Origin of the sequence: Arsenicicoccus dermatophilus (genome assembly GCF_022568795.1) — a bacterium.
In the GTDB taxonomy this organism is placed as follows: domain Bacteria; phylum Actinomycetota; class Actinomycetes; order Actinomycetales; family Dermatophilaceae; genus Arsenicicoccus; species Arsenicicoccus dermatophilus.
The window spans coordinates 2564542-2621278 of record NZ_JAKZHU010000001.1 but is presented as its reverse complement, the minus strand read 5'-3'; the positions used below and the strand labels follow the sequence as shown (position 1 = coordinate 2621278).

Sequence of the window (56737 nt, the reverse complement as noted above, 5' to 3'; positions counted from 1 at the left end):
GGTCGACCGGGTGCTGGACGCCATCGCCCGGCTGCAGTGGGACGACCAGCCCGACATCCGCCACCTGGGCGGCGCGGCGGCCGGCTCCGAGGGTCTCGGGGGCGGGCGATGAGCGACAAGGTCTTCCTGCTGCCCGACCTCGGCGAGGGACTGACCGAGGCCGAGGTCGTCAGCTGGCTGGTCGGGGTCGGTGACCAGGTCACCGTCGACCAGCCCATCGCCACCGTCGAGACCGCCAAGGCACAGGTCGAGCTGCCCTGCCCGTATGCCGGCACGGTGGTCACCCTGCACGGCGACGCCGGCCAGGTCATGGACGTGGGCAAGCCCTTCATCACCGTGGCCGTGGGGGCCCCGGGCGACGCGACGACGGGCTCCGGCACCGCCGACGGCGCCACCGCCCCCAGCGGCCAGCCCGTCGAGGACTACCGCGAGGAGGAACGCGCCGGGTCGGGCAACGTACTCATCGGCTACGGCACCTCCGAGGGCTCGCGCACCCGCCGTCGTCGGGCGGGCGTGCCCACCCGGGCGGCCGCCGGGTCCTCGCTGCCCTCGTCCGGTCCGGCCGTGCCCGACGCGGACCTCCCCACCGTCGACGCGCCCGGCGAGGTCGCGGCGGGCGGCGCGCGCGTCGTCGGCCAGCAGCCAGGGGTGAGCGCCGGGGCCGGTGACGCCGAGGTGTCCAGCCGGCCGGGGTCCGCCATACGCGTCATCTCCCCGCTCGTCCGCACCCTCGCCGCCGAGCACGGTGTCGACCTGCGCACGGTCACGCCCACCGCTCCCGGCGGGGTGATCCGGCGCGTGGACGTGATGGCCGCGGTCGAGCGCCGCGCCCAGGGCGGGCAGGAGGCCCGGGCCCAGGCCGCGCCGGACCCCGCCGCGCGCCCCACCTCCGGTCAGGACCGCCGGATCCCGCTGACCGGGATCCGGGGGACCATCGCGGCCCGGCTCGCGACCTCGCGGCGCGAGATCCCGGACGCGACCACCTGGGTCGACGTCGACGCGACCGAGTTCCTCGCGGTCCGCAAGCAGCTCGCCGAGGCGCGGCCCGAGGCCCGCATCGGGGTGCTCGCCCTGCTGGCGCGGGTCATGGTCGCGGGGCTGCGGACGTTCCCCGAGCTCAACTCCACGATGGACACGGCCGCCGGCGAGGTCGTCGTCCGCGGCGACATCAACCTGAGCTTCGCGGCGCAGTCGCCGCGCGGGCTCGTCGTGCCGGTCGTCCACGGCGCCGGCGGGATGTCGCTGGAGCAGCTGTCGCTGGCGCTGCGGGACCTGACGGACAAGGCGATGGCCGGGACGCTGTCGCCCGCGGAGATGACCGGCGGCACCTTCACGCTCAACAACTACGGCGGCTACGGCGTCGACGGATCGACCCCGATCATCAACCACCCCGAGGCCGCGATGATCGGTGTGGGGCGGATGATCGACAAGCCCTGGGTCGTCGACGGGCAGCTCGCGGTCCGCAAGGTCGGCACCATCGGGCTGACCTTCGACCACCGGGTGTGTGACGGCGGCACGGCAGGCGGGTTCATCCGCTACGTCGCCGACTGCCTGGAGCGCCCGGCGACCCTGCTGCTCGACCTCTGAGCGCCGAGGAGGGGCCCGCACCGATCTCGGTGCGGGCTCCTCGCGGTCGTGCCCCGCGGCGCGGCGCACCGTCGACGCCCCGGACCGTGGGTGTCGGTCAGGGCGATGGCACGACCGGGTCGCCGAGGTGCAACGTGCCGGTGGACTCGGGCACCAGGTTGACGCCGAAGACGATCCGCCCGCCGATGGTGTTGTGGGCAGCGATCGACCGCAGCGGCTCCTTGGTCTTGGCGAGGGTCACCGGGTCGTAGGTCGTCATGACGCAGCGGCCGCAGTGCTTGGCCATCCGGAAGGTCACCTCGCCGATGCGGACCCGGTCCCAGCCCTGCTCCACGAGCGGCTCGAGGGCCCCGTCGACCACGACGTTGGGTCGGAACCGCGCCATCGTCAGCGGCACCGGACCGGTGCCCTGCTCCCGAGCCGCGTCGTCGACCCACCGCTGCACCAGCCCGAGCGAGGCGGTCGTGGTGAGCAGGAGCGGGAAGCCGTCCTGGTAGACGACCGTCTCGCCGGGCTCCGCGTGGTCGAGGTCGATCTGGCGGTCCTGCGGGTCGTCGCACCACAGCAGGCGCACCGGCCGTCCCACGACCTCGGCCAGCCAGGCGTCGGCGGCGGGCACGTGGCGCCCGCGGACGTCGGCCCCCCAGATCGTGCTGGGCAGGTATGACGTCCCGTCCGCCGTCACCTCCAGCGCGGGTCGGCCTGGGGCGGCCAGTCGGAGCCGGGGCTCGTCCAGGCCGCCCGCCGGGGTCGCGGTGACGTGGAGCAGGAGCGGGTCCTTGCGGGCTGTCACCATCTGGCCGTCGGTCTCGACGAGCATCCACCGCCGGTCGCCTCGCAGCCCCCAGGGGTCGACGTGCGCCTCGTCGAGGGGGAGCGGGGCCGCCGACTTGAGCGGGTGCACCCGCAGCGCCGACACGTGGGGCGCCGACACGTGGGGCGCCGCCGCGTCGGCCGCGGGGGCGACGCCGACCCGGGAGGCATCGGCCCTCCGGTCGGCGTCGTCCGGTGTGGCGTCGACCGCCTGGGAGGTGCCCGCCGTCATACGGGCCGGACACCGGGGCGCAGGTCCCCGATGTCGCCGACGTGGTCGATGTAGTGGACGTCGCCCTCGGCGAGCCGGTAGTTGATGCCGACGATCGCCAGGCGACCGGAGCGGATCTGGTCCTGGACGAGGGTGGAGCGCTCGGCCAGCATCCGCACGGTGCGGCGGACGTGCCAGGCGCCGATCTCCTCGGCGCTCGCCTGGGGGCCGTGCTGGCTGCGGGCCTGGACGACGGAGGGCATGACCTTCTCGACCAGGTCGCGCATGTAGCCGCCGGGGATCTCGCCGCTGTCGGTGGCGGAGATCCCGGCCTTGACCGCACCGCAGGCGTCGTGGCCCATGACCACGACGAGCGGGGTGCCGAGGACACCGGCGCCGAACTCCAGGGAGCCGACCACGCAGGGGTCCAGGACGTGCCCGGCCGTGCGCACGACGAAGAGGTCGCCGAGTCCCTGGTCGAAGATCATCTCGGCGGCGACCCGGGAGTCCGCGCAGCCGAAGAGCACCGCGAACGGCCGCTGGCCCGAGGCGAGCTCGGAGCGGTGGTCGACGTCCTGGTTGGGGTGCAGGCGCTCGCCGGCGACGAAGCGGCGGTTGCCCTCGAGCAGCCAGCGCCAGGCCTCGGCCGGGGAGCCCGGACGTGGTCCGGCGGCGGTCATCCGTCCAGTCCCGGGCGCTTCTGGATGGTCATGGCGACGGGCTTGGCGAACTCCGCGAAGAAGTCGTTGCCCTTGTCGTCGACCACGATGAAGGCCGGGAAGTCCTCGACCTCGATCTTCCAGACGGCCTCCATCCCGAGCTCGGGGTACTCCAGCACCTCGACGTTCTTGATGCAGTCCTGGGCGAGGCGGGCGGCGGGGCCGCCGATGGACCCGAGGTAGAAGCCGCCGTGCTTCTGGCAGGCCTCGGTGACCTGCGTGGAGCGGTTGCCCTTGGCCAGCATGACCATCGATCCGCCGGCGGCCTGGAACTGGTCGACGTAGGAGTCCATGCGCCCGGCCGTGGTGGGGCCGAAGGAGCCGGACGGCATGCCCTCGGGGGTCTTGGCGGGGCCGGCGTAGTAGACCGGGTGGTCCTTGAGGTACTGCGGCATCTCCTCGCCGGCGTCCAGGCGCTCGCGGATCTTGGCGTGGGCGATGTCGCGGGCGACGACCAGGGTGCCGGTCAGCGACAGGCGGGTCTTGATCGGGTGCTTGCTGAGCTCGGCGCGGATCTCGTCCATCGGCCGGGACAGGTCGATCTCGACCACGTCCGGCGTGCCCGCGCCCTCCTCTCCTTCCTCGACGAGGTGCTCGTCGGTGTTGTCGGGGAGGAACTGGCCGGGCTCCATCTCGAGCTGCTCGATGAAGACGCCCTCGGGGGTGATCTTGGCGCGGCACTGACGGTCGGCCGAGCAGGAGACGGCGATGGCGACGGGCAGCGAGGCGCCGTGGCGCGGGAGACGGATCACGCGCACGTCGTGGCAGAAGTACTTGCCGCCGAACTGCGCGCCGATGCCCTGCCTGCGGGTGAGCTCGAGGACCTGCTCCTCCATCTCCAGGTCGCGGAAGCCGCGGCCGGTGGCGGGGTTGCCGGTGGTGGGCATGGTGTCGAGGTAGCGCGCGGAGGCGTACTTCGCGGTCTTGAGGGCGAACTCGGCGGAGGTGCCGCCCACGACGATCGCCAGGTGGTAGGGCGGGCAGGCGGCGGTGCCGAGGCCGCGGATCTTCTCGTCCAGGAACGTCATCATGGCGTCCGGGTTGAGGATCGCCTTGGTCTCCTGGAAGAGGTACGACTTGTTGGCGGAGCCGCCGCCCTTGGCCATGAACAGGAAGGAGTACTCTGTCTCGTGGCCGCGCTCGGTGTCGGCGTAGATCTCGATCTGCGCCGGCAGGTTGTTGCCGGTGTTCTTCTCGTCCCACATGGTGACCGGGGCGTTCTGCGAGTAGCGCAGGTTGAGTGCGGTGTAGGCGTCGAAGATGCCGCGCGACAGGGGCTCCTCGTCGACGCCCTCGGTCAGCACGTGCTGGCCGCGCTCGCCCTTGACGATGGCGGTGCCGGTGTCCTGGCACATGGGCAGCACGCCGGACGCGGCGATGTTGGCGTTCTTGAGCAGGTCCAGGGCGACGAACTTGTCGTTGTTGCTCGCCTCGGGGTCGTCGAGGATCTTGCGCAGCTGGGCCAGGTGGCCGGGGCGCAGGTAGTGCGCGATGTCGTGCATGGCGGTCTCGGCCAGCAGCCGCAGCGCCTCGGGGGCGACCTTGAGGAACTGGCGGCCGTCGGGACCGTCGACCAGCTCCACGCCCTCGGAGGTGAGCTTGCGGTAGGGCGTCTCGTCGTGACCGTGTCCCAGGATGGCTTCGTAGGCGAACTCGGGCATGTGACTGGACTCCTGCTCCTCGGGCGGGGCAGCGCGGGGCTGCCATCTCTCGGCCCCAGCCTAGGCCCGGGTGCCGCGCCGTGACGCGGTGGGGAGCGCGTGATGAGGGCCGCCGGTCGGCATACCGCCGGAGGGTCGGGAGAACGCCCCCCGGTCACAGGATCGTTGCAGGAGTTCACTCCCCGTTGACGGAACGTTCAAAGAACTTGATAGTGATGGGGACAAAACCGTCAAAGTCCGCCCGCAGCGTCGCGTGCCTCCCCGATCTCCCTGCCGTGCGCGCGACGCCCGTCGTGCGGCTGAGCAGGGATGAGGAATGCCATGCGGATGCGCACGCTCTCCACCGCCGCCCTCCTGTGCGGCGTCGTGGCGATGTCCACCAGCGCCTGCCTGCAGAACCCGGCCTCGACCGGCGGTGACAGCGCCGGCGGACTGAACGGCGCGGTCAAGGGCGGCAGCGCGGTCGGCGACAAGGAGGTCACGATCCTCGGTGCCTTCGGTGGTGACGAGGAGAAGCTCTTCACCGAGTCGCTCAAGAAGTTCCAGGAGCGCAGCGGCATCACGGTGAAGTACGTCGGTGACCAGGACTTCGCCACCACGATCAAGTCCAAGGCCAGCTCCGGCGACTCGCCCGACATCGGCCTCTTCCCCCAGCCCGGCGGTCTCCTCGAGATGGCCGCCCAGGGCAAGATCCAGCCGATCGACTCCTACCTGGACTACGACAAGCTCAACAGCTCGCTGGTCCCCGGCTTCATGGACGCCTCGCGCTACAAGGGCCGCGTCTACGGCGCGCCGATGCGCATGGCCGTGAAGTCGATCATCTGGTACCCGAAGGCCGCCTACACCGCGGGCGGCTACGACAAGGCGCCCGCCACCGTGCAGGACGTCTACACGGTCGCCGACCAGATCAAGGCCAAGGGCATCGCCCCCTGGTGCATCGCCTGGAACTCCGACCAGGCCACCGGCTGGGTCGGCACCGACTGGCTGGAGGAGTACGTCCTGCGGATGTACGGCCCCGAGGTCTACGACCGGTGGACCTCGCACAAGATCCCGTTCAACGACCCGCGCATCGTCAAGGCCCTCGACGAGCTCGGCAAGATCTACAAGGCCCCGGGCATGGTGTATGGCGGGAACAAGGCCGTCCTCAGCACCAAGTTCGGCCTGGCCATGACGCCCGCGTTCAGCAACCCCCCGAGGTGCATGCTGCACCGCCAGGGGAACTTCGCGACGACGTTCTACCCCAAGAACGTCCAGGCCGACCTGGACAACCAGGTGGGCACCTATCCCTTCCCGGCCTTCGCGGGCGGCTACAAGGGCAAGCCGATCCTCGGCGGTGGTGACCTGGCCGCGCTGTTCAACGGGACCGACCCCGACGCCAAGAAGGTCATGGAGTTCCTGTCCTCCGACGCTTTCGGCGCCGAGTGGGCCAGAGCCGGCGGCTGGCTGTCGCCGCACAAGACCTTCGACATGAAGAACTACCCGGACGAGACGACCCGCAACGTCGCCACGATGGCGACCACCGCCGACGTCTTCCGCTTCGACGGCTCGGACCTGATGCCCAAGGAGGTCGGCTCCGGCACCTTCTGGACCGGCATGGTCGACTGGGTCAACGGCACCAAGAGCTCCCAGCAGGTCGCCGACGCCATCGAGCAGAGCTGGCCCCAGCGATGAGCACGGCCGTGGATCGCGCCCCCGCCTCGCCGTCCGCACCCGGTGGCACCGACCCTCTCGCCGGGCCGGTGGACGACGGTCGGCTCTCGCCCGCCCGGCTGGTCCTCGGCCTGGTCGGCATGGGCGTCGTCGTCTGGGCCGTCGCCAACCTCTTCCTGGCGCTCGCGTACTACCCCCAGTGGTTCGGCAGCTCCAAGGTCCTCATCGGCCTGATCGCCCTCGCCGCGGGCGTCGGTGGGGCCTTCCTGCTGTTCTTCTTCCTCAACGTCTTCGTCGAGGCGCTGCCCCGCAAGATGTCCGAAGGCCTGATCCCCTACGCCTTCCTGCTGCCGGGCTTCGGCCTGATGGCGCTGATGCTGCTCTACCCGACGGTCCAGACGATCGTCTACTCCTTCGCCAACAACGACAGCACGGCGTGGGTCGGGGCCAAGAACTACCAGGACGTCTTCGGCGACCAGGGCTTCCGGGAGTCCCTGCTCAACAACTTCCTGTGGCTGCTGATCGTCCCGGCGTCCACCGTGGCGCTCGGCGTCGTGGTCGCCGTCCTCGCCGACAAGCTCTCGCCGCAGGGGGAGAAGCTCGCCAAGTCGGCGATCTTCCTGCCCATGGCGATCAGCTTCGTCGGTGCGTCGGCGATCTGGAACCTCGTGTATGCCTGGAACCCCGAGGGCACCTCGCAGACCGGTCTGCTCAACGCGATGTACACCGCCCTCGGCGGGAGCCCGCAGACCTGGCTGACGATCTCCTCGGGCCGCCTCAACTCGCTGCTGCTGATGATCATCCTGGTCTGGCTGCAGGTGGGCTTCGCGATGGTGCTGCTGTCGTCGGCGATCAAGGGTGTGCCGGACGACACGCTCGAGGCCGCCCGCATCGACGGCGCCAACGAGTGGCAGATCTTCTGGAAGGTCGTCATCCCGCAGATCTGGGGCACGATCCTCAGCGTCTTCATCACCACGGTGATCCTCGTGCTCAAGGTCTTCGACATCGTCTACGTCCTCACCAACGGGCGCGACAAGACCAATGTCATCGCGAACCTCTTCTTCAACGAGATGTTCGCCAACAGCAACGCGGGCAAGGCCTCGGCGATCGTCGTGATCCTGCTGATCCTGATCCTGCCGGTGCTGATCTACCAGGTGAAGATGTTCCGCGAGCAGGAGGCCAACCGATGAGCGCCCTGGCGACGACACCCTCGGCCCCCGCGGGCACCCCGGTCACCGAGCCCACGGCCCGCCGGCACCGCTCGGTCATGAAGGACGGGCGCCCCCGCAGCTGGGTGGCCATCGTCTCGATGGTGCTGATGTCCCTGCTGTGGTGCCTGCCCACCCTCGGCCTGCTGGTCACGTCCTTCCGCACCAAGGACGACGCGGCCACATCGGGCTGGTGGACGACGCTGCTCGACCCCTTCGGGGCGGGGTGGACGACCGGCAACTACGCCAAGGTCTTCGACCAGGCCGACATGGGCACCGCGCTGCTCAACTCCATCGTGGTGGCGATCCCCGCGACCATCCTGCCGATCATGTTCGCGGCCTTCGCGGCCTACGCCTTCACGTTCATGGACTTCACGGGCAAGGACGCGTTGTTCGTCATCATCGTCGCGGTGATGGTGGTCCCGATCCAGGTGGCCTTCCAGCCGCTGCTCGACCTGCTCGGGCCGCGACACCTGGGCATCTCCGGGCAGTACATCGCGGTCTGGCTGCTGCACACCGGCTTCGGCATGCCGCTGGCCGTCTACACCCTGCGCAACTACATGGCGACGCTGCCGCGCTCCATCGTCGAGTCGGCCAAGATCGACGGCTGCGGTCACTACCAGACCTTCTGGCGGCTGGTGTTCCCCATGTCGATGCCGGCGATCGCGGCGTTCGCCACGCTGCAGTTCCTGTGGGTGTGGAACGACCTGCTCATCGCCAAGCTGTTCCTGAAGTCCGACAACAGCACCGTGATCGTCAAGCTCCAGGGCCTGCTGGGCACCCAGGGCCAGGGTGCCGAGCTGCTGACGGCCGGAGCCTTCCTGTCGATGATCCTGCCGATGCTGGTCTTCGTCGTGCTGCAGCGCTTCCTGGTGCGCGGCATGACGGCAGGCGCGGTCAAGGGCTGATCCGCAGCACCCTCGCGGGGTCCGCGCCTCCCAGCCGGGGCGCGGACCCCGCGCCGGCACCACTCCCACCCAGCCGGCACCATTCCCACCCCGCCGGCACCGATCCGCCGCCCCGCCTCGCCACCCAGGAGGTCCTCGTGCGCGCTCCCGTCCGGGCCCTGCCAGCCGTCGCCGCCGTGGCGCTGGCCCTCGGCGCGTGCAGCGCGCCGGGCGAGGCGACCCGCGCGGCGAGCGACGAGACCCGCCGCATCGAGGTCAGGCATGCCTTCGGCGGCGACCAGGCGGCCGGCTTCCAGGAGGCGGTGGTCCGGCTGGACGCGACCCGGGCTCGCCGTGGGTGACGGCCTGTCGGGTTTGGGCAACGAGGGGTCCAGTCGCGACGATGGGCCCATGAGCACCAGCGCCACCGCCGACAGCAGCCCGCACCCGGAGCGGGCGGAGGGGCCCTTGCAGAGGGATCCCCGCCCGGAGGCGGACGCGCCGCGCGGGGGAGCCACGCAGGAGGCGCCCGCGCGCCCGGAGCCGCCCGCGCGCCGCAACCCGCACCTGCACGGCACCACGAAGTCGATGATCTGGTCCACGCTCGCGGTCACCGCCCTGGTCCTCGTGTTCTACGCCCTGGTGGTCCGCCCCGACCAGGTCGCCCGCCCGACCGTGGACGTGCGCGGCGTGGTCGGCGAGGCCCGCCGCGCGACCGGGTGGCAGCTCGGGACCGTCGAGGGCCTCGGAGGGGGCTGGGCTCCCACCGCGGCACGGCTCGAGCCGGGCGCCGACGGGCTGCGGACCTGGCAGGTGCGGTACGTCGAGGGTGAGCAGCACTACGTCGCGCTCACCCAGACCGCCAAGGCCACCCCGGGCTGGATCGACGCGCAGGTCAAGGGCCGGCCGTCCGCCGGCGCCGTGCGCGTCGGGTCGGTGCCGATGGACAGCTTCGCCTCCGCGGCGGGCTGCACCCTGGTGCGGCGGGGCGACGAGGGTCTGACCAGCGTGATCGAGACGGGAGAGAGCTGCGACCGGGCGATGGCGTATGCCGCGAAGGTGACCCCCGCGCTGCGCTGACCGGGCGCTGGGGTGCTGGGGCGGGTGGCCGCGCGCCGGGCCGGCGGGTGCCGTCCCGACCCGGCGCACTGACCCCGCCCCGCCGTAACCCGGCGCCGTACCGGCCGCCGCGTCGACCCGGCACGACCGCCCGCTGCACCTAGGGTGGACGCATGGCCGAGCAGACCCCCACGACCGAGCGCCCCGTCGACGAGCTGACCTACGAGGCGGCGCGGGACGAGCTCGTCTCGATCGTGTCGCGCCTGGAGGCTGGTCAGCTGCCCCTCGAGGAGAGCCTGCGGGTGTGGGAGCGCGGCGAGGCGCTGGCGGCGCACTGCGCGAGCTTCCTGGACCGGGCCGAGGCGCACCTCGCGGCGCAGGACGCCGAGGCCGCGGCGGACCAGGGCTGAGCGGGCTCGCCGCCCGCACGCCGAGGCGAGATTCACGCGCTGGGCGCAGACCGACGCGCTGCCCTGAGACGGGCCGCCCGCGCAGGCGCCCGGCTCAGCCCAGGACGGTGACCCCGAAGTCGCCGTCGGACACCCGCACCCGCAGCAGCTCCGCCGGCGCCACGTCCTCGCGGCCGGTGACCACCGAGCCGTCCTCGTGCTGCACCACGGCGTAGCCGCGCTCCAGCGTCCCGAGCGGCGACAGGGTCCGCAGGCGCCCGGCGACTCCCTCCAATCGGGCGCGGTCCCGCTGCACCGTCGACTCCACCCGGCGGGTGGCGCGGTCGACGAGGCGGGTGATCTCGTGGCGGCGCTGCGTCACCAGGGTGGTGGGGTCGGCCATCACCGGTCGCGAGAGGAGCGCGCTCAGGCCGCGGCGCTCGCGGTCGACATACGACCGGATCGCCCGCTCGAGCCGCTCGGAGGCGACGGACACGGTGCGCCGCTGCTCGGCGAGGTCGGGCACGACCCGCTTGCCCGCGTCGGTGGGGGTGGAGGCGCGCCAGTCGGCGACGTGGTCGAGCAGCGGGGTGTCCTCGTGGTGGCCGATGGCGCTGACGACGGGTGTGAGGCAGTCGGCGACCACGCGGACGAGCGCCTCGTTGCTGAAGGGCAGGAGGTCCTCGACGGCGCCGCCGCCGCGGGCGACCACGATGACGTCGACGTCGCCCATGGCGTCGAGCTCGCGGACCGCGGCGGACACCTCGGCGACCGCGCTCGCGCCCTGCACGGCGACCCGCCGGATCTCGAAGTCGACCGCGGGCCAACGGCGTCGGGCGTTCTCGACCACGTCGTGCTCGGCCTGGCTGGCCCGCCCGCAGACGAGGCCGACCCGGCGGGGGAGGAAGGGCAGCGGTCGCTTGCGGGCGGCGTCGAAGAGGCCCTCGGCGCGCAGCACCGACTTGAGGTGCTCGAGCCGGGCGAGGAGCTCGCCCACCCCGACGGCGCGGACCTGGCGACCCTCGAGCTGAAGGGTGCCGCGCCTGGTCCAGAAGGTCGGCTTGGCCTGCACCACCACGCGGGCGCCGTCGGCGAGCGGGGTGGGGAGCCGGTCGAGGACCTGCGTGGGGAGGGTCACCGACAGGGACATGTCGACGTCGGGATCGCGCAGCACGAGGAAGGCGAGCCCGGCGCCCGGGCGGCGGTTGAGCTGGACGACCTGCCCCTCGACCCACAGCCCGGACATCTTGTCGACGTAGTCCGCGATCTTCATCGAGAGCACGCGGACGGGCCACGGCTGCTCGGCCGTCGTCTGGTTGGCGCGCTCGGGGAGGGTGCTCACCCCCCGATCCTGCTGGCCATCAGGGGCAAGTGGGGGTGTTCGCGCGGCGTGTCGCGACCACGCGGGGCACGGCGTGCCGCGACCACTAGGGGCAAGTGGCGGGGTTTGCGCGGCGTGTCGCCGCCACTAGGGGCAAGTGGCGGGATTCCGGCGGGGCGGTTCCAGGGATCGTCGCGACGGGTGGGTCTGGCGGGGTCGAGCAGGGGCCTGGTGGCCTGGTCGAGCGGGGCGGGCCCGTTCTCCCGTCAGGGTGTATGCCGGGGCGGGGGGCTCAGCGGGGTGCTCGGACGAGACCGGTGCCCGGGCGAGCCAGGGTGCTCGGGGTGTCTCCGGCTCCGTGCAGCCCGCCCGCGGCAGCCCTGGTCGTCCTCGACGATCGATCGCCGAGCGGGGGGAGGTGTCAGCGAGCGAGCAGTCGCAGCGCGAGAAAGCCGGTCTCGGCGTCGAGCCGCTGGGCGAGAGCCGGGTCGAGGGCCGTCATCGACGGGGCAGGTCGCATCTCGACGATCCGCTCGACGAGGAAGCCGGCGCCCGTCACGTCGTCGACCTGCACGCCGAGGGGAGCGCGGCGGAAGACGACCGGCCAGTCGTCGCTCCAGACGTCGTGGCGCACCTCGTCGGTGAAGTAGGACCCGCCGATCCGGAGCCAGTCCGCGGTCGGATGAACCGTCCCGGCGACGTGTGCGCGTCGGGCGTCGAGCTCGCCGAGGTAGTGGCCGGCTCCGCACCCCGCGTCGAGGACGTCAAGGCCGCGGACGTCACCGACCAGGCCCAGGACGGCGGGTCGGTCGTAGTGCGCGTTGTAGGGGGAGACGGCGGAGTGGGTGGCGAAGGCGTCGGCGAAGCTCTCGTAGCCGTGCGGCATGGCGTCGGATGGCACCCGACCCTCATGCACACCTGGCTGCCTCGCCCTGGCGCGGGCGACGTGCCGCTGCCCCTGGCGGGATCCGGTCCTTCTCGGCATCGTCGTGATCGTCGGCGGTGCTCAGTCGGCGAGCGCCCGCGCCACCAGGGCCACCGTGGCCGCGGGGGTGCGCCGCACGTCGTCATACGTCAGCACGATCACGGTCCACCCTGCCGCCCGCATCCGGCGGAGCCGCCGGTGGTCGTGCTGCCACTGCGCCCGGTCGGTGCGGTGCTGGTCGCCGTCGTACTCCACGACCACCCGCGCCTGCTGCCACACCAGGTCGCCATACCCCAGGAAGACCCCGTCGTCGTCGGTGACGGGCACGTTGAGCTCGGGCTCGGGCAGTCCGCCGCGCACGAGCAGCAGGCGGGTCAGCGTCTCCATGGGGGAGGCGCTGTCGGGGCGAATCAGGGCGAGGGCCTCGACAGCACGGCGCCGCCCGCGGCTGAGCCGTGCGGCGGCGGCCCACAGGTTGTCGAGGGTCGCGCGGTGCTCCCGCGGCGGGAAGAGCGCGTCCCCCGCCACGATCAGCCGGTCGAGCGAGATCCGGCAGGCGAGGTCGGCCCAGGTGTCTGCGGCGGAGGTGACCTGGCCGCCGGCGGGGAGTGGGACGGTCTCGCGGCGGTCCAGGCCGGCGTGAGCGACGACGCCGCGGCGTCGGGGTTGGCGCACCGTGTCGGGGGTCATCACGTGGACGGGTTCGTCGGGGGTCCAGGGGGTGGGCAGCGGCAGGTCCCACAGCCGGGCTGCCGTGTCGTGGCTGAAGGCGCAACGCTCGGGCAGCACGAGGAGCAGGTCCTGGAGCCGGTCGTCGAGGGTGGCCGCGGGCAGGAGGGTGCGGACGGCGCGCGTGGGGGCGTGCAGGGCGGCGAGGCGCAGGGCGTGACGGTTCATGCCGGCGTCGTAGGCCTGGGCGACCGTGAACCGGGAGCCGAGCTGCGGGGGGATGACGATGTCTCTCGGCATACGCAGATCAAAGCAAACTGGGTCAAACGACCCTAAGCGCTATCCACAGGTGCGCGCGAGCTGCCACAAAGGGGCGCGACACGCCGTGGGATCACCGCCACTTGCCCCTAGGGCGTGTCTCTTAATGCTGGTAGCCAGAGGGTGATGGCGTGTAGGAGGATGCCGGCGCGGTAGGTGATGGCGAGCTTGTCGTAGCGGGTCGCGATGGCGCGCCATTGCTTGAAGCGTTCGAAACCGTTCTCGACGACGTGGCGTTTGGCGTACAGGCCAGGGTCGGTCTTCGGGGGCGCCCACCGGCAGAGCCGCGGCGTTTGCGGTTGGCGCGTTGGTCGCGGGGCTCGGCGATCGCGGTGGTGATCCCGCGCCGCCGGAGCAGCGCGCGGTGGGCTCGACTGGAGCAGGCCTTGTCGGCCATGACCGCGTCCGGGGTCGTGCGTGGGCGGCCCGGGCCTGGGCGCGGGACCCGTACGGCGTCGAGCAGGTTGGTGAACATCCGGCTGTCGCTGCCCTGACCAGGACCGAGCAGCACCGCGATCGGTCGCCCCTGGCCGTCGCACAGCTGGTGGACCTTCGTGGACAACCCGCCGCGTGACCTGCCGATGGCGTGGTCAGCCGGCTCGGACAGCAGATTCTTGTGATTCGACAGATCCCCCCGCGAGGCGGGTGGTGTTCGTCGCGTGCTGGTGGGCGCGGTTGATCGTGGAGTCGACAGCGACGTCCCAGTCGATGACCCCCGCCGCGTCCGCACGGGCCAGCAGAGCCGTCAGCACCCGGTCCCAGGTCCCGTCACCGGCGAACCGGCGGTGTCGCTTCCACACGGTCTGCCAGGGCCCGAACTCGCCCGGCAGGTCCCGCCACGCGATCCCGGTCCGGTACCGGTAGATGATCGGCTCGACCACGGTCCGGTGGTCACGAAATCGCCTGCCCCGCTTGCCATCCGCGCACGGCATGAACGGCTCGATCAGCACCCACTCGCTATCCGAGAGCACCTGCATCCGCGACATGACACCGACAATCGCGTGTCACCACGCTCACCTTTGGGAGACACGCCCTAGTGGCGGAAGCGGGGGCGGGAGGGGAGATCCCTGGGGGTGTATGCCGGAAGGGCGGCCGGGGTCGGGCGCTCGCCTAGGATTGGGGGGGTGACCGACCCGCAGCCCTCCGCCAAGCGCGTCCTGCTCGCCGCCCCTCGTGGCTACTGCGCCGGCGTCGACCGTGCCGTCGTGACCGTGGAGAAGGCGCTGGAGCTCTACGGCCCGCCGGTCTACGTGCGCAAGCAGATCGTCCACAACAAGCACGTGGTCTCCACGCTGGAGCGGCGTGGTGCGATCTTCGTGGACGAGACCGACGAGGTGCCCGAGGGCGCGACGGTCGTCTTCAGCGCCCACGGTGTCGCCCCCGTGGTCCACGACGAGGCCCGGGCGCTGAGCCTCAAGACCATCGACGCCACGTGCCCGCTGGTCACCAAGGTGCACCGCGAGGCCGTGCGCTTCGCCGACGAGGACTACGACATCCTGCTCATCGGCCACGAGGGTCACGAGGAGGTCGTGGGCACGAGCGGCGAGGCGCCCGAGCACATCACGATCGTGGACAACCCGGACGCCGTGGAGCACGTCGAGGTGCGTGACCCGGACAAGGTCGTGTGGCTGAGCCAGACCACGCTCAGCGTCGACGAGACCATGGAGACGGTGCGCCGGCTGCGCGCGAAGTTCCCGCGCCTGCAGGACCCGCCGAGCGACGACATCTGCTACGCCACGCAGAACCGTCAGCTCGCGGTCAAGCAGATGGCCCCGGACACCGACCTGATGATCGTGGTCGGCTCGCGCAACTCCTCCAACTCCGTGCGCCTGGTCGAGGTCGCCCTGGAGCACGGGGCGCGCGCCGGGCACCTGGTCGACTACGCCGACGAGATCGACGAGGCCTGGCTGGACGGGGTCACCACCGTGGGCGTCACGAGCGGCGCGAGCGTCCCCGAGGTGCTGGTGCGCGAGGTGCTGGACCGGCTGGCGGCGCGCGGCTATGCCGACGTCCACGCGGTCACGGCGGCCGAGGAGTCGCTGAGCTTCTCGCTGCCGATGGAGATCCGCAAGGACCTCAAGGCACGCGGCCAGTCCGACCGGGCGGCCGCGGCGGGCGGCGCGCTGCACTGACCCGTCGGGCTGCACCGGCCCGTCGCGCTGCGCTGACCCGGACCCCCGGCCCGGACCCCCGGCCCGGACCCCCGTCCAGGCCCCTGATCCGGGCTCTCGATCCGGTCCCCGATCGGCATACCCAACCACCCGCCCGCATGCCGAGAAGGTGTTGGCCTGCGTGGCGTCGGGACCGCCTGCATAACGTCACCCACCAGGGCAAACGTCGCCCGGATCCCGCTCACGGCAGGGTCATCCGCGCTGTGTATCCTCCGGGAAGAGGCGTCAGCGGTGACGGACCCCGAGGCATCCGGGGCGGCCGCGGGGCGCGGACCAAGGAGCATTGCGATGGAGCGAATCAGGGTCGTCCAGTGGGGCCTCGGCGCGATGGGCAGCGGCATGGCCAAGCTCATGGCGGGCAAGGAGGGCTTCCAGCTGGTCGGCGGCATCGACAGCCGCCCGGACTACGTCGGCAAGGACCTCGGTGAGGTCCTCGGCGTCGACCACCTCGGCGTCCAGGTCACCGACGACCCGGCGAGCGTGCTCGACAAGGACAAGGTCGACTGCGTCGTCATCGCCACGACCTCCTGGGTCGAGGAGCAGATGGACGACCTGCGCACCATCCTCAAGGCCGGCATCAACTGCGTCTCCATCGCCGAGGAGATGGCGTCCCCCGAGGCGCAGAGCCCCGAGCTGGCCAAGGAGCTCGACGAGCTCGCCAAGGCCAACGGCGTCTCGATCATCGGCACCGGCGTCAACCCGGGCCTGTCCATGGACATGCTGGTCGTCGCCCTGACCGCCGGCTGCCACGAGGTCACCTCGATCGAGGCCTCCCGCGTCAACGACCTGAGCCCCTACGGCCCGACCGTCATGCGCACGCAGGGCGTCGGCCTGTCCGAGGAGGAGTTCCTCAAGGGCGTCGAGGACGGCTCGGTCGACGGCCACATCGGCTTCCCCGAGTCGGCCCGGATGATCTCCGACGCGCTGGGCCTGGGCGTGGACCGCATCGAGCAGCGCCGCGAGCCGATCATCTCCACGGTCCGCCGCGAGACCCCCCACATCGTGGTCGAGCCGGGCATGGTCGCCGGCTGCAAGCAGACCCTCCTGGGCTACCGCGGCGACGAGGTCGTCCTCACCCTGATCCACCCCCAGCAGGTCCTCCCGGAGCTGGAGGGCCAGGGCACGGGCGACTACATCACCATCAAGGGCATGCCCGAGATCAACATGCAGATCACGCCGGAGTATGCCGGTGGCACGGCCACCAAGGGCATCGCGGTCAACTGCGTGCCCCGCATCGTCGAGGCCACCCCGGGCCTGAAGAACATGCTCGACATCCCGGTCCCCGCGGCCCTGATGGGCGCCTCGGCCTACCGCCGCCGCGTCTGACGTCCACGACCTGCCGGGGGTGGTCGGACTCGCCGGGCCTCGTCGCCCAGGCGGGTCCGACCGCCCCCGGCAGGGAAGAGAAGGAGAGATGGCATGAGTGATCTCGTCCCCGCCGGCACCTGGGTGGAGATCGAGCGGGTCCTCCTGCGACCCGAGGACCGGTCCCCCCAGCTGCCCGACGAGACCCGCACCAAGCCCTATGTCCTGCGCATGTCCGGCTTCCTGGACGCCGAGGCCCGGGTCGGCGACGAGGTCACCGTCACGAGTCTGATCGGTCACCAGCACCCGGGCACCTTGCGTCTGGTGGCTCCGCACTACGAGCACTCCTTCGGCCGGACCGTGCCGGAGCTGCTGCACATCGGGATCGGGGAGGACTGGCGATGATCGTCACGCAGGCATCCATGCCCAAGGGCCGCGACATGTCGTACGCCGCGGTCATGGCGCGCAAGGTCGAGATCATGCGTGGCGCGCTCGGGATCGACTACGACACCTACGAGCTCACGCCGCTGGCCTTCGACTACGACCGGATGATGGCCGACACCGGCTACACGATCGAGCGGATCGCGCAGATCCAGGCCGAGACCAAGGTCGGCAACACGCCGATGTACGAGCTGCGCAACCTCACCGAGATGGTGCGGCGGATCAGCGAGCCCGGCAAGGGCGCTCGGATCCTGCTCAAGGACGAGGCGGCCAACGCGTCCGGCTCGTTCAAGGCGCGGCGCGCGTCGGTGTCCTGCTACGAGGCCCGCGAGCGCGGCTACGAGGGCGTCGCCACGGCCACGTCCGGCAACTACGGCGCGGGTGTGGCCTCCCAGGCGGCCATGCGGCGGCTGAAGTGCATCGTGCTGCAGGAGGTCTTCGACTCCGAGGGCATCGGCCAGCCGGAGATCGTCGAGAAGTCCCGCGCCTGCGAGGCCTACGGCGCCGAGGTCCAGCGCCTGTCGGTCGGGCCGGAGCTCTTCTACCAGATGCTCGTCACGCTGGAGACGACCGGCTTCTTCAACGCCTCGCTCTACACGCCCTTCGGCATCCGCGGCGTGGAGACCCTCGGCGCGGAGATTGGCCGTCAGGTGCAGGAGCGGTATGGCGTCGCCCCGGCCGCGGTCGTGGTCACCCAGGCGGGCGGTGGCAACCTCACCGGCACCGCCCGCGGGCTGCGCGCCGTCGGCTGCGAGGACACCCGGGTCGTGGCCTGCTCGGTCGACCTGTCCGGGCTGCACATGGCCAGCGACGTGGACTTCAACCGCAAGTCCTTCACCACCGGCCACACGGGCTTCGGCGTCCCCTTCGCCAGCTGGCCCGACCGCACCGACGTGCCGCGCAATGCCGCCCGCTCGCTGCGTTACATGGACGACTACCAGCTGGTGACCCAGGGCGAGGTCTTCTACGTCACCGAGCTCCTGACCAAGCTCGAGGGCATCGAGCGCGGCCCGGCGGGCAACACCTCGCTGACGTCCGCGGTGTCCCTGGCGTCGCAGCTGGGCGAGGACGAGGTCGTCGTCGTCCAGGAGACGGAGTACACCGGGGCCGGCAAGCACCACAACCGCCAGCTGTCGTTCGCGCGCGAGCGGGGCATCGAGGTGACGGTGGGCGATCCGGCGGGCAATGTGCCGGGTGAGCGGATCGTCATACCGGAGAAGCTCTCCCAGGTGCACGGCAAGCCGATGGACCTGGACCGCATCCGGCGTTCCTATCTCAAGAACGCCGTCAAGGTGCTGGCTCCCGAGCAGTGGACCGACACCGACTACGACTACCTCGCCGCCGAGACCAACACCACGCGTGCGTGGGTCGAGGCCAACCTCCCCACCCCCACGGAAGGCTGAACTGACATGACCGACGAGACCCCGGACCTCACGCCGCCGACCCCGGAGCGCGACGTCACCCCCGAGCCGACCGCCGAGACGACCAGCGACGAGCGCACCGCCCGCTTCGCGAGGCGTCAGGCCGAGCTCGACGCGATGAGCGACGAGGACCTCAAGGCCCGCTTCTGGGAGCTGTCGCACCAGATGATGGAGCCGGTCGTCGAGCTCGCCCGCACCCACACCAGCCCCTCCATCGAGCGAAGCATCCTGCTGCGCATGGGGATCGACTCGGTCAGCAGCCACGGCGTGGTCGACAAGATCCACGACAAGGGCCTGCTCGGCAAGGGTGCCGGCCACGTCGTGCTCAAGGTCTCCCACAAGCTCGGCTGCGACGTGCGCGCCGCCGCCACGGCGATCACCGACGACGACTCCGTCCTCGACGGGCTGTTCGACACCACCACCGCCCAGGCCAAGTGAGGGACACGACGATGACTGACCAGCAGCAGCCGATGGGTCCCCTGGACGAGAACGTCAAGCTCGACGTCGAGCACATCCTGGAGGACCTGGAGCACTACCGTCCCCGCCGCAAGGGCTGGGTCTGGCGCGAGGTCCCCGCGGACGGCGTCGACATGGGCCCCTTCCACTACCGCGACATGGCCGAGCCGCTCGCGAAGTCGCTGGGCCTGCCTGCCTCGAAGTACTTCGGGGGCATCGACCCGCAGCCCAAGTGCGTGGTCACCACGGAGATCGCCTCGGGTCGCTTCGAGGACGACATCCGCCGCATGCGCATGGCGGCCTGGCACGGCGCCGACCACCTGATGGTGATCCGCACGACCGGCCAGTCCCACATCGACGGCCTGCTCGAGGGCACTCCCGAGGGCATCGGCGGCGTGCCGATCACCCGCAAGCAGATCCGCGCGTCCCGCAAGGCCTGCGACCTGATCGAGGACGAGGTGGGTCGCCCGATCAACTTCCACTCCTACGTGTCCGGCGTGGCCGGGCCCGAGGTGGCGGTGCTCTTCGCGGAGGAGGGCATCAACGGCGCCCACCAGGACCCGCAGTACAACGTGCTCTACCGCAACGTGAACATGTACCGCTCGTTCGTGGATGCCGCCGAGGCCAAGAAGGTCATGTCCGGCGCCGGCATCTTCCAGATCGACGGGGCGCACAACGCCAACGCGACGGCCAAGGCCGGCTGGCTGGTCATGCCCGAGCTGATGGTGCAGCACGGCATCAACTCGGCCTTCTCGGTCATGGTCGGTATGCCGAAGGAGCTCATCGGCCTGTCCACGGTGCCGCCGAACTCCCCGCCGGCCCCGAAGCTCTGGTACGACCTGCCCTACGCCGTCGCGCTGCGGGACTTCTTCTCGGACTTCAAGATGCGCGCGCAGCAGAACACGCGCTACATCGAGGCCGACATCGAGGAGGCCGTGCGCACGCACACCATCGACACGTTGATCTCGATGCTGACGCGCGCCGACATCCAGTCCACGATCACGCCCGACGAGGGGCGCAACGTGCCGTGGCACTACAACAACGTCCGCGGCCTGCAGACCGTCAAGCAGATGTGGGCGGGCCTGGACGGCATCAACGACCTGGTGGGCCTCAAGCACGACGGCCCGCTCGGCGAGATGGTCCGCGACCTCAAGGTCCGCTCGGTCGCCTTCCTGGAGGAGGCCATCGAGCAGGGCGGCTACTTCGCGGCGGTCGAGAAGGGCTTCTTCGTCGACTCGGCGAAGTACCCCGAGCGCAACGGCGACGGCATCGCCCGTGACGGCCAGGGTGGCGTGGGCGCGGGCTCGATCATCGAGCGCGACGAGGACTACTTCGCGCCGGTGTCCTGCCACTTCGGCCACAACACCATCCCGGAGTTCGTGCACGAGCTGGTGGGGCACCGCGTCGAGCGGCCCGAGGACGCCATCGGCGGCGACACCCTGTCCGACCCGGACAAGATCGTCTACATCGACGAGCTCGACCCCGAGGACTCGGCGTCGGCGCGCCTGGAGGCGACCAAGCCCTATCGCAGCGGCGGCCAGATCAAGCCCGAGGCCGAGTGGGCGGGCGACGGCACGGTGCTGATCCAGCTCTTCGTCCCGGAGAACGAGGACATCGCCGACGTGTATGCCGTGGAGATGGCCAAGAAGATGGGTCTGCAGGACCCGGAGGTCATCAACACCGAGGCCATGCACCCCTCGGAGGGCACCTTCGTCGAGGTCAAGGGCAAGGTCGGCTTCGCGATCGACCGCTCGACGCTCAAGATCCCCGAGAAGGAGGTCATCCTCCCCGAGGAGGAGCTGCGGGAGGTCGTCGGCAAGGTCGGCCTGCGCGTCGTCGCCGGCACCGTCGGCGAGGACGAGCACTCGGTCGGGCTGCGCGAGATCCTGGACATCAAGCACGGCGGCATCGAGAAGTACGGCGTGAAGTACGACTACCTCGGCACCTCGGTCCCGCTGGACAAGATGGTCGACGCGGCGATCGAGACCGGCGCGCAGGCGATCCTGATCAGCACGATCATCAGCCACAACGACGTGCACCGGTCGATGATGCGCAAGCTCGACGCCCTGTGCCGGGAGAAGGGCATCCGCGACAAGGTCGTCCTCATCGCCGGTGGCACCCAGGTCAACCGCGAGATGGCGGCGGAGACCGGCCTGGACGCGACCTTCGGTCGTGGCACCAAGGGCATCCACGTCGTCAACGCCATGGTCAAGACGCTCCGCGCCCGCAACCAGGCCTGACCCACCGGGGGTGGTCGGACCAGCCGGGCCTCGTTGCCCGGGCGAGTCCGACCACCCCCGGTGAGCTCTCCCGCGGCCTCCGGGCACGCGACCCTCGTCCGCCCCGCACCCCCACCCGTCCCCGGAAGGACCCGCATGGCGTCCGTCGACATCCTGACCATCGAGGTCGGCTCGACCATCACCAAGGTCAACGGCTTCCGTCGCGCCGACGGCCGGCTGGAGCACGTGGCGCAGGGCTTCGCGCCGACCTCCGTCGCCCAGGGCGACGTGGGCATCGGCGTCGACGCGGCGATCGCCGACCTCGAGCAGGCCTACGGCGGATCCGTCGCCGGGGTCACGACCTACGTCAACAGCTCGGCGGCCGGCGGGCTGCGCATGACGGTGCACGGCCTGACCGTCTCGATGACCGCCCGCGCCGCCCGCGAGGCCTCCCTCGGGGCCGGCGCGATCGTCCAGCAGGTCACCGCCGGTGCCCTGGACGAGGACGACGTCGAGGACGTGCGCGAGCTCGCGCCCAACATCATCCTGCTCGCCGGCGGCGTCGACCACGGCGAGAAGAAGGTCGTCGTCGACAACGCCAGGGCGCTCGCCCCGGTCGCGGCCGAGCTGGGCGTCCCGGTGATCTATGCCGGCAACTCCGCCGCGCGCCGCGGGGTGACCCGCGCTTTCGACGAGCACGGCGTCGAGCTGCTGCTGGCCGACAACGTCTTCCCCGCGGTCGACGTGCTCGACGTGGAGCCGCTGCGGGTGCTGATCCACGAGGTCTTCAACCGTCACATCACCCGCGCCGCGGGGATGGGCCGCTTCGCCGAGATCACCGACCGCGGGATCCTGCCGACGCCGGGTGCGGTGCTGCGCGGGGCCGAGCTCTTCGCCGCGGAGCTCGGGGACGTGCTCGTCGTCGACGTGGGTGGCGCGACCACCGACATCCACTCGGTGACCGAGGGGTCCTTGGAGTATGCCGGGAAGGTGCTCGACCCCGAGCCGCGCGCCAAGCGCACCGTCGAGGGTGACCTCGGGGTCTACGTCAACGCCCGCAACGTGGTCGAGGCCTATGGCGACGAGACCTGGGCCGCCCGCCTCGACGACCTCGAGGCGATGCCCGCGACCGACCGGCAGCGGGAGCTGACCCGCTGGCTGTGCGCCACCGCCGTCCAGGTGGGCGTCAGGCGGCACGCGGGCAGCCTGACGGACATCTACACCCCCACGGGCAAGAAGCAGGTGGTCCGCGGCAAGGACCTCACCGCGGTGCGCTGGGTGGTCGCCACCGGCGGCGCCCTGACCCGCGTCGAGGGCTCGGCCGAGGTGCTGCGCTCGGTGTGCACCGGCCCGGGCGCGCACCTGCTGCCCGAGTCGACGGCGCGCGTGCTCGTCGACCGGGACTACCTCTTCTCGGCGCTCGGCACGATCGGGGAGGAGCTGCCCGACGAGGTGCGGGCGACCTTCCGGGCGTGGGTCGAGCAGGCCGACCCCGAGGGGGCCGCGGCATCGCGGCATACCGCTGAGACAGACGTCGACGCAGAGGACGCCGACCGGACCGCCGAGGAGCAGGCATGACCACCCACCCCACCCCGCGGCTGGAGATCTATCCGGAGCGGATCACCTACAACACGCTGGCCGTCTGCGGGCTCGCGCACGAGCACGGCGCGAGCGTGGCCGGTGTCGCCAAGGTGACCTGCGCGCACCCGGCCGTCGTGGACGCGCTGGTCGCAGGCGGGGTCGACATGATCGCCGACTCCCGCATCGACAACCTGCGGCACTCGCGCGAGCGGGGCATCGACCTGCCGCTGATGCTGCTGCGCATCTCCGAGCCGTCGCGGGCCAAGGAGATCGTGGAGTTCGCGGACATCTCGTTGAACTCCTCGCTCACCACGATGCAGGTGCTGTCGGAGGCGGCCATCGCGGCGGGCAAGCGGCACCAGGTGATCCTGATGGTCGACGTGGGCGACCTGCGCGAGGGCGTGTGGCCGGACCGCGCGGTGGAGGTGGCCTTCGGCGCGGCGCAGCTGCGCGGCATCGAGGTCGTCGGGCTCGGCTGCAACCTCGCGTGCTTCGGCGGGGTGGTGCCCAGCGAGGAGAACATGAAGGTCCTGGTCGACGTCCGGGACGCCGCGCGCGCCGCGACCGGTCTGGAGCTGCCGCTGCTGTCGGGCGGCAACTCCGCGTCGCTGCCCTTCCTCGCGTCGGGGCACATGCCCGAGGCGATCAACAACTTCCGGATGGGCGAGTCGATCATCCTGGGGCGCAACGTCTTCGACCGCTCGCCGTGGCCGGGCACCCGGCAGGACACGGTCAAGCTCGTCGTCGAGATCGTCGAGCTGGAGCGCAAGCCGTCGGTGCCGATCGGCAAGCGCGGGCAGAACGCCTTCGGCGAGGAGCCGGCCTTCGAGGACCGCGGGACGCGGCTGCGCGCCATCGTCAACCTCGGCCGTCAGGACGCCGTGGTCGACGGACTGGACCCGCTCGACCCCAACATCTCGATCCTGGGCGCGAGCAGCGACCACATGATCATCGACGTCGAGGACGCCGCCGACGCGGGCTCGCTGAAGGTCGGTGACGAGCTGGCGTTCTACCCGGACTACGCCGCGCTGCTGGCGATCTCGACGAGCCCGTATGTCGAGAAGGTCGTCGTGGGTCACCCGCGCAGGGGGATCCCCGCCGTCGACTGATCGCGCCGACCGGCCGGGCGGGGCCCTCCTCGTCCGGGTAGCCTCCTGCCATGCCCAGAGCCGGGATCGTCCGGTGCGCCCTGGGTGTCGCGCTGCTGACGTCCCCTGCCCTCACCGTCCTCACGGTCAGGAAGGGCACCGATCTCGACGAGAAGGGTGGTCGGCCCTGGCAGGTGTCGAAGGAGCGTTCAGGGCGACCTCACGGTGGTAGCGCGTGGAAGCTCTACCACCCCAAGAATCTCCGGGTCGCCACGCTGGACATCGACGGCAGGGTCCTTCGCTGGGGGTGAGGGATGTTCTGGAAGGTCGGCGTTGACGCGCCTGCAGGGGTCCTCCCGGCCGCGGTGCACCGGGTGCGCCGTGGGCCCGGCGGCGGGGTGGTGAGCGCCCACAGCTGGTGCGACGGCGTGGTCGCCGGCGCCGAGCTGCTCGACGACGAGCACGCGGTGGGGGTGTCGTTCGTCGTCGAGGCGTCCGGTCTCGGGACCGAGCTCCTGGCGATCCGCGACGGTCTGCTGACCGACGACGACGAGGTGGTCGCCCACGCGCTCGCGCACGAGGGGCCCCACCTGCTCTGGCTGACGCGGCCGAGCCCCACGTCGCGCGGGGTGGTGGTCTGCGACCTGGTGGCCTCGCTCGCCGAGTCGCTGCGCACCGCCCCGGCGGCGATCACGGACGACGCCCCGCTGCTGGAGGACCAGCTCGGGCTGGACGCCGACGAGGCCGCGTCGCAGCGCCTGCGGGCGTGGTCGCACGGCCCGCGCACCGCGCTGTGGTCCCCGCCGCCGGAGGGTGGGCTCGACGTGGTGACGGTGGTTCACGCCGATCGCTGCGGGACTGGCGTGCTGCGGCTCCTGCCGGGCCGGTCCGAGTGGTATCCGCACGGCTTCGGGGTCCAGGCGCTCCCGCAGGAGCCGGACGCCGACGTCGCCGGGTTGCTCGGCTGGGTCGTCGCCGACCTGGCCGGCCGCTGACCTGGTCGCGCAGGCCGAGCCTGCCCGCTGCCGGCGGCTGCGGGTCAGGTCGCGTGGGGTGCGTCGACGCGGGGCGGGCGAGCAGGCCCGGTGACCCAGGGCCTGTGCAGGGCGAGCGGTATGACGGGCGCCGGGACGACCCGGCCGCGGCCCGACCCGGCCGTTCCGGGCAACCTCGCCCTGCAAGGGATCCAGCGTCCCGAACCCGCGGGTGACAGGCCTCGGTCAGGCCCCTCACCAGCGGCCGGGGATCCCCGTGACCACGACGCCGGACGGCACGTCCTTGGTCACCAGGGCACAGGCCCCGACCACGGTGTCGTCGCCGACCGAGAGCCCTTGCAGCACATGGCTGCCCGTCCCGAGGAGCACCCGCGCGCCGACGCGCACCTCGCCCGCCACGACCGCGGCAGGGTTGGCGGACGTGCAGGACCCGAGCTCGCTGTCGTGGCCGATCGCGACGTTGGGGTTGAGGTGGACGTGCTCGTGCAGGGTGATGTTGGTCGTCAGCCGGGCGCCGGCAAGGATCACGGTGCCGGGGCCGATGGTGACGCGGGACCCGATGGTGGAGTCCGGGTGGATGGCGGTCGCGGCCCGGTGCCCGGCGGCGTCCAGGCGCGCGGCGAGACGCTCGCGGATCGCGCCGTTGCCGATGCCGACGACATACTCCGTGCTCGCGTCGGTGCGCTCCAACCACGCGTCGAGGGTGCCGAGGTGGGGGATGCCCCGGTCGGCGAGGCGCTGCAGGTTGCGCTCGGCCGGGGCGTCGTCGACGACGCCGATCACCGTGCGCCCCTGGGCGATCAGGACGTCGAGGGTCTCCCGGCCGAAGCCTCCGGCACCGACGACCAGGACTCCACGTGCCGACATGGTGGCCCCTCTCGCGCGACGATGCAGCGAGGCTACCTGCGCGGACGCCGCAGCGGCCCCCGGGCGCGCGGCGGGGACGGCGCTGTGGGATAACGGATCCATGCTCTACGCGACGCACGCCCAGGTCGACCTGTCCGCCATACGTCACAACCTCGACGGGGTGCGCTCCGCGGTGGGGGACCGGACGGTGCTGGTGGCGGTCAAGGCCGACGCCTACGGCCATGGGGCCGTGGCCGTCTCGCAGATGGTGCAGGCCACGGGGTGCGCCGACTGGCTGGGCGTGGCGACGGTGCCCGAGGCGCTGGAGCTGCGCGAGGCGGGCATCACCCTGCCGATCCTCAAGCTGTCGCACTGCTTCCCGGGGGAGGAGATGGAGGCGGCGATCGCCGCGGACGTCGTCACCGCGGTCCCCTCCCGGGAGTGCGCGGACGCGCTGCAGGAGGCGGCGGCCCGGGTGGGGCGGCCGGCGCGGGTGCACCTCAAGGTCGACACCGGTATGGCGAGGATCGGGGTCGCCGTGGCCGAGGCGGCCGAGGTCGCGGCCCACGTGGAGGCGCTGCCGGACGTGCGCCTGGAGGGGATCTTCACGCACCTGCCGGTGTCGGACACGGCCTCGCAGGACGAGTTCACCGAGGACCAGGTCGCCCGCTTCCGTGAGGTCGTGGACGCGGTGCACGCCCGGCTGGGCCGCGCCCTGGAGCACGTGCACTGCGCGAACTCCGGTGGCGTGCTGGGCCACTCGTCGTCGTGGCTGACGATGGTGCGGCCCGGGATCATGGCCTACGGCTACTACCCGGACGTGACCACCCCGCGGTCGATCCCGCTGCGGCAGGCGGTGCGGTGGGTGAGCCGGGTGAGCTTCGTCAAGCGGGTGCCGGCGGGCACGACCGTGGGCTACGGCCGCACCTGGCACAGCGAGCAGGACCGGTGGATCGGGACGATGCCGGTGGGCTACGCCGACGGCTACGACCGCCACCTGTCCAACCGCGGGCGCGTGCTGGTCGACGGACGCTCGTGCCCGATCGCGGGGCGGGTGTGCATGGACCAGACCATGATCGACCTCGGCCCGGCCGACCGTCCGTGCCCGGTCCAGGTGGGTGACGAGGTGGTGCTGCTCGGCGCGAGCGGCGAGAGCGCGATCACCACCGACGAGATGGCCGACCTGCTGGGGACGATCACGTACGAGGTGACCTGCCACATCGGCAAGCGCGTGGGGCGGACCTACATCGACGCCTGACGCGCAGATATGACTTTCTGCAACAGAATTCTGGCATAGTGTTGCCGTGAGTAACTGCATCGGCTGGCTGTAGCGGTGTCCGCATGAGCTCCGCACGTCGCGGTGCGCTGGCCATCGTCGGCGGTACCGCGGGCGGTCAGCTCGTGGCGCTCGCCTGCGCCCCGATCATCAGCCGGTTGGTGCCTCCGGCTGACTATGGCCCCTTCGCCGTGGTGAACGCCGCGATCGTCGCGCTTGCCACGGTGGGAGCCCTCCGTCTGGACCTGGCGATCCCGGTGCCCGACGACGATGGTGAGGCGCTGGACATCGCCCGCCTCGCCCTGACGACAGCCACGGTCCTCGGCCTGGTGCTCACGCTGGTCGCCTGGTTGGCCCGAGAGCCCGTGGTCGCGGCCTTTGACCTCGACATCGATCCCTCCCTGCTGGTCTGGATTCCGCTGACCGCATCCCTGGCCGGGGCCTTCACGGTTCTCAACCAGCTGGCTATACGCAGGCGGATGTATGCCGCGATCGCGCGGCGCACCATGGTTCAGGCTGCCGCGGTGTCGCTGATGCAGGTGGGAGCGGCGACGTTCCACGGGGGTGCCCACGGCCTGGCTTTCGGACTCGCCGCCGGACAGCTGATCGGCATCGTCACCCTGGTCCGGGCCCTGCGTACGAACGACGCAGCGTGGCACCGTCACCACAGGGGGTCGATACGGGCCACGCTGGTGCGATATCGGACCTTCCCCCTCCTGATGGCACCGTCAGGCCTGGTCAACTCGCTGGGGTTGCAGGCCCCGGTGCTGATCCTGGCGTCGCTCTACGGCACGACCGTCTCCGGATGGCTCGGCATGACCCAGCGGGTCCTGGGACTGCCGCTCGCCCTCGTCGGGGTGGCGCTGGCGCAGGTCTACCTGGGGGAGTTCGGGGCGGCGCGACGGACGCGATCCCCGGAGCTGATGGGTCTGTTCCTGCGCACATCGGCACGACTGCTGGCGGTGGGTCTTGCTCTGGGGACCGCGTTGATCGGCCTCGCCCCATGGGCCTTCGCGACCGTCCTGGGCTCGCAGTGGCGAGTCAGTGGGGATTACGCGCGTGTCATGGCAGTGGGCCTCGTGTGCCAGCTCGTGGCGGCCCCGCTCTCACAGACCGTCGTGGTGATGGGCAAGGTGTCGTGGCAGGCGGGCTGGGACGTGTTCCGCCTCGTTCTGTGCGCCGGTGTCGTCGTTCTGGGCCACCACCTGGCGTGGCCCGCCCCGATGACGGTCACTGCTCTCGGAGCGGCTTGGGCGCTGAGCTATGCCGCCTTGTGGGTCCTGTCCTGGTGGTCCCTGCGCGGGGGCACGCATCTGGGCCGCTAGAGCCGCTCCGATGGCCACCCACAGGCCACGGTTGCCGTTCACGTCGCCCGACACCAGCGCGTTGAGCAGGCCGAACAAGAGCAGGGCCGTCATGGCTAGCTCGCCTGGGAGGGCCTGATGACGCCATTGGCGACCTAGCGCAACCGCTAACGCTGCGCACGTCGCGGCTCCGGCCGCCCAACCGCCCTCTGAGGCAACTTCGACGATGACGTTGTGGGGATACTGCACGTAGCCGGAGTCGAGCGTGGCGAAGCCCATGTAGTCGTAGAGACCGCCCCACCCGATGCCCAACGGATGGTGAAGTGCGGCGTCGACGGCATAGCGCAGCAGCATGCCGCGCATCTCGGCCGAGGCTCCCGCGGTCTCGAACAGCCGGCTGTCGGCGCCACCGGACGCGGCCCAGGCACCCCCCAGGGCAAGGAGCAGCAGGACCAGCAGGGTTCGCCAGATCCGCCCGGAGGTGCGGGAGAGAGCCACCACGGCGAGGACCGCCAGCACCGAGGCGAGCACCGGCCCTCGGGAAGCGGTACGCAAGACGACATAGCCCGCTACGAACGCCAGCAGGAGTGCGAACTCACGGTGCTTCCGTCGAGTCAGAGCCACCGTGAGCAGGACAACCAGAGCGCCGCCGGCGGCACGTCCCAGACCGATGGTGCTGCCACCTTCTGAGTACAGGCGTGAGGTGGACCCGGCAGGGTCCACGAGCGCCAGGGCGATCGTGACGAATCCGACAGCCACGACCGATCGCAGCCAGCTCCGCCGTCCTCGGGGGCTGTCGAGCAGCACCAGCCCGCCCATGACGCACAGCGGCGCCAGCACGAAGACGTGGATGACCTTCTGCGATGCATAGGTGTTCTCCGGTGAACTGCTGCTGAGCAACCCGCTGGTGAGGGTGGCGAACCACAGCAGGAGCGGTACCGGTGATCCTCCGGGCCGTCGTCGCACCGCCAGTGTCCACAGCACGACCACGAGCACGACTGCACCAGCCAGGATCGTCAGGTCAACGGGGATCCAGGCCAGGTAGCGCGATCCCTTGACATAGCCACCGAGGGCGAGGACCGCCAGAGCCGTAGGGCCGATGATGGGGGTAGTACTGCGGGCCCCCGGCGAGGTCATCGGCCCACCAGGTCCGTCACTAGGGCGCAGAGTCGAGCAGCCTCGTTCTCGAAGCTGAAGTGCTCCACCACCGCTTGGCGGCCACGGGCCCCCATCGCGGCAGCTTCCTCGGGATCGGACAGAAGGAGCTCGACGGCCCGGGCCACGGCGCGAGGATCGGTCGCATCGACGAAGAGCCCGCAGCGGTGAGGGCCGAAGGTCTCGACCCAGTAGGGAAAGTCGGACGCCACGAAGGGGCGGCCGGCCGCGAGGTACTCGTAGACCTTCGTGGGTTGGGACTCCAGGTAGTTGGGGAGCGGGAGGAGGACGGCCAGACCCGCTGCGGACCGGGCCAGGAGCGGGGGAACCTCGTCCGGGGCCAGCGTCCCGAGGTGGGTCACCCCCTCCGGGAGAGGCCGACCAGCCACCTCCTCAGCACATGGTCCTGCCAGCACGACCTCCAACGGGCGGGTGACCAGGCGAGGCAACGCGCACATCGCCTCGTAGCCGCGGCCCGCGCTGATCCCCCCTGCGTAGCACACGACGGGGGAAGCATCGGTGGGATACGGCTCAGGCTCGGGAAAGTCGCTCAACCATGGGTAATTCTGCACCAGCACGGTCCGGGCAAGTTCATGGCGGCGACCGATGTGCGGGGTTGCGACGACGACGGCATCGAGTCCGCGGTCGGCCAGACCCTCCAGGGCGCGAGCGGCGCGAGCCACCACGGGCCGAACGAGTCGGGGCAGGTAGGGCTTTCCTGCCACCTGCTGCGGGAGGTCCTCGTGAGCGTCGTAGATCACCCTGCAACCGGGGTGCACGAGCCGATAGAGCAGGAGCAGCGGGATCAGCTCGGGGTCGTGCCCGTGGACCACGTCGGGCCGTCGTGCGGACAGCCGCCGCCACGCCGCCACCGGCCCGAGGACCATGCGCGACAATCGGCCTCGGTGCCTCGGGAGTCCGAGCACGGGTATGCCGTGGAGGACCTCGTCGCGATCGTGGACAGCCACCAGAATCACGTCGAACCCTGCCTGGGCGAGGGCGGTGCACTCCTTGCGCAGGATGCGGTTGTCGCTGACGGGGTGTGCGGTCGTGACGTGCATGACGCGTCTCATCGCGGTGTCCTCCTGCCTGCGTGGTCGTCACACACTCGATCCAGGACCGTCGCCAGGCAGCGAGCCGCCTCGCCCCGTGAGAAGCGCGTGCGGATGAGGGTGTGCGCGGTGTGGCGCCACGTGGCTCGCTGCTGATCATCTGCGGCTTGTACGAGGCGGATTCCATCCGCCAGAGAGCCGGAGTCGCCAACGTGGCCGCACCGGTCACGGCCGATGAGTCCGGTCACCGCATCCCCGGCGTTGCTGACGACGGGCAGACCCGCCGCCAGATAGTCGAACAGCTTGTTGGGGCTCATTCCGAGCCGGAAGACATCCAACGGCGTCACGGAGTGGACGCCGATGTCGCAGCAGGCCAGCAGCACCGGGAGGTCTTGCTTCGGGACGGGGTCAGTGAACCGGACGTTGCTCAGGCCCTCCCGCCGGGCACGAGATTGGGCGTCGTCCTTGGCCGGGCCGTCACCGACGAGCAAGAAGTCCACCTCGGGGATGCTTGCCGCAGCATCGAGGATCAGGTCGATCCCGTCCTTGGGTCCGTGCGCCCCCGCGAATACCGCTGTCGTCCGGTCGATCCCCAGGGAACGGCGCCTCTTCTCGCGGTCGTTGGACGAGAGGTGTAAGTCGTAGGGCTCCGTTCCGTTGGGAACGATCGTGCAGTGTTGCAGATCGGCGCCCAGCCTTGAGAGGTGCTGCTCCCAACCTGGCGTGACGACGACGATCTCGTCAGCTCGTCGGACGACGAACCGTTCGATCGCCTCGAGAACTCGATGAGGCGGTGATCCGCGGGTGAGAAGCCCTGCTGCGACGAAGGACTCTGGCCACAGGTCCCGGATCTCCAGTACCAGCGGGACGCGAATCATTCGGGCCAGGGTCCATCCGGCGACAGCGGTCAGCAAGTGTGGCGAGGAGGCGAAGACCACGTCAGGTCGGTGCCGGAGGCCGAAACCGAGGGCCTGTACGCAATAGGCGACCCAGGACGCCAACCGGGCTCTCGGGCTCCCATCGCTGGCAGGCACAGGCAGGAGGCGAAATCCGGGGTCGTCGGTCGTGAATCTCTTTTGGCTGTAATGGTTGCGGTCGCCCGTCAGAACCACCGACCGCCAGCCCGGGCAGCGGCTGAACAGATCGGCATGGCGGGTCCCTCCTCCCTGGTCCCGGGGAAGGGCGAACTGGTTGAGCACAAGGACGCGTCTCATCGGGGTCCTCCGGCGGTCGTGGCTGACTCCGCGCTGCCGTGGAAGGCGGGCATCGTGGCGTGGCCCTCAGCGCTCACGCCACCTCGGCCCAGCACGGTGGCGATCGTGCGCGCCAGGATCTGCAGGTCGAGACCGAGGCAGCGGCGGTCGACATACTCCACGTCCAGGGTGAAGCGCTCCTCCCAGGGCAGGGCGTTGCGGCCGCTCACCTGGGCGAGCCCGGTCAGGCCTGGGCGGACCTCGTGCCGGCGCATCTGATCCGTGCTGTAGAGCGGCAGGTAGTCCATCAGCAGCGGGCGGGGCCCGACCAGGCTGAGGTCTCCGCGCAGCACGTTCCACAGCGTCGGGAGCTCGTCGATGCTGGTCGCCCGCAGCCAGCGACCCAGCGGGGTCAGTCGAGCGGCGTCGTCGCCGGTCCCGCCGACCTGGGAGGGCAGCAGCATCGTGCGCATCTTCACCATCTCGAAGGGCTTGCCGTGCAGACCGGGTCGGGTCTGGCGGAAGAGCACGGGCGTGCCCATGGTCCGGCGCACGGCCAGCGCCGCGGCAGCCTGCACCGGCGCGGTGACCACCAGGCCCGTCGCCGCGACGGCGATGTCCAGCCCACGCTTGAGGCGTTCGTACGTCGAAGGATTCACGCGGCCTCCCGCAGGGTGGCGCGCAGGGCGACGACCACCCGGTCCACGTCGTCGTCGGTCAGGTCCGCGCCGCTCGGCAGGTTGACCCCCTGGGCGAAGAGCATCTCGCTCGTCCCGTCGAGGAAGGCGCGGCGCCCGGCGAAGACCGGTTGCAGGTGCATCGGCTTCCACAGGTGCCGGGCCTCGATCTCCTGCTGCGACAAGGCAGCCACCACATCGTCGGCGGTGGTGGACCACACGGCGGGGTCGAGGACGATGCTGGTGAGCCAGCAGTTGTCCTGGGTGTCGTCGCGATCGGTCCCGCGCCCGAGGAGACGGATCCCCGGGAGCCCGCCGAGGAGACCGGCATACCGCTGCCGGATCTCGCGGCGCCGCCCGATCATCGTGTCGAGCCGCGTGAGCTGGCCCCGTCCGAGGGCCGCCAGGATGTTGGACAGGCGGTAGTTGAAGCCGATGTCCTCGTGCTCGTACCACGGCACCGGTTGCCGGGCCTGGGTCGCGAGGTGTCGCGCGCGCTCGACGACGGCCGGGTCGTGGCTGAGCAGCATGCCGCCGCCGGAGGTGGTCATGATCTTGTTCCCGTTGAAGGACAGGGCCGCCGCCAGCCCGAAGGACCCGGCCGCCGCCGTCCCGAGCGAGGCTCCGAGCGCCTCGGCCGCGTCCTCCACGAGCGGTATGCCGTGCTCCGCGAGACCGGGGGCGAGCACGCCGTAGTCGGCGCATCGGCCGAAGAGGTCGACCGGGATCGCCGCGGCCACGGTCCGGCCCTCGGCGCGGAGCTCGTCGCAGGCGCGCAGCAGCAGGTCGGCGTCGACGTTGCCGTCGTCCGCCCGGCTGTCGACGAAGGCCAGGTCGGCGCCGGTGTAGGCGACGGCGTTGGCGGTGGCGGCGAAGGTCATGGTCGGCACCACGACGACCGTCCCGGGCCGGGCGCCGAAGTGCAGCAGGGCCAGGTGCAGAGCAGCGGTCCCGGAGCTGAGCGCCAGCGCGTGCGGCACCCCCACGCGCTCGGCGACCTCGTGCTCGAAGGCGTCGACGTGCGGCCCGAGGGGTGCGACCCAGCCCGAGCGCAGGGCGTCCAGGACGAAACCCTCCTCGACGGAGGTGACCTGGGCGCGGGACAGGTGGATGCGGCTCATCGGCGGTCTTCTCGCGCGGGCTGCTCGGTGGGGAGCGCCCCGGCCAGACCGAGGTGGTCGGCGGGAAGGGGGCCCTGGCCCTCGCGGGCGCACCCGCGCATCCACCCGGCCGCGCGCTCGTGCGTCAGCGGCATGCCGTCCACCGTCGTGCCGTCCAGGGGTGGCACGTCCACGCTGCTCACCAGCGGGTGGGAGGTGCCGCGGGAGCGGTCGGCGGCGTTGAAGAGGTCCTCGGACATCTTCTCGCCGGGGCGCAGCCCGGTGTAGACGATGCGCACGTCCGTGCGGCCCGACATGGCGACCAGCGTCTCGGCGATCTCGGTGATCCGCACCGGCCGGCCCATGTCGAGCACCATGACCTCGCCGCCGGCTCCCATCACGGCCGCCTGCATGGTCAGCTGGCAGGCCTCGGGGATGAGCATGAAGTAGCGCTGCACCTCGGGGTGGGTCACGGTGACCGGGCCCCCGCGGGTGATCTGGCGGGTGAAGGCCGGGATCACAGAGCCGCGCGAACCGAGGACGTTGCCGAAGCGGACGCTCATGTAGCGCCCGTCGGCCCGCGCGGCCATGTCGGCGGTGAGTCGCTCGGCGATGCGCTTGCTGTAGCCGAGCACGCAGACCGGGTCGGCGGCCTTGTCGGTCGAGATGTTGACGAAGGTCGACACCCCCGACGCCTGGGCGGCGCGCAGCACGTTGAGGGTGCCGAGCACGTTGGACTTCCACGCCTCCAGGGGGTAGCGCTCCAGCAGCGGCAGGTGCTTGAGCGCGGCGGCGTGGAAGACGACGTCGGGCCGGTGCTCGCGGAAGACCCGCTGCATCGCCTCCTGGTCCCGGATGTCGGCGAGTACGATCGTGTCGCTCTCGAGCAGCCCGTTTCCCTGCAGGTCGAGCTGCACCCCCTGCAGGGCGGACTCGTCCCGGTCGAGCATGACCAGCCGGGCCGGCTCGAACCGCGCGATCTGGCGGCACAGCTCGCTGCCGATGCTTCCACCGGCGCCGGTGACGAGCACGGTGCGGCCGGCGAGCTGACCGGCGATCGCGGTCTCGTCGAGGGTGATCGGTCGGCGGCCCAGGAGGTCCTCGAGGTTGACGTCGCGGATGTCTCGGGAGGTGGGGTCCTGCCCGAGCAGCTCGCCCATGGTGGGCAGCACCATCGCCGTGAGGCCTGCCTCGCGGGCCCGGTCGTGCAGCTCGCGCACGGTCTCGGCGTCGGCCTCGCGGATCGCGATAATCATCCGCTGCGCGTGGGTGGCGGCCGCGACCCGGCCCAGGTCAGCGCGGCCCCCGCGGATCCGCACGCCCTCGACGGAGGTGCGGTGCGTCGTGCGGTCGTCGTCCAGGAGAGCGACCGGGCGGTATGCCGAGGTCGGGTCCTCCCGCAGCGCGCGGATCAGCGCGCGGCCGCTGCGGCCGGCGCCATACACCAGCACCCGCTCCTTGCCCTCGGCCCGGTCGTCCTCGCGGCGGCGGGCGGCGCGCACGACGAAGCGGGCGGTCATCATCAGCAGCACGGCCAGGAGCATGGCGATGACGGGCACGGCGCGAGGCAGCACGGGGGAGGCACCAGCAGGGTCCAGGCGAGCAGCCCGGCGCCGGTGATGACGGCCGTGGTGGTGACGTCCAGCACCTCCTCGAAGGAGCCGCGGGTGTGCCCCTTGCGATAGGGGCCGGTGGCGACCGAGACGAGGGCATAGGCCGCGCCGCTCGTCAGCGCCGCCGCGGAGATGCTCGGCAGCAGGACCGGGGCCAGGGCGAAGGAGTAGCGCACCCACGTCGCGAGGAGCACCGCGGCCACCCAGGCGAGCGTGTCGGCGGCGGCCCAGGTCAGCCGGACCAGACGGTCGCGGCGGGCGACGAAGGGCATGGCGATCCTTACGCTTGGTAATTGACTTCCCCCTAAAGTAACGGCAAGGGCGTCCCCATGGGGGCCCGTTCGTCACCCAGAGCGACCGATCTCCGGAGGAATTCTGCGGCGACACTGCCCATGGCCCGACGAAAGGTGACATAGCGTGACCCCCATGAGCGAGCCCGCCCGCATCCTCGTCGTGTGCACCGGCAACGTGTGCCGCTCGCCCTACGTCGAGCGGCTGCTCCACGGGGCGCTCGACCGGGCCTGGGGCCCAGGCGCGGTCGAGGTGGCCAGCGCCGGCACCGGCGCCCTCGACGGCCACCCCATGGACCCACGAGTCCTCGACCGGCTGCGAGCGGCCGGGGGCTCGGGGGACGACTTCCGGGCGCGGGCGCTGACGGTGGAGCTCGCAGCGCGGGCCCGGCTGGTGCTGACGGCGACCCGCGATCACCGGGCGGCGGTGGTCCGCCTCGCGCCGCGCGCCCTCGCGCGGACCTTCACCCTGCTCGACCTCGCCGACCTCGCGCGCGACCTCCCGGACGAGGCGCTGCCCGCCAGAGGTATGCCGGGGGACTGGCTCACCGCGGTCGTGCCCCTGCTCGCCGCCCGGCGCGGGCAGCGACCTCCGTTGCCCCCGCAGGAGGCGGACCTGGTCGACCCCTACCGTCAGGACACGGCCGTCCTGGACCGGATGACCCGTCAGGTGGCCGGGGCGCTCCCGCAGGTGCTGCGGGTCCTCGGCGCCTGACCGCCCCGGGGCTCGCCGGGAGGCGGCGGGTCGAGCGGCCGCCGACGGCGGGCGACGCGGTCAGCGGCCGCCGGACCGCCGACGCGACCGACGGTGCGCCGACCGGGTCGTGGCCGTGGCGCCGGCCGTCAGCGGCTGCGGTCGCCCGCGCCCCGCCCACGGGGCCCACCGGCGGCGGCCCGAGAGCGAGCCACCCTCGGGCGCATAGGCATAGCGCTCGCTGTAGTACGAGTAGCCGTCGCTGCCCCTGGTGGGCACCCGGTTGACCACGAGCCCGAGCACACGGGCGTCCACGGTGCCCAGCTGGTCCAGGGCCCGGGCCAGGTCCTCCTTGCGGATCACCCCGGCGCCGACGACCACGACCGCGCCGTCGGCCAGCGTGGACAGGACCGCCGCGTCGGTGACGGGCAGCACCGGGGGCGCGTCGATCACGACATACTCGAAGTCCCGGCGCAGCCGGTCCAGCAGGTCGCGCATCGCGGGGGAGCCGAGCAGCTCGCTGGGGTTGGGCGGGATCGGGCCGGAGCCGAGCACGTGCAGGTTGTCGCCGAAGGGCTGCAGCACGTCCTCCAGGTCGGCCTCGCCGATGAGCACCGACGTCAGGCCGACCGCGCCCTCCAGACCCATGTACTGCAGGAGCCGGGGGCGGCGCAGGTCGCCCTCGATGACGCAGACCTTGGCACCGCTCGCCGCGAGGGTGAGGGCAAGGTTGCCGGTCGTCGTCGACTTGCCCTCGCCGGGCAGCGAGGAGGTCAGCACCAGCACGCGCGGGTGGTTGGCCGCGTCGACGAACTGCAGGTTGGTGCGCAGCGTCCGGAAGGCCTCCGCGCGGGTGCTGTGGGCGTCGCTCTGGACGATGAGCGGGTGCGAGGAGGCGTCGGGGTCGAAGTGGATGCCGCCGATGACCGGATCCTCGGTGACCTCCTTGACCTGACGCTCGCCCTTGATCGAGGTGTCGAGCCGGTCGCGCAGCAGCGCCGCGCCCAGGCCGAGGAGCAGGCCGAGGACCAGCCCGAGGGCCAGGGTGCGCAGCGGGCGTGGGGCGGCCGGGTGGTCGCTCTCGACCGCGGTCTGCAGGATCGACGCTTTGACCGGGCTGTCCTGACCGGCCTTGAGCGACTGCAGCTCCTGGATCGTGGTGGTGAACTGCTCGGCGATCGCGTTGGCGACCCTGGCGGCCTTGGCGCGGTCGTGGTCGGTGACGGTCAGGTCGAGCAGCACCGTGTCCGGGGGAGTCGTCGCCCGCACGTCCTGGGCCAGGTCGGCCCCGGGATCGACACCCAGGGTCCGCCGCACCGGGTCGAGCACCCGCGGGGAGGTGATGACCTCGGCGTAGGTCTTCATCTGCTGCTGGGTGAAGGTGCTGCCCTGCATCAGGTCCGCGCTCGTGCCGGTGTTGGCCGTCGACACGAAGAGCTCGGTCCGGGACTCGTAGCTCTTGGGCGTCAGCGCGACGACCGCCCCCGCGACCAGCGTCGACAGGAGGGTGAGGCCGAGCACGATGCGCCACCGCTTGCGCAGCACGCGCAGATAGTCCTGCAGGTCCACGATCCGCCCCTGTTGCTTTCAGTGAGTGTTTCCGACCAAGATATCGCTCAGAGTTACTTTCGTATGCCGTTCGGCGTATGCCCGCCGCAGGCCCCGCCCCGGCCTGCCCCGGGCCTGCCCCGGGCCTACGGGATACCCCGGACATGGGCGTGCCCCTCCGCAGGGGAGGGGCACGCCCGTCCGGGCGGCGCCGTCACTTCGTGAAGGACTCCATGGAGTCGTGCTGCAGGTGCTGCTGCAGCGCCTGGAAGCGGCCGCGGTTGCTGAGGTAGGTCGTGTGGATCTGCGCGTCCATGAGGCTCTGCATCAGGTCCTCCGCCTCGTTGACGGTGGTGCCGTTGTCGAGGGTGACCTTCTGCGAGGCGAGCTTGGTGAAACGGTCGATGATGATCGGGTTCTTGCTGCCGAGGGCCTTGCCCAGGACGGCCTTCATGAACGTCAGGTGGCGCTGCTCGTCGCGCCGCCCCTTGGCCAGGTCGCCCTCGCGGACATAGGCCAGAGCCGCCGAACCGTCCATCTGGCGACCGTCGATGGTCACGCCACCGACGCCGTCGACCAGGTCACGGATGTCGGACAGGTCCAGCTCGGTGACGTCGTCGATGCGGATGCCGAGGGTGTCCTCGGCCTTGACCACCGCACCGGAGCTGCCCTTGCTCTCGAAGGTCGGCTCCAGCACCTCGCGCGGCAGGATGACCAGGTCGACGCGGCGGCGGTCGGCCGAGATGTGGGCGATGCTGAAGCTGCCGGCGCCGGTGTGGGCGTCGTTGGTCGCCACGACGAGGAGGTTGATCGACTCCCCGGCGGTCGCGAGCTTCGCCTTGTGCGCGGCCGGCATCAGCGAGGCGTGCTTGACGTTGTGGGACACCGTCTGGTGCAGGTGCCAGGCGTAGGCCGGAGGGGCGGCGAGGCCCGCAGCAGCCAGGAGGCCTGCGGGCCACGCGACGGGACGGACCCACCGACGGGGGCTTCGGGGCTGCGTGTTCGTCGACATGGCAAAACTGTAACTACGTGTGACTTACTAGTGACAACAGGTCAGGGGCGGTCTGACCGATCGTGCTGCCCTCTTCCTGCCTCGATGTCGACTTCGGCCGGGATGATTCGGACGTACGGCGTCCGGCGCGGCTCGGCGTTCACCCGTCCGCCACAGAGCCGTTCGGGGGTGGGTCGGTGACCGCTTGTCGACCTACTCGCGGGTAGCAGGGGGATCGTGGCAGCCGGCCACCGCATCCCCCGGCGCGTCCGCCCGCAGGGGAGACTGGGGGGCACTGCCCCCGCCCCAAGGAGACCTCATGTCGCTTCGCCTGTCCCACACCACCTGGGACGCCCTCGACCCGCACACCGTCGCGGAGTTCTGGCGCGAGGACCTCGGGTGGGTCGTCATGGCCGACCCCGAGGGCAACGAGTTGCATCCTGGGCGAGGACTGACCCGCACCCGCACCCGCCCCGCCCCCGCCCGCGCTCGCCGGCGGGGACGCGTCACGTCCCCGCCGGGTCTGCGGGCGGCAGGCTCACCAGCGTGAGGACCGGCGCCAGAGCCGCCCGCTCGGCGGGAGCAGCGGTCGGCGGGAGCAGCCGGTGGGAGGGCGTCGTCGTCAGGCGGAGTCGGCGTCCCGCGTCGGCAGGGCCTCGCGGGCGGGGGAGACCGTGGGGCGGGCGAGCTCCGGGTCGACGGCCGGGCGGGCGACCTCGGCGTCCAGGGCGTCGAGCAGCTCGGCGCTGGTGAGCGGGCGGGGCGCCTGGTCGACGACGTCGAGGGTGGGCGGCGCGGTGGTCACCAGATCGAGCTCGTGCATGCGGCGGGCCGTGACGAGCACGCGGGACTCCAGCGTGCCCACCATCGCGTTGTAGGCCTCCATCGAGCGGGTGAGCTGGGTGCCCAGGCGGGTGGTGTGGCCGGCGAGGGTGCCGATGCGGGCATAGAGCTCCTTGCCCAGGGCGAGCAGCTGCGCGGCGTTGGTCGCGAGCGCGTCCTGCTGCCAGGTGAACGCCACCGTGCGCAGCAGCGCGAGCAGGGTCGCCGGGGAGGTCAGGACCACCCGGCGCGACAGGGCGTCGTCGTACAGCGTCGGGTCGTGCGCCAGGGCCGCCGCGAGCACGGCGTCGGACGGCACGAAGCAGACTGCCATCTCCGGGGTGACCGGGAAGGCCGTCCAGTAGGCCTTGGCCGCGAGGGTGTCGACGTGCCCGCGCAGCGCCGCCGCGTGCCCGCGCAGGTGGGCGGCCCGCTGCGTCTCGTCGAGCGACTCGCCCTGCGCGGCAAGGAACTTGGTGAGCGGCGCCTTGGCATCGATGACCAGCACCTTGCCGCCCGGCAGGCGCACCACGGCGTCGGGGCGGACCGCCGCGTCGTGCTCGGTGACCGCGGCCACCTGCTCGTCGAAGTCGCACCGCGCCAGCAGCCCGGCGTGCTCCAGCAGCCGCCGCAGCCGCGCCTCGCCCCACGCGCCGCGCACGTTGCTCGACTGCAGCGACCCCGCCAGCGAGGCGGTCTGGTCACGCAGCGCCGTCGTGGTCGCCGTGACCTCCTCCAGGCGGGCCCCGAGAGCGCCGTACTGCTGCTGCCGGTCCCGCTCCAGCGTCCCCACCGTGCGCTCCATCCGGGCCAGGGCCTCGCGCATCGGCCCGAGCGTCGCCGCGGTCTGCGAGTCCTCGCCCATCGACGCCTCCAGGTCCACGCAGCGCTCGCGCCACAGGTCCCGCTCGGCCGTCAGCCCGGCGAGCTCCGCGGTGCGCGCCGCTCCCGACCCGCGCAGCGCGAGCCAGGCGACCAGGGCGCCGAGCAGAGCCCCCACGAGCAGACCGACGAGCAGGGTGGTGTCCATGAGGTCAGCCAACCACCCAGCACCGACATACCCCTGCAGGACAGCACAGTTCACGTGCTCGACAGCGCAGGGCCACGCGCCGGTATGCCGGTCTCCCTAGCCTCCTGGCCATGGCCCTCACCCCGCGCCTCGCCGCTGCCGCCACCCTCTCCCTCACCCTCCTCGCCACCCCCGCCGCCACCGCGGCGACCGCCGGCGCGCCTGCCGCCGCCACCTCCCGCGCCACGCTCGTCGGCCCCACCGAGCCCGACGGCGCCTTCCGCGACCCCGCGACCTACGACCTGGCCATCGCCCACATCACCGACACGCAGTACCTCAGCCGTTGCGCGAACTCGATCATGGCCGACCAGGCACGCCGCTGCCAGGCGATCTACGACGGGATGAGCCGCTGGATCGTCGACAACGCCGCCCCCCGCAAGATCGCCTACACCGCCCACACCGGCGACATCGTCGACTCCTACTGGTTCCAGACCCCCAACCTGGCCAAGGGCGAGTTCGCGCACGCCTCGCAGGCGCAGCAGATCCTCGACGACGCGGGCATGCCCAACGGCGTCCTGCCCGGCAACCACGACAACGCCCGCGGCGCCGACGCGTCGCTGTACAACCGCTACTTCGGCCCCGCGCGCTACGAGGCCGCCGGCGCCCGCGCCACGACGCCGTACTACCAGGGCCCCTGGAAGGACGGCGACAACTCCCACCACGTCGACGAGTTCACCGCGGGCGGCGCGAGGTTCGCGGTCGTCTACCTCGGCTACAAGCCCTCCGACGCCGCGCTGGCCTGGGCCGACGAGCAGATCAAGAAGCGCCCTCGCACCAACGTCGTCGTCGCCACGCACGCCTACCTGCAGCCGGGTGCCGCCCCCGCCGGCGAGAACGCCCCGCTGTCCGACGACGGTGCCCGCGTCCGCACGGTCGTCGACGCCAACCCCAACGTCTTCCTCGTCCTCGCCGGCCACGAGCACGGCGTCGGCCGCAACGTGCGCCAGGACGTGGGCACCCCCGGTCACCAGGTCGTCGAGCTGATGGCCGACTACCAGGACTACGACGCGGGCGCGGACGGGCGCGGGCACGCGGGCTTCGTGCGGATGCTCCAGCTCGACGTCAAGCGCGGCGAGCTCACCGTCGACACCTACTCGCCGTCGCTGGACTCCTTCCGCAGCCGCGACTACGACACCAAGGCCGGGCGGCACTACGACGGGAGCGAGGACGAGTTCACCGTCGCCGTCCCCCTGATCAAGGACTGATCCCGCCACGAGCAGGGCGTATGCCGAGGAGCCCCGCCGGGGACCGGCATACGCCCTGCTCTCGTGCTCCCGGCCGGGTGAGCCCCCGCAGCCGATAGACTCGCTCCTCGTGGCTCTGACTATCGGGATCGTGGGACTGCCCAACGTGGGCAAGTCGACCATGTTCAACGCCCTGACCAAGAACAACGTGCTCGCCGCGAACTACCCCTTCGCGACCATCGAGCCCAACGTGGGCGTCGTCCCGCTGCCCGACCCGCGGCTGAAGGTGCTCGCCGGGATCTTCGGCAGCGAGCGGATCCTGCCGGCAACCGTGTCCTTCGTCGACATCGCCGGCATCGTGCGCGGCGCCTCCGAGGGCGAGGGGCTGGGCAACAAGTTCCTCGCCAACATCCGTGAGTCCGACGCGATCTGTCAGGTCATCCGCGCGTTCGCGGACGACGACGTGGTGCACGTCGACGGCAAGGTCTCGCCCAAGGACGACATCGAGACCATCAACACCGAGCTGATCCTCGCCGACCTGCAGACCCTCGAGAAGGCCATCCCGCGGCTGGAGAAGGAGGTCAAGGGCAAGAAGACCGACAAGGCCGTCCTCGACAACGCCCTCGCCGCGCAGAAGGTCCTGGAGGCCGGCGACACGCTCTTCGCCAAGGGTGCCGCGGCCGGCGTCGAGACGGCCGCGATCAAGGAGCTCTTCCTCCTGACCACCAAGCCCTTCATCTACGTCTTCAACGTGGACGAGGACCAGCTCACCGACGAGGCGCTGCAGGCCGAGCTGCGCGAGCTCGTCGCCCCCGCCGACTGCGTCTTCCTCAACGCCAAGCTGGAGATGGACCTCGCCGAGCTCGACGAGGCCGAGGCCGCCGAGCTGCTCGAGTCCGTCGGCGTCACCGAGCCCGGCCTGGACAAGCTGGCGCACACCGGCTTCCACACCCTCGGGCTGCAGACCTACCTCACCGCCGGGCCCAAGGAGTCGCGCGCCTGGACCATCCGCACCGGGTGGACGGCCCCGCAGGCGGCGGGCGTGATCCACACCGACTTCGAGCGCGGCTTCATCAAGGCCGAGGTCGTGTCGTATGACGACCTCGTGGCCGCCGGGTCCATGCAGAAGGCCAAGGAGGCGGGCAAAGTCCGCATCGAGGGCAAGGACTACGTGATGAACGACGGCGACGTGGTCGAGTTCCGCTTCAACGTATGACGTCTGTCGGGGCCTCGCCAAGGCGAGCAACCTCTCACCCTCGCCTTGGCACCAGATCGTACGAACGGTCTCGTGCTGCAGCCCGGAACGGATCATGAACGGCGCCTGATGGGCCCGGAATGGCGAAGGTCCGCCTCGGTGGGTCGATCTCACGCCTGATGCAGCCCCTGGTGCTGCGGTGGTCTCCTGGGTGAGGGCATCGGTCAGCGCGAGCTGCGCAACGACGGTGGCCGCATCATGCGCGAGCTCGACGCGGCCGTCGACCACGGCATCGAGCCTCGTGCCTGAGCCGGGCTCCGCAGGCCATGCTGGGCACGTCGGTGGTCATCGATCTGGACCGCGTTGACGTCGAGGCGCTGCCCCACCAGGTCGCGATGTGCGTCATCACCCTCGCTGAGCTGTCGGCAGGTCCCTCGGCCACGAACGACCTCGCCGAACGTGCCCGGAGACAGGACCGGTTGCAGCGGGTGGAGGCGACCTTCGAGGCGGTCCCGTTCGAGGCCGAGGCTGCGCGAGCCTACGGGCGGGTCCACGCCGCCGTCGTCGCGGGTCGCAAGCCCCGGCCCGGCTCGCCGACCTCCTGATCGCGAGCGTGGCCATCGCCGAGGGGCTGCCGCTCTACACGCGCAACCCCGACGACTTCACCGGCGTGGACGACCTCCTCACGGTCGTCGCCGTCTGAGGGCGCGCGCCCCCTTCCCTCCCGGGAGCGTGTGCGTTCTCAGCCGATTTCGGCGGCATGCGCACACCATCCTGGGGGAGGGTGCGGTCAGGTCGTGGACGAGGGGCCGGGCCGGGCGGTGGGGGCCGAGCTGGTGGGCCCCGTCGACGGTGCCCCCGTCGGGCGTGGGGTCGTCGGGGCCGGCTTCGGGGCCGGTGATGTCGGCGCCGGGGCGGGAGAAGACGTCGGTCGCGGCGCCGGGGACGTCGGCGCGGGGCTGGTCGGCGTGGGGGCCGGTGGCCTGGTGGTGCGGGTCGGAGGCGCAGGCCGGGGCGCGGGCGGACGCGGTGGCGCGGGCGGCCGAGGGCGCGGAGCCGGCCCGGGCTCCGGCCTCCGGGTGGGCCAGGGAGACCGCGCCGGCCCCGGCTGGGGGACGGCCGTGCGAGCCGGGGTCGGCGGGCCAGGTCGGACCGGCCCGTTCGGCCTGGCCGGGGGCAGGTCCGGACGGCCCGGCTGCCCGGTGCCCGGCACGCGCCCGCGATCTGACGGGGCCGCGGGCGTCGGTGGCGCCGCCCCGGGAGCGCCCTGGCCGGGAACGCTGCCGTCGGGAACGGCTGGGGAGGCCGGCGACCCCGTCGTCGTCCCGGGCTCCGCAGGGGTGGGGACGGCGGAGGCGGTGGGTTCCTCGGTGGTGGTGGCGTCGTCCGTCTCGTCCACGGGCGTCTCGGCCGTGGTGGGGCTGACCTGGACCACGGGGGCGGGAGGCGCGGCCTGGTGCTCCGTAGGAGGCTGGAGCGCGCCGACGCCGAGGAGACCGATCGCGGAGGCTGCCCCGACGCCGAGGGCGACCTTGCCCCAGACGGGAACACGGGGGGCCGGGATGACCCCGGGCTCGGCCGTCGGGTGGACGGGCGACAGCACCAGGGCGCCCGGCAGGGGGCTCGGCTCGGGTGGGGAGCTCGTCTCCGGGGACGGCTCTGCCACCGGCTCCGGGCCCGGCTGGGCGCGGGGTGCGGTGACCACGCCGGTGGCCGCCACCTCCGGCGTGGGCTCCTGGACGGGATCCACCGGGTCACCCGGCGGTGGGTCGGCAGGCCGACCCACCGGTGAGGTCGGGGGCCGCCCCGAGAGCGGGACGGCGGGGGTTGTCTGGGTGACGGCCGGGGTGCGAGGGGCCGCCGGGAGCTCGCCACCGGCTGGGGGAGCGGGGCTGGGCTTGTCCGGGGATTCCGGCTGCGCACCCCTCGGGCGACACCGGTCACCCTGGAGGCGCGAGGCCAGACGTGGCAGCTCACGGCGGGCGAGCTGGCCGATCCCCACCGTCATGGCGCCGCCGATCAGCAGAGCCTTGCGGACGTGTCGGGCGCCGCGAGGGACAGGGTGGGGAGACATGGTCCGACCTAGAGGGAGACGACGAGGTGGTCCAACCTTAGGAAACCTGCCCCTGTCGCGTCACCCCGCGCTCGGCGACGGAGCCCCCGCCGCGCCCAGGATCGTGTGCGTTGACCGCCAGAATCCGGCGGTCAACGCACACGATCCTGGATGAGGGGGTGGCTGGTTGTGCTCTGACGATCACCGCGCGTTGACGGTGGGTGGGTCACCTCGACAGACTGCCGCGGTGATCACCAGGGGGACGGCACGACCGGCGGGAGCCTGCCCGCACCACCGCCACCGGAGGATCCTCTCGGTGATGTCGCGCCGACCGGGCTCCTACGCGCGATGGTGCCGATGCTGGTGCTGGACATCACGATTCCGATCATCACCTTCCAGGGGGCCCGCTCCCAGGGTGCCTCGGAGACGACGGCCTACCTCCTCGCCGGGGTCGGGCCGCTGACCGGCATCGCGGGGCACGTGGCCCGGACCCGGCGGGTGGACGTGGTGTCGGCGGTCTTCCTGGGGATGTACCTCGTCTCCGCCGCCCTCGCCGCGGTGCCCGGTGCCGTGGGAAAGCTGTTGCTGCTCAAGGACTGTGCGATCAGCGCAGGCCTGGGCCTGCTGTGCCTGGGGACCCTCGCGCCGCCCGCCCCGAAGCCGCTGATGTTCTACTTCGGGCGGCGGTTCGGCGGGGACGGCAGCGACGCGGACCGGCAGCTGTGGGAGGACCGTTGGGCCACCCTGCCGCGGTTCCGCGCGATGGTGCGCCGGTTGACGGTGCTGTGGGGCGGCGGTTTCCTGGCCGAGGCGGTGATCAAGGTCGTGGTGGCCGAGACGGTGGGTTTCGAGACGGCGTACGTCGTCAACCAGGTCGTGCCCCTCGTGCTGATCGTGGGTCTGGTCCTGGCGACCGTGACCCACGTCCGCCGCGTGGGGGAGGAGGGGGAGTGGCGTCGCGCCCGGGAGGGGGGCGTCAGCGGCGCGCCAGCCGGCTCGAGGTGAGCAGCGCCGCGAGCGCGACGCCGCCCGCCACGATCGCCGGCCGTCCCTCGGGAGTCACCGCGAGCAGCACCAGGATCGCCACCATGAAGGCCATGGCGACCCAGCTCGCCACCGGCCACCCCGGCAGCGCGAACCCGCCGGGGGCCAGCTCGCCGCGCGCGATCTGCCGCCGCATCGCGTGGTGGGCGGCGAGGATCATCAGCCACACGAAGACGGTCGCGAAGCTCGCCACCGAGGCGATCGTCACGAAGACGCCCTGCGGGACGAGCATCACGAGCACCAGGGCCACGGTCAGCGCGATCGCCACGAGCCCCACCGCCGCCCCGGGGACGCCGCGAGAGGTGGTGCGGGCGAAGGACGTCGGGGCGTCACCCTGCTCGGCGAGGCCGTGCACCATCCGGCCGATCGAGAAGGTGATGGCGTTGAGCGCCGAGAAGGCCGCGGTGATCACCACGGCGTTGAGCACGTGCGCCGCGCCGGGCAGCCCCACGGCGTCGAAGATCTGCACGAAGGCGCTGGACCGCCCGTCGATGGCCGACCAGGGACCGAGGCACAGCAGGACGCCGACGGCCCCGACGTAGAACAGCAGCACCCGCCAGGGAATCGTGTTGATGGCCCGCGGGATCGCCGCCCCCGGGTCCTGCGCCTCGGCGGCCGACAGGCCGAGCGTCTCGATCCCGCCGAAGGCGAACGCGACGATCGTCAGCGACACGAGCACGCCCCACAGCCCGTGCGGGGCGAAGCCGCCGTCGCTCCACAGGTTGCTCACGCCAGCCCGCGTGCCGCCGGGGGTGTCGAGCCCGAGGAGCAGGATCGCGACCCCGGCGAGGATCATCGCGATGATCGCCGAGACCTTGATCAGCGACAGCCAGAACTCGGTCTCGCCGAAGACCTTGACGTGGATGAGGTTCAGCCCGGTCACCAGCGCGAGCGCCCCCGCCACCCACACCCAGGCGGGCACCTGCGGCCACCAGTGCCCGAGGTAGGCGGCCAGCGCCGTGGCGTCCGCCGTGGCGACGACCAGCATCTCCAGCACGAACATCCAGCCGGTGACGAAGCCCGCGGTCGGCCCGAGGTAGGTCCGCGCGTACCGGGCGAAGGACCCGGCGCCGGGGTCGCGCACCGCCATCTCGCCGAGTGCCCGCATCACCACGAAGACCGCGAGTCCCGCTGCGAGATAGGCGATCAGCACGGCGGGACCGGCGGTGCGGATGGCGTCGGCGGAGCCGTAGAACAGCCCCGTCCCGATCGCCGACCCCAGCGCGATGAACTGCACGTGCCTCGTGGTCAGCCCTCGCCGGAGCCGGCCGGAGGCGGGCGGTGCGGACGTGGGGGCGGGGGAGCTGGGCACGGCATACCTCTGCGGAGGGGGACGGTCGACTGGTCCGGACCACTCTAGGGTCCGAGGTGCTGACCAGCAGGACCGTCCACGGACCGGGCCGTATGCCGCCCGGCCCGGCCCCGCGCCGTGGCGCGAGACCGGGCCGGGAGCGACCCACGGGCAGCGCCCGCCGGGAGATCGCCAGGCTCGGTGTCCCGGGATCGGCGCCGCAGGCTCTGCCTCGACGCTCAGCGCCCGAGCTGCGGGTCGCTGATGCTCGGGGCGCCGTTCTCCAGGTGGCCGGCCAGGACCCGGCGGAAGCCCGTGCCGGGGACGGTCACGGTGACGTCGTACCACCCACCGGTCGCGCGGGTGTCGACCTGCACCACGCGGGTGCCCCGGCCGCGACCGCCGTGGACGGTGCCCGGGTAGGCCGAGGTGATCTCGACGTCCACGTCCTTGCCCGCCGCGACGGTCAGGCGCACCGTGCCCGAGCGGCCGTCGGTGGACAGGGCCACCTGCACCTGGTCCTTCGCCCGGTCGCCGGCGTAGCTGCGGAAGAAGCCGTTGGGGCCGTGCAGGTCGACGCGGTAGGCGCCCGAGACCGGCAGCTCGGCGACGAGCTGCTTGTGCGACTCGACGGTGTAGGAGTGCGGGTCGCCCGCAGGGGCGAGGATCCGGGCCTGCAAGGTCGCGCCCAGGCGCCCGGCGTTGGTGATCTGCAGCGCGAGCCGCTGCTTCAGCGGCAGCTCCTGCACGTCCAGGGCGTAGCCGATCGGACGGGCCGGGCGCGTGCCGGGCTCCTGGTGCGGCATCGCGCCGACGGCCGGGGGCGCCGGCTTGTAGTCGGGGTGGCGCAGCCGGTCCTGGGGCGCCCAGGACGAGACGTCCATCAGGGCAGGCGCCTTGGCGGGCTTCTTGGCGACGTCGAAGGCGCTGGTCAGGTCCCCGAAGACGGCCCGGCGCCAGGGCGTGATCTGCGGCTCGCGGACCCCGAAGCGGCGCTCCATGAACCGGATGATCGAGGTGTGGTCGAAGGCCTCCGAGCACACCCAGCCGCCGGTGCTGAACGGCGAGACGACGAACATCGGGACGCGGGGGGCGCCGCCGTAGGGTCCTGCGGGGAACTTCGGGTCGCCCGCCTTGCCGGGGAAGAACTCGTTCTCCGTGGACACCGTGGAGGCGCCGGGGATCACCGGGCAGCTCGGCATCGGCGGCACGAGGTGGTCGAAGAAGCCGTCGTTCTCGTCATACGTGATGAACAGTGCGGTGCGGGCCCACAGCTCGGGGTTGCTGGTGAGGACGTCGAGGACCTTGGCGATGTACCACGCGCCGTACGCCGTCGGCCAGTTGCCGTGCTCGCTGAACGCCTCGGGCGCAGCGATGTAGGACACCTGCGGCAGACGCCCGGCCGTGACGTCCTCGCGCAGGATGCGGAAGCAGTCGTCGCCGGTGCGGGCCGTGGTGCCGCGGCGGGCCTTCTCGTAGAGCGCGTCCCCGGGCTTGGCGTTGCGGTAGGAGGTGAAGTACAGCAGCGAGTTGTCGCCGTAGTTGCCGACGTACGGGTCCTGGGTCCAGCCCCAGGAGCCCGTGGCGTCCAGGCCGGTGCCCTCGTCCTGGTAGACCTTCCACGAGACGCCGGCCTGCTCCAGCCGCTCGGGGTAGGTCGTCCAGCCGTAGCCGAGCTCGTCGTTGTAGAGCACCGGCCCGCCGCCCGAGCCGTCGTTGCCGGTCCACCCCGTCCACAGGTAGTAGCGGTTGGGGTCGGTGTTGCCGATGAACGAGCAGTGGTAGGCGTCGCAGACCGTGAACGCGTCGGCCAGCTGGTAGTGGAACGCGGCGTCCTTGCGCTCCAGGTAGGCCATCGTCGTGGTGCCCTTGGCGGGGATCCACCTGTCGTAGCGGCCGCGGTCGACCGCCATCTGGCCGTCCCACCAGCCGTGGGGCAGTCCCTCGAGGAAGGCGTGACCGAGGTCGTCCTTGTCCGGGTGGAAGGGCAGGATCTCCTTGCCGGCCTGGTCCTCCTGGTGCCAGACGTCCTTGCCGCTGGGCAGGATCGCCGGGTGCGGGTCGCCGAAGCCGCGGACGCCGCGCAGCGACGCGAGGTAGTGGTCGAAGCCGCGGTTCTCCTGCACGAGGACGACGACGTGGTCGATGTCCTCGATCGAGCCGTGGCGACGGGAGGCGGGGATGGACGCGGCCCGGGCGATGCTCTCGGACAGCAGGGTCATGGCCGTGGTCGCGCCGGCGACCTGCAGGAACCGGCGACGGTCCAGGTCGGTGACGTGGCGCTCGGGCTGGGTGGGGGGAGTGGGCATGCGGCACCGCCTGGAGGGAGGGGCTGGCTGAGACTGGTGCGGGAAGCCTTGTCCCCCGAGGCGACCGGAGCGTGATGGCGACATGACGGCTGTATGACGGGCGCGTTGCGCCGATGGACGCCCCCGCGCCGACGCGGGGGCGGGCGGTCGCGTGAGACGCCGGGGCCGTCATACGGGCTGGTGGTTAGCCTGGAGGGCATGCCAGCCCTGCGCTCCCGCACCACCACCCACGGCCGTCAGATGGCCGGAGCGCGCGCGCTCTGGCGCGCCACCGGCATGACCGAGGGCGACTTCGGCAAGCCCATCGTCGCGGTCGCCAACTCGTTCACCCAGTTCGTGCCGGGCCACGTCCACCTCAAGGACATGGGACAGCTGGTCTGCGACGCGATCGCCGAGGCCGGGGGTGTGGGCCGCGAGTTCAGCACCATCGCGGTGGACGACGGCATCGCCATGGGGCACCCGGGGATGCTCTACTCCCTGCCGAGCCGCGAGATCATCGCCGACTCGGTGGAGTTCATGGTCAACGCCCACCGGGCCGATGCGCTCGTCTGCATCTCCAACTGCGACAAGATCACCCCCGGCATGCTGCTCGCCGCGCTGCGCCTGGACATCCCCACGGTCTTCGTCAGCGGCGGACCGATGGAGGCGGGCAAGGCGGTCATCGGCCAGGACGTGGTGGCCGGCGTCGCGGGGGAGGAGCGCCGCCTGGACCTGGTCGACGCGATGATCCGCTCGGTCGACGACACCGTCTCCGACGCCGAGATCACCGAGATCGAGCAGTCCGCCTGCCCGACCTGTGGCTCCTGCTCGGGGATGTTCACCGCCAACTCGATGAACTGCCTCACCGAGGCGCTGGGTCTGTCCCTGCCCGGCAACGGGTCGACCCTGGCGACCGCGAGCGCCCGCAAGGGACTCTTCGAGGCCGCCGGGCGACTGGTGGTCGACCTGTGCCGCCAGTGGTACGACGAGGACGACGCGTCGGTGCTGCCGCGGTCGATCGCCACCCGCGAGGCCTTCGCCAACGCGATGCGCCTGGACATCGCGATGGGCGGCTCGACCAACACGATCCTGCACCTGCTGGCCGCGGCCCAGGAGGCGGGCGTGGACTTCGACCAGGACGACGTGGACGCGCTGTCGCGGGTCACGCCCTGCCTGGTCAAGGTGGCACCCAACTCGACGCAGTACTACATGGAGGACGTGCACCGAGCGGGCGGCATCCCCGCGATCCTCGGCGAGCTGCGCCGCGGCGGGATGCTCGACGAGCAGGTGCGGGCGGTCCACTCGCCGTCGCTGGACGCCTGGCTCGCGACCTGGGACATCCGCTCGGGCTCCGCGTCGCCGGAGGCGGTCGAGCTCTTCCACGCGGCGCCGGGCGGGGTGCGGACCACGCAGGCCTTCTCCACCAGCAACCGCTGGGCCTCGCTGGACACCGACCCCGTGGGCGGCTGCATCCGCGCGGTCGAGCACGCCTACACCGCCGAGGGCGGGCTCGCGGTGCTGCACGGCAACCTCGCGCCGGACGGCTGCATCGTCAAGACCGCGGGGGTGCCCGAGCACCAGTGGTCCTTCTCCGGGCCGGCGCGGGTGGCCGAGTCTCAGGAGGACGCGGTGGCGATGATCCTGCGCGGCGACGTGCAGGCCGGGGACGTGGTGGTGGTGCGCTACGAGGGACCCAAGGGCGGCCCGGGCATGCAGGAGATGCTCTATCCCACCAGCTATCTCAAGGGCGTCGGCCTCGGCCCCACGTGCGCGCTCATCACCGACGGCCGCTTCTCCGGCGGCTCGTCGGGGCTGTCCGTCGGGCATGTCTCCCCGGAGGCCGCGTCCGGCGGCCCCATCGGCCTGGTCCGCGACGGCGACGTCATCGAGCTCTCCATCCCCGAGCGGCGGGTGCAGCTGCTCGTCGACGACCCCGAGCTCGAGCGGCGCCGGGTCGAGCAGGACGCCGCCGGGTGGCAGCCGCGCGACCGCGACCGCCCGGTCTCCGACGCGCTGCGGATCTACGCGCGGTTCGCGCAGTCGGCCGACAAGGGCGCGGCCCGCCGCCTCGACTGACGAGACCTCTCGTCGGTCGTCGGATCCGACGACCGGCGGGAGGTGTGCCCGGCGTCCGTGCGCAGGGGTGCCCCTCGCGCGCGCAGCGGGTGACCAGGCCGGACCGGTCAGGACCCGTATGGTCACGCCAGCCGCACAAATGGCTACTGTGAGTCATGGGGCGCGTCTGTCGAGGCGTGTTTCGCTGGTGATCTCAGCGACGCCGGGGGGCGTCGCGCCAGACCCAGGGGGACCCACATGCGCACCACCGCCCGCAGCCTCGGGCTGCTCACCACCTCGCTCCTGCTCGCCGCGGGTGCCGTCGTCGCCGCCCCGGCCACGCCCGCCGAGGCCCGCACCGTCTGCCGCACCGCGGCGTGGGGCACCGGCGACAAGGGGGACTGGCGCGGCGGCGCCGGGTCCTACATGGACGACCGGGTGGTCTACCGCATCGGCCGGCACGCGTGCTTCGACCGGGTGGTCATCGACTACCTCCCGGTGGCGGGGACCGGGCCGGCCATGCGCAGCGTCGGGTATGCCGGGGGCGTGGCCAGGCCACGGGGCGGTCACGCGACGATCTACGTGATGACCCCCGGTGAGATCGACCCCTACACCGTGGTGCCCAAGGGCTACCGCTCGTTGGTCGCCGTGCGGTTGTGCGACCGGCACCGGATGAGCGTCATCTGCATCGAGGTGCGGCGCAAGGTCCCCTACCGGGTGATGGACCTCGCCGGTCCGGGCGCGCACCGCCGCCTCGTCGTCGACGTCGCGCACCGCCGCTGAGGCGCGAGCGACCGGCAAGGACAGGAGCCACCATGCCTCGACCGCAGCTGCACGCCGCGCTGGCGCTCGTCGTCGTCACCGGGGCGGCCTCGCCGGCGACGGCTGACGCCCACCCGACCGGCGCCACCGCACCGGCCGTCGCCTCCCGTCCGACCACCGCGCGGGCCACCTGCCGCCTGGGCTGGACCTCCGGGGAGCAACAGTCGTCGACCCGCGCCGACGGCTACGCCCGCAAGGGCAGGATCGTCGTGCGCACCGGCACCCACCCCTGCTTCGACCGGGTCGTCGTGGAATACCTCCCCAGGCCGGGGCGGACCCCGGTGCGCTGGGCGGCTCGCTACACCGGCCGGACCGCCGTGGACATCGATGACGGGACGGTCCTGCCGATCCGCGGCAAGGCGGTGCTGGCCCTCGTCGTGAGCGGCGAGCCCTTCGGTGGTGGCTCCCAGGTCCTCGCGACGCCCCGGGGCCGCCCCGTGGTGCAGCAGGTCCGGGCGGGTGGCTACATGCGCAGCACGAGCGGTCTGAACATCGGCGTCACCGCCGAGCGGCCCTACCGGGTGCTGGACCTGCCCGGCCCGGGCGGTCGACGCCGGCTCGTCATCGACATCGCCCGCTGAGCCGGCCGGGGTCGCTCCGCGCGGCGACCCCGGCCGGGGCGCGGACGCCGTCGCTCAGCGGGCGAGCCGCACGTGCTCGGCCGTGCGCCGGGCGTACTCCTCCTCGGTCCAGTGGCTCACCCCGGTCACCCGCAGCACCCGGACCGAGCCGGTCTCGTCGCGCTCCACGGTGATCAGCTCGCCGGACCCGCCGTAGGAGTCCTCCGGCTCCACCGCCAGGGTGTCCGCGTCGACCACGTCCAGCTCGTCGTGCGCCTCGACCGGGTCCGGGGCGCCGGGGTCGAGCAGGACCAGCCGGTCCCGCAGCCGCACCACGTCCGCCGTGCCCCACAGCGCCTCGTAGCGCCCGGTGAAGGAGTCCAGGCGCTCGCGGTCGGTCTCCCGCTGCCACGACGCCCGGTCCCGCAGCGCCAGGTCGATCAGGGCGACGATGCCCTGCGCGACCGGCGTGGACCCGCTGCCCAGGCTGTTGCCGAGGACGCTGACGGCGAGCCCGTCCTGCGGGTCGACGTAGGTGCGGGTGATGTGGCCGGGGTAGCCACCGCTGTGCCCGACCAGCGTCCGATCCCCGACCCGGGCGATGATCTCGCCCAGCCCGTAGTGCCCGACCTTGCCCGTCGCCGCGGCGGGCCGCTGCATCGCCCGCTTGCTGCGGTCGGTGAGCAGCCGGTCGTCGCCGAGCACGTGGGCGCTCGCGAAGGCCGTGACGTCCTCGGCGGTCGAGGAGAAGCCCGTGGCCGAGGCCAGCGCACCGGTGCGCACGTGGTCGATGGTCACCCGGCGACCGGCCTCGTCCAAGGGACGCGAGTGGCCTGCGGCGTAGTCACCGAGCCGCGACTCGTCCAGCTCGGCGGCGGTGTCGCGCAGCCCGAGCGGGTCGATCACCAGCGCGCGCAGCGCGTCGGCATACGGCCGGCCGGTCACCTGCTCCACGACCTGTCCGAGGATCCCGTAGCCGATGTTGGAGTACTTGAAGTGCTCGTTGACCTCGAAGGTCCGCCCGTGCCGCGCCACCAGCTCGCGCAGCTGGTCGGCGTCCGGGAAGTCCTTGCCCAGCTGCCACCAGTCGGTGTCGACGCCGTCGCGGATGGTCCCGCCGAGGTGGGCCAGCAGCTCGCGGACCGTCACGTCGGCCAGGGGAGTCTCGGCGTATGCCGGAAGCAGCTGCCCCACCTCGTCGTCCAGCCGCACCCGGCCCTGCTCGCGCAGCCGCATCAGCGCCGTCGCGGTGAACCACTTGGAGTGGCTCGCGATCCGGAACAGGTGCCGCGTCGTGAGCGGCTCGCCCGTCGTCACGTCGGCCACGCCGAAGGCCTCGGACCAGACCAGCTCGCCGCGCACCCGCACGGCCACCTGCAGGCCCGGCTCGCGGCGCACCTGCCGCTGCCGCTCCACCCAGGAGCGCAGGTAGGGGACCAGGTCGGACACGATCTCGGCGGTGAGGGTCGGCATGGGCGGACTCTAGTCGCCGCCGGCCGGACGGCTACCCTCGGGGACGTGAACGTGCGCCGTGCGACCCCCGCCGACATCCCCGAGATCGTCCGTCTCAAGGCCCAGCTCATGGCCACCGGCTGGCCCTGGCCCGTGGACGTCCACGGCGACCCGCAGTGGCGCGAGCGGTGCGCCGCGGCCGCGCAGACCCTCCTGGACAGTCCCTCGTACGCCGCCTTCGTGGTCGCCCGCGACGACGAGACGCCGGGCGCGCCGCTCGCAGGCATGGTGTCCGTCTCGGTGGAGCAGCACCTGCCCGGCCCCGACGGGCCGGGCCTGTCGGCCTACGTCGCGGACATGTCCACCGATCCCGACCTGCGCGGCCGGGGCATCGGCACCCGGCTGCTGGACGCGGCCCTGGTCTGGGCGCGCGAGCACGGCGCCGGGTGGGTGCAGCTGTACGCCACCGAGTCGGGCCGCGGGGTCTACGAGCGGGCGGGCTTCTCCCCGGACGGGCCCTTCCTGCACATGACCCGGTCCGCCGACTGAGTCCGCCCACCGGGTCCACCGACGACGACGCCCCGTCACCCACCGGTGAGGTGGGGACGGGGCGTCGCGCGTGCGGGCGTCCGCGAGGACCCAGGGCACCGGGCCCGGCCGCCTGCTCAGAAGGTCTTGGCGTCGATCACGAAGCGGTAGCGCACGTCGGAGTCGACGACCCGCTCGTAGGCCTCGTTGATCTGGCTCGCCTCGATCATCTCGATCTCGGCCGTGATGCCGTGCTCGGCGCAGAAGTCCAGCATCTCCTGGGTCTCGGCGATGCCGCCGATGCAGGACCCGGCGAGCGCCTTGCGGGCCACGATCAGGCTGAAGGCGGCGACCTCGAGGGGCTTGGACGGGGCACCCAGCTCGACGATCGTGCCGTCGTACCGCAGCAGCGCCAGGTAGTCGTCCATCGGCAGGTTGACCGACACCGTGTTGATGATCAGGTCGAAGCTCCCGGCGACGGCCTTCATCTGCTCGGCGTCCGTGGTGTTGACGTAGTGCTGGGCGCCGAAGCGGGCGGCGTCCTCGCGCTTCTTGTCCGAGTGGGAGAGCACCGTGACGTCGGCGCCCATGGCGACGGCGATCTTGACGCCGACGTGGCCGAGGCCGCCCATGCCGATGATGGCGACCTTGCTGTCCTTGCCGACGCCCCAGTGGCGCAGCGGGGAGTAGAGCGTGATCCCGGCGCACAGCAGCGGGGTGGCGGCGGCCGGGTCGAGACCGTCCGGCACCCGCACGACGAAACGCTCGTCGACGACGACGTGGGTGGAGTAGCCGCCCTGGGTGATCGTGCCGTCGCGGTCGACCGAGCCGTAGGTGCCGGTGTTGCCGGCGAGGCAGTACTGCTCCAGGCCCTCGCGGCAGGCGTCGCAGCCCTGGCAGGAGTTGACCATGCACCCGACGCCGACCCGGTCGCCCTTGGCGTGGCGGGAGACGCCGGAGCCGACCTCGAGGACGCGGCCGACGATCTCGTGGCCGGGGGTGAGGGGATACTTCTGGGCGCCCCACTCGTCGCGCACGGTGTGGATGTCGGAGTGGCAGATGCCCGCGAACTCGATCTCGACGAGGACGTCGTGCTCACCCACGTCCCGGCGCGCGACGGTGGTCTTCTCGAGGGGGGCAGCGGCAGCGGGGGCGGCGTAGGCCGCAACGTCCATCATGGGCCCGACGATAACCCGACCGGGGAGTGCGAGAGACTGTTGTCCTGTCCCTGATCGCCCCGACGAGACCGGTGCGCACCGAGAGTTCAACCTCACGTCGTCCGCACGTCGTCCCGACCTGTCAGACATGACGGTATGCCCAGCACCTCCACCCACCTCTCGGGGCCGACGCGCGCCTCGGACACGGCGCTGCCGTGGTCGGCTGTCCGCGACCGCCTGAGCCGGACCCTCGTGGTCGCGGCGGTCGTCCTGGTCGTGGTGGACGGGGTGGTCGGCATCCTGCCCACCGAGACCATCGTCGAGCTCGTCACCCCCCTGCGCGCCCTGATCGTCGTGGGCCTGCTCGGCGCCGCGGTCGGCGGC

52 protein-coding genes and 2 pseudogenes (2 of these 54 running past the window's edge) are annotated in these 56737 nt (G+C 72.0%); 31 read left to right on the top strand and 23 right to left on the bottom strand.

Annotated elements, in window-relative coordinates:
• A protein-coding gene (locus tag MM438_RS12085) for an alpha-ketoacid dehydrogenase subunit beta (protein WP_241452797.1) crosses the window boundary here: on the top strand, positions 1-112 show its final stretch. Its footprint begins 971 nt before the window's first position; the window shows 112 of its 1083 coding nt (coding positions 972-1083); the start codon falls outside the window, past its left edge; it ends in the stop codon at positions 110-112.
• The gene (locus MM438_RS12080; protein ID WP_241452795.1) at positions 109-1587 is read left to right on the top strand and encodes a dihydrolipoamide acetyltransferase family protein; all 1479 of its coding nucleotides are present in this window, start codon (positions 109-111) and stop codon (positions 1585-1587) included. Before MM438_RS12085 ends, MM438_RS12080 begins: the two co-directional genes overlap by 4 nt.
• A gap of 97 nt (positions 1588-1684) precedes the next feature.
• On the opposite strand, the gene MM438_RS12075 is transcribed toward MM438_RS12080, so the two are convergent.
• From MM438_RS12075 to MM438_RS12065, 3 genes are read right to left on the bottom strand one after another with little or no spacing between them, the layout of a single operon-like run.
• Positions 1685-2632: an MOSC domain-containing protein gene (locus MM438_RS12075; RefSeq protein WP_241452794.1), complete on the bottom strand. Its 948-nt coding sequence runs from the start codon at positions 2630-2632 to the stop codon at positions 1685-1687.
• Entirely contained in the window at positions 2629-3291 is a 663-nt protein-coding gene (locus tag MM438_RS12070; protein WP_241452793.1) for a carbonic anhydrase, read from the bottom strand. Before MM438_RS12070 ends, MM438_RS12075 begins: the two co-directional genes overlap by 4 nt.
• Positions 3288-4991 carry a fumarate hydratase gene (locus MM438_RS12065; protein ID WP_241452791.1) on the bottom strand — a complete coding sequence of 568 codons (1704 nt, stop codon included), beginning with the start codon at positions 4989-4991 and terminating at the stop codon, positions 3288-3290. The genes MM438_RS12070 and MM438_RS12065 overlap by 4 nt, the downstream gene beginning before the upstream one ends.
• Before the next feature lie 327 nt (positions 4992-5318).
• On the opposite strand from MM438_RS12065, the gene MM438_RS12060 reads away from it, so the two are divergent.
• From MM438_RS12060 to MM438_RS12035, 6 genes are all read left to right on the top strand, one after another.
• Positions 5319-6662 carry an ABC transporter substrate-binding protein gene (locus MM438_RS12060; RefSeq protein WP_241452790.1) on the top strand — a complete coding sequence of 448 codons (1344 nt, stop codon included), beginning with the start codon at positions 5319-5321 and terminating at the stop codon, positions 6660-6662.
• A gap of 8 nt (positions 6663-6670) precedes the next feature.
• Entirely contained in the window at positions 6671-7831 is a 1161-nt protein-coding gene (locus MM438_RS12055; protein ID WP_241452789.1) for a carbohydrate ABC transporter permease, read from the top strand.
• Positions 7832-7908: 77 nt separating this feature from the next.
• Positions 7909-8757, top strand: a complete 849-nt coding sequence (locus MM438_RS12050) for a carbohydrate ABC transporter permease (protein WP_241453470.1) — start codon at positions 7909-7911, stop codon at positions 8755-8757.
• 137 nt (positions 8758-8894) lie between these two features.
• A complete protein-coding gene (locus tag MM438_RS12045) occupies positions 8895-9098 on the top strand; it encodes a hypothetical protein (protein ID WP_241452788.1) in 204 nt (67 codons plus the stop codon).
• Between the two features lie 49 nt (positions 9099-9147).
• Positions 9148-9816, top strand: coding sequence for a DUF4245 family protein (locus MM438_RS12040; protein WP_241452784.1), 669 nt, complete (start codon positions 9148-9150; stop codon positions 9814-9816).
• 152 nt (positions 9817-9968) lie between these two features.
• Positions 9969-10205: an exodeoxyribonuclease VII small subunit gene (locus MM438_RS12035; RefSeq protein WP_241452783.1), complete on the top strand. Its 237-nt coding sequence runs from the start codon at positions 9969-9971 to the stop codon at positions 10203-10205.
• Positions 10206-10299: 94 nt separating this feature from the next.
• Here MM438_RS12035 and xseA read toward each other — a convergent pair whose 3' ends face one another.
• The 5 genes and pseudogenes from xseA to MM438_RS16960 form a co-directional block, all read right to left on the bottom strand.
• Positions 10300-11526 carry an exodeoxyribonuclease VII large subunit gene (xseA, locus tag MM438_RS12030; protein WP_241452782.1) on the bottom strand — a complete coding sequence of 409 codons (1227 nt, stop codon included), beginning with the start codon at positions 11524-11526 and terminating at the stop codon, positions 10300-10302.
• A gap of 400 nt (positions 11527-11926) precedes the next feature.
• Positions 11927-12406 (bottom strand): class I SAM-dependent methyltransferase, encoded by a 480-nt coding sequence (locus tag MM438_RS12025; protein WP_241452781.1) that lies wholly within the window; start codon positions 12404-12406, stop codon positions 11927-11929.
• Positions 12407-12511: 105 nt separating this feature from the next.
• On the bottom strand, positions 12512-13399 hold the full coding sequence (locus MM438_RS12020) for an endonuclease domain-containing protein (RefSeq protein WP_241452780.1): 888 nt from the start codon (positions 13397-13399) through the stop codon (positions 12512-12514).
• Positions 13400-13506: 107 nt separating this feature from the next.
• Positions 13507-13979: pseudogene (locus tag MM438_RS16965) on the bottom strand (transposase).
• Between the two features lie 28 nt (positions 13980-14007).
• Entirely contained in the window at positions 14008-14403 is a 396-nt protein-coding gene (locus MM438_RS16960; RefSeq protein WP_277627934.1) for an IS5 family transposase, read from the bottom strand.
• Positions 14404-14541: 138 nt separating this feature from the next.
• On the opposite strand from MM438_RS16960, the gene MM438_RS12010 reads away from it, so the two are divergent.
• From MM438_RS12010 to MM438_RS11965, 10 genes are all read left to right on the top strand, one after another.
• The gene (locus MM438_RS12010; protein WP_241452779.1) at positions 14542-15549 is read left to right on the top strand and encodes a 4-hydroxy-3-methylbut-2-enyl diphosphate reductase; all 1008 of its coding nucleotides are present in this window, start codon (positions 14542-14544) and stop codon (positions 15547-15549) included.
• Between the two features lie 327 nt (positions 15550-15876).
• The gene (ord, locus tag MM438_RS12005; RefSeq protein WP_241452778.1) at positions 15877-16914 is read left to right on the top strand and encodes a 2,4-diaminopentanoate dehydrogenase; all 1038 of its coding nucleotides are present in this window, start codon (positions 15877-15879) and stop codon (positions 16912-16914) included.
• Between the two features lie 93 nt (positions 16915-17007).
• Positions 17008-17298 (top strand): 2-amino-4-oxopentanoate thiolase subunit OrtA, encoded by a 291-nt coding sequence (gene ortA, locus MM438_RS12000; RefSeq protein WP_241452775.1) that lies wholly within the window; start codon positions 17008-17010, stop codon positions 17296-17298.
• Positions 17295-18737 carry a 2-amino-4-oxopentanoate thiolase subunit OrtB gene (ortB, locus tag MM438_RS11995; protein ID WP_241452774.1) on the top strand — a complete coding sequence of 481 codons (1443 nt, stop codon included), beginning with the start codon at positions 17295-17297 and terminating at the stop codon, positions 18735-18737. The genes ortA and ortB overlap by 4 nt, the downstream gene beginning before the upstream one ends.
• 6 nt (positions 18738-18743) lie before the next feature.
• Positions 18744-19193 (top strand): D-ornithine 4,5-aminomutase subunit OraS, encoded by a 450-nt coding sequence (gene oraS / locus MM438_RS11990; RefSeq protein WP_241452773.1) that lies wholly within the window; start codon positions 18744-18746, stop codon positions 19191-19193.
• An 11-nt stretch (positions 19194-19204) separates the two neighbouring features.
• Positions 19205-21451: a D-ornithine 4,5-aminomutase subunit OraE gene (gene oraE, locus MM438_RS11985; RefSeq protein ID WP_241452772.1), complete on the top strand. Its 2247-nt coding sequence runs from the start codon at positions 19205-19207 to the stop codon at positions 21449-21451.
• 135 nt (positions 21452-21586) lie between these two features.
• Positions 21587-23008 carry a glutamate mutase L gene (locus MM438_RS11980; RefSeq protein WP_241452769.1) on the top strand — a complete coding sequence of 474 codons (1422 nt, stop codon included), beginning with the start codon at positions 21587-21589 and terminating at the stop codon, positions 23006-23008.
• Positions 23005-24120, top strand: coding sequence for an alanine racemase (locus MM438_RS11975; protein ID WP_241452766.1), 1116 nt, complete (start codon positions 23005-23007; stop codon positions 24118-24120). Before MM438_RS11980 ends, MM438_RS11975 begins: the two co-directional genes overlap by 4 nt.
• A 50-nt stretch (positions 24121-24170) precedes the next feature.
• A complete protein-coding gene (locus tag MM438_RS11970; RefSeq protein ID WP_241452765.1) occupies positions 24171-24410 on the top strand; it encodes a hypothetical protein in 240 nt (79 codons plus the stop codon).
• A gap of 3 nt (positions 24411-24413) precedes the next feature.
• The gene (locus MM438_RS11965) at positions 24414-25094 is read left to right on the top strand and encodes a hypothetical protein (protein ID WP_241452764.1); all 681 of its coding nucleotides are present in this window, start codon (positions 24414-24416) and stop codon (positions 25092-25094) included.
• Between the two features lie 234 nt (positions 25095-25328).
• Here the strand turns inward: MM438_RS11965 and MM438_RS11960 are convergent, their stop codons facing one another.
• Positions 25329-25961 carry an acetyltransferase gene (locus tag MM438_RS11960; RefSeq protein WP_241452762.1) on the bottom strand — a complete coding sequence of 211 codons (633 nt, stop codon included), beginning with the start codon at positions 25959-25961 and terminating at the stop codon, positions 25329-25331.
• A 100-nt stretch (positions 25962-26061) separates the two neighbouring features.
• On the opposite strand from MM438_RS11960, the gene alr reads away from it, so the two are divergent.
• A complete protein-coding gene (gene alr, locus MM438_RS11955; RefSeq protein ID WP_241452761.1) occupies positions 26062-27198 on the top strand; it encodes an alanine racemase in 1137 nt (378 codons plus the stop codon).
• A gap of 83 nt (positions 27199-27281) precedes the next feature.
• Positions 27282-28247 (top strand): annotated as a pseudogene (locus tag MM438_RS11950) (lipopolysaccharide biosynthesis protein); the annotation flags it as partial.
• Between the two features lie 75 nt (positions 28248-28322).
• On the opposite strand, the gene MM438_RS11945 reads toward MM438_RS11950, so the two are convergent.
• From MM438_RS11945 to MM438_RS11915, 7 genes are read right to left on the bottom strand one after another with little or no spacing between them, the layout of a single operon-like run.
• Positions 28323-29657 (bottom strand): O-antigen ligase family protein, encoded by a 1335-nt coding sequence (locus MM438_RS11945; protein WP_241452759.1) that lies wholly within the window; start codon positions 29655-29657, stop codon positions 28323-28325.
• Positions 29654-30748, bottom strand: coding sequence for a glycosyltransferase (locus tag MM438_RS11940; RefSeq protein WP_241452757.1), 1095 nt, complete (start codon positions 30746-30748; stop codon positions 29654-29656). The genes MM438_RS11945 and MM438_RS11940 overlap by 4 nt, the downstream gene beginning before the upstream one ends.
• On the bottom strand, positions 30745-31941 hold the full coding sequence (locus MM438_RS11935) for a glycosyltransferase family 4 protein (RefSeq protein WP_241452756.1): 1197 nt from the start codon (positions 31939-31941) through the stop codon (positions 30745-30747). Before MM438_RS11935 ends, MM438_RS11940 begins: the two co-directional genes overlap by 4 nt.
• Entirely contained in the window at positions 31938-32579 is a 642-nt protein-coding gene (locus tag MM438_RS11930; RefSeq protein ID WP_338155548.1) for a sugar transferase, read from the bottom strand. Before MM438_RS11930 ends, MM438_RS11935 begins: the two co-directional genes overlap by 4 nt.
• Positions 32576-33718, bottom strand: coding sequence for a DegT/DnrJ/EryC1/StrS family aminotransferase (locus MM438_RS11925; RefSeq protein WP_241452754.1), 1143 nt, complete (start codon positions 33716-33718; stop codon positions 32576-32578). Before MM438_RS11925 ends, MM438_RS11930 begins: the two co-directional genes overlap by 4 nt.
• Positions 33715-35256, bottom strand: a complete 1542-nt coding sequence (locus tag MM438_RS11920) for a polysaccharide biosynthesis protein (RefSeq protein WP_241452753.1) — start codon at positions 35254-35256, stop codon at positions 33715-33717. The genes MM438_RS11925 and MM438_RS11920 overlap by 4 nt, the downstream gene beginning before the upstream one ends.
• Positions 35220-35582 (bottom strand): hypothetical protein, encoded by a 363-nt coding sequence (locus MM438_RS11915; protein ID WP_241452752.1) that lies wholly within the window; start codon positions 35580-35582, stop codon positions 35220-35222. The genes MM438_RS11920 and MM438_RS11915 overlap by 37 nt, the downstream gene beginning before the upstream one ends.
• A gap of 154 nt (positions 35583-35736) precedes the next feature.
• On the opposite strand from MM438_RS11915, the gene MM438_RS11910 reads away from it, so the two are divergent.
• On the top strand, positions 35737-36315 hold the full coding sequence (locus tag MM438_RS11910) for an arsenate reductase/protein-tyrosine-phosphatase family protein (protein ID WP_241452751.1): 579 nt from the start codon (positions 35737-35739) through the stop codon (positions 36313-36315).
• A gap of 60 nt (positions 36316-36375) precedes the next feature.
• Here MM438_RS11910 and MM438_RS11905 read toward each other — a convergent pair whose 3' ends face one another.
• Together MM438_RS11905 and MM438_RS11900 are read right to left on the bottom strand one after the other, a co-directional pair.
• Complete coding sequence (locus tag MM438_RS11905; protein WP_241452750.1) at positions 36376-37863, bottom strand: tyrosine-protein kinase domain-containing protein; 1488 nt, start codon at positions 37861-37863, stop codon at positions 36376-36378.
• Positions 37864-38056: 193 nt separating this feature from the next.
• Positions 38057-38854: an LCP family protein gene (locus MM438_RS11900; RefSeq protein ID WP_241452749.1), complete on the bottom strand. Its 798-nt coding sequence runs from the start codon at positions 38852-38854 to the stop codon at positions 38057-38059.
• 298 nt (positions 38855-39152) lie between these two features.
• Between MM438_RS11900 and MM438_RS11895 the strand changes: the two genes are divergently transcribed.
• A complete protein-coding gene (locus tag MM438_RS11895) occupies positions 39153-39383 on the top strand; it encodes a hypothetical protein (RefSeq protein WP_241452748.1) in 231 nt (76 codons plus the stop codon).
• Positions 39384-39455: 72 nt separating this feature from the next.
• Here MM438_RS11895 and MM438_RS11890 read toward each other — a convergent pair whose 3' ends face one another.
• Positions 39456-40685, bottom strand: a complete 1230-nt coding sequence (locus MM438_RS11890; RefSeq protein WP_241452747.1) for a DNA recombination protein RmuC — start codon at positions 40683-40685, stop codon at positions 39456-39458.
• A gap of 110 nt (positions 40686-40795) precedes the next feature.
• Between MM438_RS11890 and MM438_RS11885 the strand changes: the two genes are divergently transcribed.
• The 4 genes from MM438_RS11885 (at position 40796) to MM438_RS11870 (ending at position 46161) form a co-directional block, all read left to right on the top strand.
• Positions 40796-41929: a metallophosphoesterase gene (locus MM438_RS11885; protein ID WP_241452746.1), complete on the top strand. Its 1134-nt coding sequence runs from the start codon at positions 40796-40798 to the stop codon at positions 41927-41929.
• Positions 41930-42038: 109 nt separating this feature from the next.
• On the top strand, positions 42039-43124 hold the full coding sequence (gene ychF / locus MM438_RS11880) for a redox-regulated ATPase YchF (protein ID WP_241452745.1): 1086 nt from the start codon (positions 42039-42041) through the stop codon (positions 43122-43124).
• Positions 43125-43444: 320 nt separating this feature from the next.
• The gene (locus MM438_RS11875; protein ID WP_241452743.1) at positions 43445-43708 is read left to right on the top strand and encodes a PIN domain-containing protein; all 264 of its coding nucleotides are present in this window, start codon (positions 43445-43447) and stop codon (positions 43706-43708) included.
• A gap of 1796 nt (positions 43709-45504) precedes the next feature.
• Positions 45505-46161 carry a VC0807 family protein gene (locus MM438_RS11870; RefSeq protein WP_241452741.1) on the top strand — a complete coding sequence of 219 codons (657 nt, stop codon included), beginning with the start codon at positions 45505-45507 and terminating at the stop codon, positions 46159-46161.
• Here MM438_RS11870 and MM438_RS11865 read toward each other — a convergent pair.
• On the bottom strand, positions 46133-47512 hold the full coding sequence (locus MM438_RS11865) for an amino acid permease (protein WP_241452740.1): 1380 nt from the start codon (positions 47510-47512) through the stop codon (positions 46133-46135). The genes MM438_RS11870 and MM438_RS11865 overlap by 29 nt on opposite strands.
• A gap of 218 nt (positions 47513-47730) precedes the next feature.
• Positions 47731-49800, bottom strand: coding sequence for a phosphocholine-specific phospholipase C (locus MM438_RS11860; protein ID WP_241452736.1), 2070 nt, complete (start codon positions 49798-49800; stop codon positions 47731-47733).
• A gap of 198 nt (positions 49801-49998) precedes the next feature.
• Between MM438_RS11860 and ilvD the strand changes: the two genes are divergently transcribed.
• The 3 genes from ilvD to MM438_RS11845 all read left to right on the top strand — a co-directional run bounded on the left by ilvD (position 49999) and on the right by MM438_RS11845 (position 53237).
• Entirely contained in the window at positions 49999-51855 is a 1857-nt protein-coding gene (gene ilvD, locus MM438_RS11855; protein WP_241452735.1) for a dihydroxy-acid dehydratase, read from the top strand.
• A gap of 237 nt (positions 51856-52092) precedes the next feature.
• Complete coding sequence (locus MM438_RS11850) at positions 52093-52617, top strand: AMIN-like domain-containing (lipo)protein (RefSeq protein ID WP_241452734.1); 525 nt, start codon at positions 52093-52095, stop codon at positions 52615-52617.
• A gap of 32 nt (positions 52618-52649) precedes the next feature.
• Positions 52650-53237 (top strand): AMIN-like domain-containing (lipo)protein, encoded by a 588-nt coding sequence (locus tag MM438_RS11845; protein WP_241452733.1) that lies wholly within the window; start codon positions 52650-52652, stop codon positions 53235-53237.
• A 54-nt stretch (positions 53238-53291) separates the two neighbouring features.
• Here the strand turns inward: MM438_RS11845 and MM438_RS11840 are convergent, their stop codons facing one another.
• Complete coding sequence (locus MM438_RS11840) at positions 53292-54689, bottom strand: serine hydrolase domain-containing protein (RefSeq protein WP_241452731.1); 1398 nt, start codon at positions 54687-54689, stop codon at positions 53292-53294.
• 45 nt (positions 54690-54734) lie between these two features.
• On the opposite strand from MM438_RS11840, the gene MM438_RS11835 reads away from it, so the two are divergent.
• The gene (locus tag MM438_RS11835) at positions 54735-55217 is read left to right on the top strand and encodes a GNAT family N-acetyltransferase (protein WP_241452730.1); all 483 of its coding nucleotides are present in this window, start codon (positions 54735-54737) and stop codon (positions 55215-55217) included.
• 116 nt (positions 55218-55333) lie between these two features.
• Here the strand turns inward: MM438_RS11835 and MM438_RS11830 are convergent, their stop codons facing one another.
• On the bottom strand, positions 55334-56374 hold the full coding sequence (locus MM438_RS11830; protein WP_277627968.1) for an NAD(P)-dependent alcohol dehydrogenase: 1041 nt from the start codon (positions 56372-56374) through the stop codon (positions 55334-55336).
• Between the two features lie 135 nt (positions 56375-56509).
• Here MM438_RS11830 and MM438_RS11825 point away from each other — a divergent pair, with 135 nt between their 5' ends.
• On the top strand, positions 56510-56737 hold the beginning of the coding sequence (locus MM438_RS11825) for an O-antigen ligase family protein (RefSeq protein ID WP_241452728.1). 1278 nt of this gene lie beyond the right edge of the window; only the first 228 of its 1506 coding nucleotides appear in the window; its start codon is at positions 56510-56512; the stop codon falls past the right edge of the window.

Coding starts and splice junctions, on each gene's coding strand:
- MM438_RS12080 (WP_241452795.1), top strand. CDS start 109: ATGAGCGACAAGGTCTTCCTGCTGCCCGACCTCGGCGAGGGACTGACC.
- MM438_RS12075 (WP_241452794.1), bottom strand. CDS start 2,632: ATGACGGCGGGCACCTCCCAGGCGGTCGACGCCACACCGGACGACGCC.
- MM438_RS12070 (WP_241452793.1), bottom strand. CDS start 3,291: ATGACCGCCGCCGGACCACGTCCGGGCTCCCCGGCCGAGGCCTGGCGC.
- MM438_RS12065 (WP_241452791.1), bottom strand. CDS start 4,991: ATGCCCGAGTTCGCCTACGAAGCCATCCTGGGACACGGTCACGACGAG.
- MM438_RS12060 (WP_241452790.1), top strand. CDS start 5,319: ATGCGCACGCTCTCCACCGCCGCCCTCCTGTGCGGCGTCGTGGCGATG.
- MM438_RS12050 (WP_241453470.1), top strand. CDS start 7,909: ATGAAGGACGGGCGCCCCCGCAGCTGGGTGGCCATCGTCTCGATGGTG.
- MM438_RS12040 (WP_241452784.1), top strand. CDS start 9,148: ATGAGCACCAGCGCCACCGCCGACAGCAGCCCGCACCCGGAGCGGGCG.
- MM438_RS12035 (WP_241452783.1), top strand. CDS start 9,969: ATGGCCGAGCAGACCCCCACGACCGAGCGCCCCGTCGACGAGCTGACC.
- MM438_RS12020 (WP_241452780.1), bottom strand. CDS start 13,399: ATGCCGAGAGACATCGTCATCCCCCCGCAGCTCGGCTCCCGGTTCACG.
- MM438_RS16960 (WP_277627934.1), bottom strand. CDS start 14,403: ATGTCGCGGATGCAGGTGCTCTCGGATAGCGAGTGGGTGCTGATCGAG.
- ord (WP_241452778.1), top strand. CDS start 15,877: ATGGAGCGAATCAGGGTCGTCCAGTGGGGCCTCGGCGCGATGGGCAGC.
- ortA (WP_241452775.1), top strand. CDS start 17,008: ATGAGTGATCTCGTCCCCGCCGGCACCTGGGTGGAGATCGAGCGGGTC.
- ortB (WP_241452774.1), top strand. CDS start 17,295: ATGATCGTCACGCAGGCATCCATGCCCAAGGGCCGCGACATGTCGTAC.
- oraS (WP_241452773.1), top strand. CDS start 18,744: ATGACCGACGAGACCCCGGACCTCACGCCGCCGACCCCGGAGCGCGAC.
- oraE (WP_241452772.1), top strand. CDS start 19,205: ATGACTGACCAGCAGCAGCCGATGGGTCCCCTGGACGAGAACGTCAAG.
- MM438_RS11980 (WP_241452769.1), top strand. CDS start 21,587: ATGGCGTCCGTCGACATCCTGACCATCGAGGTCGGCTCGACCATCACC.
- MM438_RS11975 (WP_241452766.1), top strand. CDS start 23,005: ATGACCACCCACCCCACCCCGCGGCTGGAGATCTATCCGGAGCGGATC.
- MM438_RS11970 (WP_241452765.1), top strand. CDS start 24,171: ATGCCCAGAGCCGGGATCGTCCGGTGCGCCCTGGGTGTCGCGCTGCTG.
- MM438_RS11965 (WP_241452764.1), top strand. CDS start 24,414: ATGTTCTGGAAGGTCGGCGTTGACGCGCCTGCAGGGGTCCTCCCGGCC.
- MM438_RS11960 (WP_241452762.1), bottom strand. CDS start 25,961: ATGTCGGCACGTGGAGTCCTGGTCGTCGGTGCCGGAGGCTTCGGCCGG.
- alr (WP_241452761.1), top strand. CDS start 26,062: ATGCTCTACGCGACGCACGCCCAGGTCGACCTGTCCGCCATACGTCAC.
- MM438_RS11945 (WP_241452759.1), bottom strand. CDS start 29,657: ATGACCTCGCCGGGGGCCCGCAGTACTACCCCCATCATCGGCCCTACG.
- MM438_RS11940 (WP_241452757.1), bottom strand. CDS start 30,748: ATGAGACGCGTCATGCACGTCACGACCGCACACCCCGTCAGCGACAAC.
- MM438_RS11935 (WP_241452756.1), bottom strand. CDS start 31,941: ATGAGACGCGTCCTTGTGCTCAACCAGTTCGCCCTTCCCCGGGACCAG.
- MM438_RS11925 (WP_241452754.1), bottom strand. CDS start 33,718: ATGAGCCGCATCCACCTGTCCCGCGCCCAGGTCACCTCCGTCGAGGAG.
- MM438_RS11915 (WP_241452752.1), bottom strand. CDS start 35,582: ATGCCCTTCGTCGCCCGCCGCGACCGTCTGGTCCGGCTGACCTGGGCC.
- MM438_RS11910 (WP_241452751.1), top strand. CDS start 35,737: ATGAGCGAGCCCGCCCGCATCCTCGTCGTGTGCACCGGCAACGTGTGC.
- MM438_RS11900 (WP_241452749.1), bottom strand. CDS start 38,854: ATGTCGACGAACACGCAGCCCCGAAGCCCCCGTCGGTGGGTCCGTCCC.
- MM438_RS11895 (WP_241452748.1), top strand. CDS start 39,153: ATGTCGCTTCGCCTGTCCCACACCACCTGGGACGCCCTCGACCCGCAC.
- MM438_RS11890 (WP_241452747.1), bottom strand. CDS start 40,685: ATGGACACCACCCTGCTCGTCGGTCTGCTCGTGGGGGCTCTGCTCGGC.
- MM438_RS11885 (WP_241452746.1), top strand. CDS start 40,796: ATGGCCCTCACCCCGCGCCTCGCCGCTGCCGCCACCCTCTCCCTCACC.
- MM438_RS11870 (WP_241452741.1), top strand. CDS start 45,505: ATGGTGCCGATGCTGGTGCTGGACATCACGATTCCGATCATCACCTTC.
- MM438_RS11860 (WP_241452736.1), bottom strand. CDS start 49,800: ATGCCCACTCCCCCCACCCAGCCCGAGCGCCACGTCACCGACCTGGAC.
- ilvD (WP_241452735.1), top strand. CDS start 49,999: ATGCCAGCCCTGCGCTCCCGCACCACCACCCACGGCCGTCAGATGGCC.
- MM438_RS11850 (WP_241452734.1), top strand. CDS start 52,093: ATGCGCACCACCGCCCGCAGCCTCGGGCTGCTCACCACCTCGCTCCTG.
- MM438_RS11845 (WP_241452733.1), top strand. CDS start 52,650: ATGCCTCGACCGCAGCTGCACGCCGCGCTGGCGCTCGTCGTCGTCACC.
- MM438_RS11840 (WP_241452731.1), bottom strand. CDS start 54,689: ATGCCGACCCTCACCGCCGAGATCGTGTCCGACCTGGTCCCCTACCTG.
- MM438_RS11830 (WP_277627968.1), bottom strand. CDS start 56,374: ATGATGGACGTTGCGGCCTACGCCGCCCCCGCTGCCGCTGCCCCCCTC.